This window comes from uncultured Thermanaerothrix sp. (assembly GCF_938028735.1).
In the GTDB taxonomy this organism is placed as follows: Bacteria; Chloroflexota; Anaerolineae; order Anaerolineales; family Anaerolineaceae; genus Thermanaerothrix.
Genome location: NZ_CALIMF010000011.1, coordinates 57263 through 114933 on the forward strand (window position 1 = coordinate 57263; position 57671 = coordinate 114933).

General features: G+C 59.2%; 50 protein-coding genes and 1 tRNA gene (2 of these 51 running past the window's edge). 28 read left to right on the forward strand and 23 right to left on the reverse strand.

Features of this window, described 5'->3' with window-relative positions; translation table 11 throughout:
* The 5 genes from Q0721_RS06085 to Q0721_RS06105 form a co-directional block, all read left to right on the forward strand.
* Window positions 1-766 carry the 3' portion of an ABC transporter permease gene (locus Q0721_RS06085; RefSeq protein ID WP_299026924.1) on the forward strand. 1643 nt of this gene lie to the left of the window's left edge, so only the last 766 of its 2409 coding nucleotides appear in the window; the start codon falls outside the window, past its left edge; the stop codon is at window positions 764-766.
* Window positions 767-787: 21 nt separating this feature from the next.
* Window positions 788-1960, forward strand: coding sequence for an efflux RND transporter periplasmic adaptor subunit (locus Q0721_RS06090; protein WP_299026927.1), 1173 nt, complete (start codon window positions 788-790; stop codon window positions 1958-1960).
* A gap of 329 nt (window positions 1961-2289) precedes the next feature.
* Window positions 2290-3315: an iron ABC transporter substrate-binding protein gene (locus Q0721_RS06095; RefSeq protein WP_299026930.1), complete on the forward strand. Its 1026-nt coding sequence runs from the start codon at window positions 2290-2292 to the stop codon at window positions 3313-3315.
* Window positions 3316-3324: 9 nt separating this feature from the next.
* Complete coding sequence (locus tag Q0721_RS06100; RefSeq protein ID WP_299026933.1) at window positions 3325-4950, forward strand: iron ABC transporter permease; 1626 nt, start codon at window positions 3325-3327, stop codon at window positions 4948-4950.
* On the forward strand, window positions 4947-6041 hold the full coding sequence (locus Q0721_RS06105; RefSeq protein ID WP_299026935.1) for an ABC transporter ATP-binding protein: 1095 nt from the start codon (window positions 4947-4949) through the stop codon (window positions 6039-6041). Before Q0721_RS06100 ends, Q0721_RS06105 begins: the two co-directional genes overlap by 4 nt.
* Window positions 6042-6140: 99 nt before the next feature.
* Here Q0721_RS06105 and Q0721_RS06110 read toward each other — a convergent pair whose 3' ends face one another.
* The 6 genes from Q0721_RS06110 to Q0721_RS06135 all read right to left on the reverse strand — a co-directional run bounded on the left by Q0721_RS06110 (window position 6141) and on the right by Q0721_RS06135 (window position 14402).
* The gene (locus Q0721_RS06110) at window positions 6141-6548 is read right to left on the reverse strand and encodes a Zn-ribbon domain-containing OB-fold protein (protein ID WP_299026937.1); all 408 of its coding nucleotides are present in this window, start codon (window positions 6546-6548) and stop codon (window positions 6141-6143) included.
* A 101-nt stretch (window positions 6549-6649) separates the two neighbouring features.
* Window positions 6650-7810 (reverse strand): beta-ketoacyl synthase N-terminal-like domain-containing protein, encoded by a 1161-nt coding sequence (locus Q0721_RS06115; RefSeq protein WP_299026939.1) that lies wholly within the window; start codon window positions 7808-7810, stop codon window positions 6650-6652.
* A gap of 12 nt (window positions 7811-7822) precedes the next feature.
* Window positions 7823-8902: a hydroxymethylglutaryl-CoA synthase gene (locus Q0721_RS06120; protein ID WP_299026942.1), complete on the reverse strand. Its 1080-nt coding sequence runs from the start codon at window positions 8900-8902 to the stop codon at window positions 7823-7825.
* Complete coding sequence (locus tag Q0721_RS06125) at window positions 8899-10197, reverse strand: hydroxymethylglutaryl-CoA reductase, degradative (RefSeq protein ID WP_299026945.1); 1299 nt, start codon at window positions 10195-10197, stop codon at window positions 8899-8901. The genes Q0721_RS06120 and Q0721_RS06125 overlap by 4 nt, the downstream gene beginning before the upstream one ends.
* 123 nt (window positions 10198-10320) lie before the next feature.
* Window positions 10321-12654, reverse strand: coding sequence for a plasma-membrane proton-efflux P-type ATPase (locus Q0721_RS06130; protein ID WP_299026948.1), 2334 nt, complete (start codon window positions 12652-12654; stop codon window positions 10321-10323).
* Window positions 12651-14402, reverse strand: coding sequence for a phosphatidylglycerol lysyltransferase domain-containing protein (locus Q0721_RS06135; protein ID WP_299026951.1), 1752 nt, complete (start codon window positions 14400-14402; stop codon window positions 12651-12653). The genes Q0721_RS06130 and Q0721_RS06135 overlap by 4 nt, the downstream gene beginning before the upstream one ends.
* Before the next feature lie 124 nt (window positions 14403-14526).
* On the opposite strand from Q0721_RS06135, the gene Q0721_RS06140 reads away from it, so the two are divergent.
* Entirely contained in the window at window positions 14527-15039 is a 513-nt protein-coding gene (locus tag Q0721_RS06140; RefSeq protein ID WP_299026954.1) for a redoxin domain-containing protein, read from the forward strand.
* A 270-nt stretch (window positions 15040-15309) separates the two neighbouring features.
* On the opposite strand, the gene Q0721_RS06145 is transcribed toward Q0721_RS06140, so the two are convergent.
* The 8 genes from Q0721_RS06145 to Q0721_RS06180 form a co-directional block, all read right to left on the reverse strand.
* A complete protein-coding gene (locus tag Q0721_RS06145) occupies window positions 15310-15492 on the reverse strand; it encodes a hypothetical protein (RefSeq protein WP_299026957.1) in 183 nt (60 codons plus the stop codon).
* Window positions 15493-15735: 243 nt separating this feature from the next.
* The gene (locus Q0721_RS06150) at window positions 15736-16467 is read right to left on the reverse strand and encodes a lysophospholipid acyltransferase family protein (protein ID WP_299026960.1); all 732 of its coding nucleotides are present in this window, start codon (window positions 16465-16467) and stop codon (window positions 15736-15738) included.
* A gap of 17 nt (window positions 16468-16484) precedes the next feature.
* Entirely contained in the window at window positions 16485-17153 is a 669-nt protein-coding gene (locus Q0721_RS06155; protein WP_299026963.1) for a DedA family protein, read from the reverse strand.
* Between the two features lie 23 nt (window positions 17154-17176).
* Window positions 17177-18424 carry a PrsW family glutamic-type intramembrane protease gene (locus tag Q0721_RS06160; RefSeq protein WP_299026966.1) on the reverse strand — a complete coding sequence of 416 codons (1248 nt, stop codon included), beginning with the start codon at window positions 18422-18424 and terminating at the stop codon, window positions 17177-17179.
* Window positions 18421-19659 carry a peptidylprolyl isomerase gene (locus Q0721_RS06165; protein WP_299026970.1) on the reverse strand — a complete coding sequence of 413 codons (1239 nt, stop codon included), beginning with the start codon at window positions 19657-19659 and terminating at the stop codon, window positions 18421-18423. The genes Q0721_RS06160 and Q0721_RS06165 overlap by 4 nt, the downstream gene beginning before the upstream one ends.
* Window positions 19656-20315, reverse strand: a complete 660-nt coding sequence (gene tmk / locus Q0721_RS06170) for a dTMP kinase (protein ID WP_299026973.1) — start codon at window positions 20313-20315, stop codon at window positions 19656-19658. Before tmk ends, Q0721_RS06165 begins: the two co-directional genes overlap by 4 nt.
* A gap of 31 nt (window positions 20316-20346) precedes the next feature.
* Window positions 20347-21975 (reverse strand): R3H domain-containing nucleic acid-binding protein, encoded by a 1629-nt coding sequence (locus tag Q0721_RS06175; RefSeq protein WP_299026974.1) that lies wholly within the window; start codon window positions 21973-21975, stop codon window positions 20347-20349.
* Between the two features lie 9 nt (window positions 21976-21984).
* On the reverse strand, window positions 21985-23031 hold the full coding sequence (locus tag Q0721_RS06180) for a hypothetical protein (RefSeq protein ID WP_299026977.1): 1047 nt from the start codon (window positions 23029-23031) through the stop codon (window positions 21985-21987).
* A 133-nt stretch (window positions 23032-23164) separates the two neighbouring features.
* On the opposite strand from Q0721_RS06180, the gene Q0721_RS06185 reads away from it, so the two are divergent.
* Together Q0721_RS06185 and Q0721_RS06190 are read left to right on the forward strand one after the other, a co-directional pair.
* Window positions 23165-23767 carry a MerR family transcriptional regulator gene (locus Q0721_RS06185; protein ID WP_299026980.1) on the forward strand — a complete coding sequence of 201 codons (603 nt, stop codon included), beginning with the start codon at window positions 23165-23167 and terminating at the stop codon, window positions 23765-23767.
* 48 nt (window positions 23768-23815) lie between these two features.
* Entirely contained in the window at window positions 23816-25066 is a 1251-nt protein-coding gene (locus Q0721_RS06190) for a VWA domain-containing protein (protein WP_299026983.1), read from the forward strand.
* A 228-nt stretch (window positions 25067-25294) separates the two neighbouring features.
* Here the strand turns inward: Q0721_RS06190 and ychF are convergent, their stop codons facing one another.
* Window positions 25295-26362 (reverse strand): redox-regulated ATPase YchF, encoded by a 1068-nt coding sequence (gene ychF / locus Q0721_RS06195; RefSeq protein ID WP_299026986.1) that lies wholly within the window; start codon window positions 26360-26362, stop codon window positions 25295-25297.
* Window positions 26363-26417: 55 nt separating this feature from the next.
* Between ychF and Q0721_RS06200 the strand changes: the two genes are divergently transcribed.
* The 8 genes from Q0721_RS06200 (at window position 26418) to Q0721_RS06235 (ending at window position 34880) form a co-directional block, all read left to right on the forward strand.
* Window positions 26418-26502, forward strand: a tRNA-Leu gene (locus tag Q0721_RS06200).
* Between the two features lie 164 nt (window positions 26503-26666).
* Complete coding sequence (locus Q0721_RS06205; protein WP_299026989.1) at window positions 26667-27725, forward strand: ABC transporter ATP-binding protein; 1059 nt, start codon at window positions 26667-26669, stop codon at window positions 27723-27725.
* Entirely contained in the window at window positions 27722-28222 is a 501-nt protein-coding gene (locus tag Q0721_RS06210; RefSeq protein WP_299026992.1) for a DUF402 domain-containing protein, read from the forward strand. Before Q0721_RS06205 ends, Q0721_RS06210 begins: the two co-directional genes overlap by 4 nt.
* A gap of 253 nt (window positions 28223-28475) precedes the next feature.
* Window positions 28476-30545, forward strand: coding sequence for an ABC transporter substrate-binding protein (locus Q0721_RS06215; protein ID WP_299026994.1), 2070 nt, complete (start codon window positions 28476-28478; stop codon window positions 30543-30545).
* A 213-nt stretch (window positions 30546-30758) separates the two neighbouring features.
* Window positions 30759-31913: an ABC transporter permease gene (locus tag Q0721_RS06220; RefSeq protein WP_299026997.1), complete on the forward strand. Its 1155-nt coding sequence runs from the start codon at window positions 30759-30761 to the stop codon at window positions 31911-31913.
* A gap of 12 nt (window positions 31914-31925) precedes the next feature.
* Window positions 31926-32882: an ABC transporter permease gene (locus tag Q0721_RS06225; protein WP_299027000.1), complete on the forward strand. Its 957-nt coding sequence runs from the start codon at window positions 31926-31928 to the stop codon at window positions 32880-32882.
* 16 nt (window positions 32883-32898) lie between these two features.
* A complete protein-coding gene (locus tag Q0721_RS06230; RefSeq protein ID WP_299027004.1) occupies window positions 32899-33885 on the forward strand; it encodes an ABC transporter ATP-binding protein in 987 nt (328 codons plus the stop codon).
* Entirely contained in the window at window positions 33882-34880 is a 999-nt protein-coding gene (locus Q0721_RS06235; protein ID WP_299027007.1) for an oligopeptide/dipeptide ABC transporter ATP-binding protein, read from the forward strand. Before Q0721_RS06230 ends, Q0721_RS06235 begins: the two co-directional genes overlap by 4 nt.
* 77 nt (window positions 34881-34957) lie before the next feature.
* On the opposite strand, the gene Q0721_RS06240 is transcribed toward Q0721_RS06235, so the two are convergent.
* Window positions 34958-35518, reverse strand: coding sequence for a GNAT family N-acetyltransferase (locus Q0721_RS06240; RefSeq protein WP_299027010.1), 561 nt, complete (start codon window positions 35516-35518; stop codon window positions 34958-34960).
* Between the two features lie 149 nt (window positions 35519-35667).
* On the opposite strand from Q0721_RS06240, the gene Q0721_RS06245 reads away from it, so the two are divergent.
* Entirely contained in the window at window positions 35668-37056 is a 1389-nt protein-coding gene (locus Q0721_RS06245; protein WP_299027013.1) for a Gfo/Idh/MocA family oxidoreductase, read from the forward strand.
* Window positions 37057-37062: 6 nt separating this feature from the next.
* Here Q0721_RS06245 and galE read toward each other — a convergent pair whose 3' ends face one another.
* The 3 genes from galE to Q0721_RS06260 form a co-directional block, all read right to left on the reverse strand.
* The gene (gene galE, locus Q0721_RS06250) at window positions 37063-38145 is read right to left on the reverse strand and encodes a UDP-glucose 4-epimerase GalE (RefSeq protein ID WP_299027016.1); all 1083 of its coding nucleotides are present in this window, start codon (window positions 38143-38145) and stop codon (window positions 37063-37065) included.
* Between the two features lie 66 nt (window positions 38146-38211).
* Window positions 38212-40242, reverse strand: coding sequence for a hypothetical protein (locus Q0721_RS06255; RefSeq protein ID WP_299027019.1), 2031 nt, complete (start codon window positions 40240-40242; stop codon window positions 38212-38214).
* Window positions 40220-41266, reverse strand: coding sequence for a glycosyltransferase family 2 protein (locus Q0721_RS06260; protein WP_299027021.1), 1047 nt, complete (start codon window positions 41264-41266; stop codon window positions 40220-40222). Before Q0721_RS06260 ends, Q0721_RS06255 begins: the two co-directional genes overlap by 23 nt.
* A gap of 89 nt (window positions 41267-41355) precedes the next feature.
* Between Q0721_RS06260 and fadR the strand changes: the two genes are divergently transcribed.
* From fadR to Q0721_RS06280, 4 genes are read left to right on the forward strand one after another with little or no spacing between them, the layout of a single operon-like run.
* Window positions 41356-42066: a fatty acid metabolism transcriptional regulator FadR gene (fadR, locus tag Q0721_RS06265; protein WP_299027024.1), complete on the forward strand. Its 711-nt coding sequence runs from the start codon at window positions 41356-41358 to the stop codon at window positions 42064-42066.
* Window positions 42067-42115: 49 nt separating this feature from the next.
* Complete coding sequence (locus Q0721_RS06270) at window positions 42116-43705, forward strand: glycerol-3-phosphate dehydrogenase/oxidase (protein WP_299027027.1); 1590 nt, start codon at window positions 42116-42118, stop codon at window positions 43703-43705.
* An 18-nt stretch (window positions 43706-43723) separates the two neighbouring features.
* Window positions 43724-45466, forward strand: a complete 1743-nt coding sequence (locus Q0721_RS06275; RefSeq protein WP_299027030.1) for an FAD-binding oxidoreductase — start codon at window positions 43724-43726, stop codon at window positions 45464-45466.
* A gap of 1 nt (window position 45467) precedes the next feature.
* Window positions 45468-47021 carry an FGGY-family carbohydrate kinase gene (locus Q0721_RS06280; protein WP_299027033.1) on the forward strand — a complete coding sequence of 518 codons (1554 nt, stop codon included), beginning with the start codon at window positions 45468-45470 and terminating at the stop codon, window positions 47019-47021.
* Between the two features lie 100 nt (window positions 47022-47121).
* On the opposite strand, the gene Q0721_RS06285 is transcribed toward Q0721_RS06280, so the two are convergent.
* Both Q0721_RS06285 and Q0721_RS06290 read right to left on the reverse strand, forming a co-directional pair.
* Window positions 47122-48678 (reverse strand): phospholipid carrier-dependent glycosyltransferase, encoded by a 1557-nt coding sequence (locus Q0721_RS06285; protein WP_299027036.1) that lies wholly within the window; start codon window positions 48676-48678, stop codon window positions 47122-47124.
* Window positions 48675-50720: a hypothetical protein gene (locus tag Q0721_RS06290; RefSeq protein ID WP_299027039.1), complete on the reverse strand. Its 2046-nt coding sequence runs from the start codon at window positions 50718-50720 to the stop codon at window positions 48675-48677. Before Q0721_RS06290 ends, Q0721_RS06285 begins: the two co-directional genes overlap by 4 nt.
* 273 nt (window positions 50721-50993) lie before the next feature.
* Here Q0721_RS06290 and Q0721_RS06295 point away from each other — a divergent pair, with 273 nt between their 5' ends.
* A complete protein-coding gene (locus tag Q0721_RS06295) occupies window positions 50994-51707 on the forward strand; it encodes a 2-phosphosulfolactate phosphatase (protein ID WP_299027042.1) in 714 nt (237 codons plus the stop codon).
* On the opposite strand, the gene fbp is transcribed toward Q0721_RS06295, so the two are convergent.
* Window positions 51704-52804 carry a fructose-1,6-bisphosphate aldolase/phosphatase gene (gene fbp / locus Q0721_RS06300; RefSeq protein ID WP_299027045.1) on the reverse strand — a complete coding sequence of 367 codons (1101 nt, stop codon included), beginning with the start codon at window positions 52802-52804 and terminating at the stop codon, window positions 51704-51706. The two genes, Q0721_RS06295 and fbp, sit on opposite strands and share 4 nt — an antisense overlap.
* Window positions 52805-53126: 322 nt before the next feature.
* Here fbp and thrC point away from each other — a divergent pair, with 322 nt between their 5' ends.
* The 3 genes from thrC to Q0721_RS06315 are packed head-to-tail and all read left to right on the forward strand — an operon-like array spanning window position 53127 to window position 55752.
* Complete coding sequence (gene thrC / locus Q0721_RS06305; RefSeq protein WP_366519196.1) at window positions 53127-54188, forward strand: threonine synthase; 1062 nt, start codon at window positions 53127-53129, stop codon at window positions 54186-54188.
* Window positions 54185-55111 (forward strand): homoserine kinase, encoded by a 927-nt coding sequence (thrB, locus tag Q0721_RS06310; RefSeq protein ID WP_299027051.1) that lies wholly within the window; start codon window positions 54185-54187, stop codon window positions 55109-55111. Before thrC ends, thrB begins: the two co-directional genes overlap by 4 nt.
* 5 nt (window positions 55112-55116) lie before the next feature.
* A complete protein-coding gene (locus Q0721_RS06315) occupies window positions 55117-55752 on the forward strand; it encodes a DUF3267 domain-containing protein (RefSeq protein WP_299027054.1) in 636 nt (211 codons plus the stop codon).
* On the opposite strand, the gene Q0721_RS06320 is transcribed toward Q0721_RS06315, so the two are convergent.
* Window positions 55749-55880 carry a hypothetical protein gene (locus Q0721_RS06320; protein ID WP_299027056.1) on the reverse strand — a complete coding sequence of 44 codons (132 nt, stop codon included), beginning with the start codon at window positions 55878-55880 and terminating at the stop codon, window positions 55749-55751. The genes Q0721_RS06315 and Q0721_RS06320 overlap by 4 nt on opposite strands.
* A gap of 23 nt (window positions 55881-55903) precedes the next feature.
* On the opposite strand from Q0721_RS06320, the gene Q0721_RS06325 reads away from it, so the two are divergent.
* The 3 genes in view from Q0721_RS06325 to Q0721_RS06335 are tightly spaced (at most 30 nt apart) and all read left to right on the forward strand, a layout consistent with a single transcriptional unit that may run on beyond the window.
* Window positions 55904-56671: a sulfite exporter TauE/SafE family protein gene (locus tag Q0721_RS06325; protein WP_299027059.1), complete on the forward strand. Its 768-nt coding sequence runs from the start codon at window positions 55904-55906 to the stop codon at window positions 56669-56671.
* A 30-nt stretch (window positions 56672-56701) separates the two neighbouring features.
* The gene (locus Q0721_RS06330; protein WP_299027062.1) at window positions 56702-57502 is read left to right on the forward strand and encodes a DUF2085 domain-containing protein; all 801 of its coding nucleotides are present in this window, start codon (window positions 56702-56704) and stop codon (window positions 57500-57502) included.
* Window positions 57503-57517: 15 nt separating this feature from the next.
* On the forward strand, window positions 57518-57671 hold the 5' end (the start) of the coding sequence (locus Q0721_RS06335) for a DUF4126 domain-containing protein (protein WP_299027064.1). Its footprint extends 410 nt past the window's final position; only the first 154 of its 564 coding nucleotides appear in the window; the start codon lies at window positions 57518-57520; the stop codon falls past the right edge of the window.

Sequence of the window (57671 nt, forward strand, 5' to 3'; positions counted from 1 at the left end):
TGTGCTGGTGGTCAATGAACGCTTCCGCGCCACCCTGCCCAACCTGCGTGTGGGGGATACCCTGCATCTGCGCATCAACGGTAGCGAGCGCGAGTGGGTGGTGGTGGGCTTTCTCCAACTGGCCGGGCAGAACCTGGGACACCTGGCTTATGTGCCTTACCCCGAATTGAGCCGACAACTGGGACAATCGGGGCGAGGGTTGCTCTTCCGCGTGGCCGCCGATCGGTCCAACCTCTCCCTGCCTGAACAGGAGGACCTGGCACGGCAGGTAGACGCTTTTCTGAAAGCACGTGGCTACCATGTGACCGAGGCACGGGCGGGCCTTTCCGTGCTAGAAAAGACTGCTAAGGGCCTGGACGTGCTGACCAACTTCCTGCTCATCCTCTCCGGCTTGGCCGCCATCGTCGGTAGCATTGGCCTGGCCGGCACGATGAGCCTGAACGTGATGGAACGCACGCGTGAAATCGGTATCATGCGCGCCATTGGCGCTTCAGATGGTACCATTCGCACGCTGGTCATCGTTGAAGGTGTGCTGATCGGGCTGATGTCCTGGGTTTTGGCCTCACTGGCAGCCTTTCCCATCAGCCGACTGCTCTCCAACGTGATCAGCCAGGCCATTTTCAATGCGCCGGCCCTCTTTGCCTACACCCCGACCGGCTTTCTGGCTTGGCTGGGCGTTGTGCTGGTGCTGTCTGTGATTGCCAGTTTGCTGCCGGCACGTACCGCCGTACGTCTGACCATTCGCGAGGTGCTGGCTTATGAATAATCCCACTCTGGAGGGAGCAAAATGAGCGCAAAACGTTTTTGGGGGCTTCTTTCCTTGTCCATCCTTCTGCTTAGCACTCTCAACGGATGCAACCTGACAGGCCAACCGGCATCAGCGCCGACCCCCACCACATCACCCGCCACAACAACGCCAGATTGGATCATTGCCGAGGGGCGTATCGTACCGCGCGACTCAGCCTGGTTAATTTTCCGCGTCAGCGGGCGGGTGGACGAGGTGCTGGTGCAAGAGGGACAACGCGTCCAAGCCGGTGAGGTGCTGATGCGCCTGGGGGATCGCGAGCAGGCTGAAGCCGCGCTGGCGGCAGCCGAACTGGCACGCTTGCAGGCCCAGCAGCACCTAGATGATCTCAAACGCACAGCCGATCTGGCCGCAGCCCAGGCTCGTCAGGCCGTTGCGCAGGCCGAACAAACCCTCTTGGATGCCCAGCAGGCGCTGGACAACCTGGATACCGATGCCTATCGTGATGAGATAGATCGCGCCTGGGAAGAGGTCACCAAGGCACAGGATGAGGTTAAGGATGCCCAGGAGGAAGTGGATAAGTACAAGAACCTGGATCCTGACAACCCCACCCGCAAGCGGGCCGAAGATCGCCTGAAAAACGCCCAGGACCGCCTGGAAAAGGCCCAGCGCGATTATGACCGCCTAAACAACCGTTTGGAGCAGGCTCGCGCCGCAGTGGCGCAAGCCGAGGCCGCGCTAGCCGAGGCACGCCACACTTACGCACAGCGCCAGTCTGGCCCAGATCCAGATGACCTGGCCTTGGCCGAGGCACAACTGCGCCAGGCCGAGGCTCAAGTTGCCGCGGCCCAGGCCAGCCTGGACAGCCTGGAACTCAAGGCCCCCTTTGCCGGTACGGTGGTGGAAGTGCGTGTGGCGGCGGGCGAATCGGTCATGCCTAACCAACCGGTGATCCTGCTGGCTGATCTGGACACGCTCTACGTGGAGACCACCGACCTGAGTGAGACGGACGTGGTGAACATTCGAGTGGGACAGGACGCCGACATTGTAGCCGATGCTCTGCCCGAGGTCACCCTGAAAGGTACAGTGGAGCGCATCAGTGACCAGTTCGCTACCAAGGGTGGTGATATCGTCTACACTGTACGCCTGCGCTTGAGCAACCCCGACCCGCGCCTGCGCTGGGGTATGACCGTGGAAGTACGGTTTAAGCCTTAGGGACAGGCACTGATCATACACCGGTTTTCACTTTATCGTGAGAGCGCCTGTGTCGGGCACCCAGCAGGCGCTTTCAACTTTTGCAAGATAATTTTGGTTTATCACTGATTTTTAAGAGCACAACCCGCACTGGCGCAAAAGGTGCCATGACTTGGCTGACTCAGATCGTGCTTCCATGCTATTCTGTGGTCTGGGTAAGGTATAACGAGGGGAGATCGTCACCCTGCAATTTTTATGAATTTCGTTAAAATTATTGACAAAACTACCCATATTGGTTATAAATCCTCCGCCATGATATTCCCCTCTCACATCAACGGAGGTTCATCGTCATGATCCGGTTGTTCCAACGTCTTCTCTTCACCCTGATGACTATAACACTGGCAGGGTGTTCCGCGTTATCCACCGCCCAGTCCACACCGAACGCCGGGCACGTGGTGGTCTATTCAGGGCGCAGTGAGAACCTGGTGGCGCCAGTCTTCGCGCAGTTCACCCAGGCCACGGGCGTTCGGGTCGAGGTGCGCTATGGCAGTACTGCAGAACTGGCGGCTACACTTCTGGAAGAAGGCCGCAGTTCCCCCGCCGATATTTTTTACGCCCAGGATCCAGGGGGATTGGGCGCGGTAACTGCCGCCGGTTTGTTGGCACCACTTCCCGATGATCTTCTCTCCCCCGTGGCGCCGCATTTCCGCGCCGAGGATGGGACATGGGTAGGTGTCTCGGGGCGGGCACGGGTGGTTGTTTACAACACCAAACGTCTGCGCCCGGAAGACCTACCTCAGGACCTACGTGGCTTCACCGATCCACGGTGGCGCGGGAAAATTGGCTGGGCACCCACTAACGCCTCGTTCCAGGCCATGGTAACGGCCATGCGCAAGATGTGGGGCGAGGACGAAACCCGTGCCTGGCTGCTGGGCATTCAGGCTAACCAGCCGGTGGTCTTCGAAGGTAATGCGCCCATCGTCGCTGCGGTGGGGAACGGCGAGATTGAGATCGGATTTGTCAATCATTATTATCTCTATCGCTTCTTGCGTGAGCAAGGGGAGACCTTCCCGGCGCGCAACTACTTTATGAACAACGGCGGGCCAGATTCCCTAATTCTGGTTTCTGGGATCGGCCGTCTGACGAGTGGGAAGAACCCCGAGAACGCCTTGAAACTGATTCGCTTTCTGCTTTCACCGGTTGCCCAGCAATACTTCGCCAGCCAAACGTATGAGTATCCGGTGATTGCCGGCGTTAACCCCGAACGGGGCTTGCCGCCGTTGGATAGTTTAACCAGCGCAGTGATCAACCTGGAACAACTGGCCGATCTCCAAGGCACACTCGATTTGCTCCATGCAACCGGTATCCTGCCCTAAGAGGAGACCATGCGAATGACCATCATCGCTGCCAAGGACCTTGTAATCCCCTTGGCTCGAGCAGGGGGACGGGCCAACTGGCTCTATCTTCCTGCCCTCCTGGTTGCTGCTGTGATGGGTTTGCCCTTGCTTTATTTGGGAGTGCGGGCGCTGAGTGCTGGGCCAGCCATTTGGACCTGGTTGGGGCGCGTTCAGACCCTGCACTTGCTACTGCGCAGCCTAGGACTAGCTTTGGCGGTGACCTTCAGTGCAATAATGCTAGCCGTTCCTCTGGCGTGGCTGGTCACCCGTAGCGATCTGATGGGGCGGCGTTTCTGGGCAATGGTGTTGCCGTTGCCCCTAGTCATTCCCAGTTATGTCGGCGCGTATCTGTATGTGTCCCTGCTTTCGCCGCACGGAGTGATCCCTTCGCTGCTCTCAACATGGCTACCCCTGGCCAAATGGCCTTCGATTTATGGCTTCGGTGGCGCGTGGTGGGTGCTCACGCTGATGACTTACCCTTATGTTTACATGAGCGTGCGTGCCGTGTTGTCAATGAGTGACCGGGCACTTGAAGAAGCCGCGCGCAGTCTGGGATATTCCCCCTGGGCAGTCTTCTGGCGGGTCACACTGCCCCTGCTACGACCCGCCCTGACATCCGGTGGGTTGTTGGTCGCTCTGTACGTGTTGCGCGATTTTGGTGCCGTCTCGATGCTGCGTTATACCACGTTCACCCGCGCCATTTACCTGCACTACCAATCTTCATTTGATCGTTCGACCGCGGCCTTGCTAGCGCTGGTGTTGGTGCTGGTGACGGTTATCCTGTTAGCGGTGCAACAACGCCTTGATCGTCTCAAAGTGGCGGTCGTGGCTCACACACCCAGACCCTCTCCTCCGGTTCGCCTGGGAAAGTGGCAGGTACCAGCCCTGGTACTGGTGCTAATCGTCGTGGGGTTAGCCTTGGCGGTGCCGGTAGGAGGGCTGATCTACTGGCTTGTGCGCGGAGTGCGGGTAGGGGAAACGCTGGGCAGCCTAGCGGTGCCTCTGCTAAACTCGGCTTTGGCGGCTGGCCTGGCCGCCTTAGTGACGGTAGTGGCGGCCTTGCCGCTCGCCATTCTCGCCGTACGGCAGGCTGGACGGTTAAGTCGCGCGTTGGTAGGATGGAGTCATCTGGGGTTTGCCGTACCGGGGGTGGTCATCGCCCTGGCATTGGTGTTTTTTGGAGCCAATTTCACACCCGCTCTGTATCAAACCTTGACGCTGTTAATTGTTGCCTACATGATCCTCTTTCTACCGCAGGCGCTGGGAGTGTTACAAGCCGCCTTGCGCCTAGTACGTCGTAACCTGGAAGAAGCCGCTGCCAGTCTGGGACATTCACCCGGGCAGGTCTTCTGGCGGGTGACGTTGCCCTTGATCACGCCGGGCTTGACTTCTGCTGCCGGCCTGGTCTGCTTGACCACCTTAAAGGAGTTACCGGCAACCCTGCTCCTTGCGCCGCCAGGCTTCCCAACCCTGGCTACGCGGGTGTGGGGGGCAGTTTCCGAAGCCTTTTTTGCCCGTGCTGCCTGGCCGGCTTTGATCTTGGTTGGCCTATCTTCCCTCTCCATGCTTTGGTTCCATCACAACCCTTACACCAGGAACGAGCCTACGTCATGAGCCATCCCTTGCTAGAATGCCGTCACCTTTATAAATCGTATCAGGGTAAGCCCGTGGTCGCCGACCTAAGCCTGAATCTGGCGGCAGGGGAAATCCTAGCCGTGGTCGGGCCAAGCGGGTGTGGCAAGACCACCACCTTGCGTTTGATTGCCGGCTTTGAGCGTCCTGAGCGGGGCGAAATCCACATGGGGGGAAAACCGCTAGTGGCCGCTGGCGTTTTCATCCCTCCAGAAAAACGTGGTATTGGAATGGTCTTCCAGGATTATGCCCTTTTTCCCCACCTGAACGTCTATGAGAATATTGCCTTCGGGCTAAAAGGGTGGTCAAAAACCCAAGTGCAACGACGGGTCAATGAACTCCTCGCGCTGGTTGGCTTGCAGGGAATGGCGCGGCGCTTTCCGCACCAACTTTCTGGCGGTGAGCAGCAACGGGTGGCTCTGGCCCGTGCCTTGGCGCCGCAACCGCAGGTGCTGCTGCTCGATGAACCCTTTTCCAATTTGGATGCCGATTTACGTTTGAAACTGCGCGAAGAGGTGCGCACGGTGCTGAAGGGCTTGAATTTAGCGGCCTTATTCGTCACCCACGACCAGGAAGAGGCGCTCTTCATGGGAGATCGGCTGGCGGTGATGAATCAAGGACGGGTCCATCAGATTGGTACCCCCGAGGCGATCTTCGCTCGCCCGGTCAACCGGTTCGTAGCCGAATTCATGGGGAACGCTTATTTTCTGCCTGGTCACGTGACACGGCAAGGCATTCAGACCGAACTTGGGCTGGTGCGGCAAGAGGTACCCTATCCGCCGGGTAGCCGGGTAGATGTGGCGGTACGTGCTGATGATATCGGCCTTGACTTGCAGGGTCCGCCCAATGGTAAGGTAGTCGGACGCGTCTTCAAGGGCCTGTTGAATCTTTATCAAGTTGAACTCAGGTCAGGGTGTGTTTTACCCTCCCTCCAGCCGCATGATTATTTCCTACCACCTGGCCAGCCGGTGCACGTTTATCTCAGTGCGCAACATGAGTTGGCCTGTTTTGCCACCGAGTCGGATACCAGCGAGGTGGTAGTGGCTTTGCCGGTTATGCAAGAAGAGACATAGTAACCCGCACCTCGAGGGAGGTTGATGGGTGTCTCCCGCCTAAAGGAACAACGCCCCCATGATCGGGGGCGTTTGTTAGTCGGCGGGATATCTAAAGCACTACTGCGTTTCGGTCAGCACCGGCCTGAACTTATACCCATAAATGATGACCCCACGCTCCTCATCTTCGGCGCGGATTTTGCGCGTGACCATTTCTACCGGCATGCCGATTTCCACCGGACGATCGCCCAAATCGGTCAATTGAGCGGTAACCACCGGGCCCTCTTCCAATTTAACCAGCGCCACTGTGTAGGGTGCCGTCTGCTCAAAGCCAGCCGGCGCTTCGGTCAGGGTGGTGAATGAGAACACCGTCCCCCGCCCGCTGAACGTGAACTGGGTCTTGGCCTCATTGCCACAATAGGGGCAGACATCCCGGGGCGGGAAAATTTTCTCCTCGCAATGCGGGCACACCTCGCCCACTAGGGCATAACGTTGCTGTCGTAAGCGCCAATGTCGCGGAATTTCCATGTTTACCTCTCCTTTCTGTCTTTCGCAATCAGCCTAACTTTAAGCACGCAATTCTCTCAATTTCTATCAACTTCACCATCGGTGACTCTCAAAACCTCGCATCAGACCGCGTAGCGTTCCAGAACATGTGTGAACGCGCTGGAAGCCGGCCCGGCTAGGTTTTGCACCAGCGCCCGTCGTGCATGAGGCACCTGGTTGGCGCCCGCCTCACCGCGCAACTGCAACGCCGCTTCCACAACCTGATACACACCTGTTGCACCCAGCGGATTGCCACGTGCTTTCGAACCGCCCAGGGTCAAGATGGGTAGCCGCCCGCGCAGGCCAAGAGCCTCCTGTTCGGCTAATCGCCAACCCTGCCCGCGCTCGGCAAAGCCCGCCGCTTCCAGGCTGAGCACGGCGTAGATCGAAAAGGCATCATCTAGTTCAAAGAGATCCACCTCGCCTGGCGCGATCCCAGCCATTTCGCAGGCACGCTGCACCGAGTGGTAGGCCGCCTCGAACGCCAACGGATCAGGGCGATCATGGAGGGCCAAGGTATCGATGGCACCAATCGAGCCACGTACGGCAACCAGCGGGTGAGGTAGATCACGCACCCGTTCCGGTGTGGTCAGCACCACGGCCGCCGCGCCATCGGCATACGGGGCCATATCCAACAAGCGCAGAGGGTCAGCGATTATCTCCGCCCGCGCATACGCCTCGGGGGTCACCGCACGGCGATACATGGCGTAAGGGTTGGTCACCGCATTGGCGTGGGCTAACAGTGGAAACGCCGCAAACGCCTCACGCGGCGGACGATACTCATAGAGGTAACGCTGCATCACCAGTGCCGCCTGCGCGGCCAGGGTCAGCCCCTGCATGACCTCGTAGTCATAATCCATGGCCTGGGCCACAGCGCTTTCCTGCTCCGGGCCGAGGGCATCGGTGTACTTTTCCACCCCCACTACCAGCGCCACATCCACCAGCCCCGAAGCCACAGCTAGATATCCCACATGAAATGCTGCAGCGCCCGAAGCATCTGCGGCCTCGACCGTCATCGCCTCGATCCCACCCAAACCGGCGTTGTCGGCGATCAGACAGGCCAGGTTGGCCTGGTGCGAGGAGTCAATGGCCAGAAAATTCCCCAAGTAGAGGGCCTGCGGCTGTAGCCCGCCCGCATCCTGTCGGGCGGCCCGTATAGCGCGGTAAGCCAGGCTGCGCAGCGAAATGTCCCAGTGCTCGCCCACCGGGGTCATACCGATCCCTGCAATCACCACCTCACGCATCGCTTATCCCCCTCAACTCGCCAGTTTACCGCGGAAGCGCACATAAGTGCCGTAATCAATCTCGACCCGGCGGGCAATATATGTCTGCGTGGTGGGCGCCCGATTCTGGCGTTGCGTGATGGCCTCGGTAACATGGAGGATGAAGGCATCCGAGCCAGCACCGGAGCCAAAAGACACCACCAGGATGCGGTCATCGGGCTGAGCCACATCCAATGTCGCCGCCAACCCGATAAGCGCCGCTGCCGCATAGGTATTACCGATGACCGGGGAGAGCAGGCCTGGTTTGATCTGCTCCGGGGTAAACCCAAGCATCCCGGCCACGCGCTGCGGGAACTTGGTGTTGGGCTGGTGAAAGACGGCGTAACGAAAATCTTGTGCCGTCATGCCGGTCGCTTTCATGAGGTGTTGGGCGGCTGCAATAATGTGCTTGAAGTAGGCCGGCTCGCCGGTGAAGCGCTGTCCATGCATGGGAAATTTTTGCTCCGGACGGCGCCAGAAATCAGGGGTATCGGTGACGTAAGAAAACGAAGCTTCGATCACGGCCAAAGCCTCTTCTGCCGGACCCACGATATACGCCGCAGCGCCTGAAGCAGCAGTGAACTCCAGTTCGTCGCCGGGGCGCCCCTGGGCCGTATCGGCACCAATCGCCATGGCGTAACGCGCCATGCCCGAGCCCACCAAGCCCATGCTGGCGACTAGGGCTTCGGTGCCGGCTTTGCAGGCAAATTCCCAATCCGCCGCCTGTACATGCGGCACCGCGCCAATGGCCTCGGCCACAAGGGTGGAGGTGGGCTTGACAGCGTAAGGATGGGACTCCGATCCCACCCACACAGCGCGCAGGTGATCCCCAGGGATGCCGGCGCGCTTGAGGGCGTTGCGTGCCGCCTCAATAGCCATTGTTGCCACATCCTCGTCCAGACCAGCGACGGCCTTCTCCTTAATGGGTGTGGCCGCACGGCCGCCCTTCCAGATGCGGGCAACTTCGCTGGCTGGCAGGCGATATTGAGGCACATACGCCCCGTAGCCAATAATCCCAACCGGGCGGTCGGGTTTCAAAGGCGCAAAAGCAGGTTGAGGGGAAATTTCCGTCATGGGTGCTTCTGACTCCATTCACGTAAGATTTCTTCGGCGCGATCAACGCGCACGGTATTTTCACGCACCAGTTGCTCGGCTAAGCGTTCAATCATTTCACCGGTCGCCCCGGCAGCAATCGCCACTTGACGCGCGTGGAGGGCCATGTGCCCGCGCTGGATGCCCTCGGTCGCCAGAGCACGCAGCGCCGCCAAATTCTGCGCCAGTCCCACCGAAACAATAATCTCGGCCAATTCGCGTACGGTCGAAACGCCCATCAATTTGAGCGCGGCCCGCGCCGCCGGGTGCACACGGGTAGCACCGCCCACAATGCCAACGGCCAGGGGCATTTCCAACGTACCAACTAGATTGCCTTGTTCATCCTTGCCCCAGGTGCTCAAACTGGTGTAACGCCCGCTACGCGCTGCGTAAGCATGAGCGCCGGCTTCTACGGCGCGCCAGTCGTTACCCGTGGCGATCACCACCGCATCTACCCCGTTCATAATGCCCTTGTTGTGAGTAGCGGCTCGATAAGGATCGGCGGCGGCAAACGCCCACGCCGCAATGATGCCATCGCGCACTGCTTCGGGGCGAAAATCGCCAAAAGCCAGTTCGCTCAGCGGAATCGTGCAGCGTGCGCGGGCCAGGCGGCGGTCGGCCAAATTGGAGAGAATGCGCAACAGTACTTTGCCACCAGTGATGGCCTGCACCCGCCCAGCCAGGCGTTCCACAGCCGTGTTGACGGCATTGGCACCCATGGCATCGCGCACGTCGTAGATCAGGTGCAGCACCAGGAACGGCCCGATGGGAGAAGATTCGATCAAGCGCACCTCGAGATCGCGCGGACCACCACCCAAACGTTGCAGCACCGGATCCACCGCGGCGGCCTCGGCCAACAGTTCATCTCGCGCTTCGAGAAGGCGCAGGCGTGCCGAGGGCGGGTCAGCCAGATCAAGGATTTGCATTTGCCCGATCATCTCCGGGGCGGTGGTGTGGGCAGTAAAGCCACCTCCGGCGCGCGCCAGACGTGCAGCAAAGGACGCTCCGGCCACCACCGAAGGCTCCTCAACCGCCATCGGCACCAGCACCTCACGCCCATTGACGACAAAATGGCGCGCAATCCCCAACGGCAGGGCAAAGGTGCCGATCACATTCTCAATCATGTGATCAGCTTGCTCGACGCTTAACCCGGCTTTTCCGCTCAACGCGTCAATCTCTTCCGCACGCAAAGCCGTGTGCGTTTTTAGCCATTGCCAGCGCTGTTCCAGGCTCAAATCATAGAATTTCGGGGTTGTCCCGGTAGGTGTCTCGGCCACAAAAGGCACTCCTCAAGGCTCAAGATTCAATTTTCTGGTCTTATCATACCCAGGGGCAACCCTCAAAATCTATCAATTTGTGCGACAAAGATTGTACAAAAAGGGGCGTTAATCTCGGCTGACCTATTTTGGATGGCGCAGGATCTTGACTTTTAGAACATCGAGCAATAGCAATACCAACCCGACCATCAGAAGATCGAGCGAGATTAAGCGGGGCGATAAGGCAGCCATCCAAATCCCCTTTGCTGCCAGGAAGATGGCGATCCCAATCGCCCCTCCAGAAGCCAGTAACATCCAGAGGCTAGGGCGTGAGGTCCAAAGGTGACGCCGCTCGCGCACCAGATAGATCATCCCTTGGGCGGTGAAAACCAGCGTAATAAATGAGAGCGTTTGCAACTGTCTACTTGAGAGACCCTCAATGATCCGTCCCCATTGAAAAATGCCCAAGGTTGCCAGCAGCAACGGTAAGGCCAACGCAAGTGCCACCCGGATCATTGCCCGCACCTGCCAGCGATCCGGATAGGGTGAGGGGCGCACGTTATCGGTGGTTACTGACATGGTCACAAAGTCGTTAGTAAACAACAGCAAAATGACTTGCAAGGGCGTCACCACAAACAACCCAGTGAAGATCAGGCCCAGGCCCAGAAATCCGGCGATCTGAATGGTTTTGACGATTTTGTTCAGTGTGTAGGTCAACATGCGCTGATAGATGCGCCGGCTGCTCTGAATGATCGCTACAATGTTGCCCAATCCTGGTTGAGTAAGTGCCAAGCTGGCAGCGGCTTTGGCAACATCGGTCGCGTTGACCACGGCGATCCCCACCTGGGCCTGGCGTAGGGCCGGGGCATCGTTGACGCCATCCCCGGTCATGCCGGTCACATGTCCAGCACGTTGCAGAGCCTGCACCAGGGTAAATTTGTGTTCTGGGAGTACTTCGGCCAACACATCGCAATGGATGGGATCCGCGTCAGGGGTGGTTTGCAAGCGCGCCACATTGCACACGCGCTCACCGATCCCCACCTCGCGCGCAACTGCGCGAGCCGTAGATTCGCCATCCCCGGTGACCATGATCACGCGCAACCCCATCTGTTTCAGTTGGGCAATCAAGGGGGCTGAATCAGGACGAGGTGGATCTTGGAAGGCCAATAGGCCGCTCAGCCTTAGTGTCTGCTCACTGCCGTGGGCCACCGCCAGAACACGCAGGCCTTGCGCGGCCAGCCTCTCTAATGTCGCATCGAAATCATCCGGGGGCGCTGAGCACAACCCCACCACAGTGGAAGGGGCGCCCTTAACCACGCGCCACACGGATCCTTGGGATTCAAAGGTGGCTTCGGAACGTTTGGTCGCTGGATTGAATGGGGTAAAGGAATGTCGCGCTCCCCAATTCAGTTCTAAATTTCGCTGTTGGGCAACGTCCAGGATCGCCAAATCGAGCGGGTCTTGGGTGGCCGGATCGCTGGCCAAGGCGGCCATCCTCAGTAAGGTGGCTTCATCGGTGGGCGCATAGGGATATAACTGCACTAAACTCAGACGGTTTTGGGTAATCGTACCCGTCTTGTCGGAGCACAGGACATCCATCCCAGCGGCTTCTTCAATCGCCGAAAGTTGGGTTACCAAAACGCCTTGCTGGGCTAACTCCCGTGCTCCCAGGGCAGTTGCCAGGGTAAACGTAGCCGGGAGCGCAATGGGCACCGAGGCCACCAACAAAATCAACACAAAGGAGAGCGTTTCCAGTGCGGGTAAATGATGGAAAAGCAACGCATAAAGCAATACGCCCAAAGCCAACCCACCATCCAGCAAAATGAGCGCACGCACCACTCCAAAGATGACTTGCTCCATCTGGCTGGGGTGTTTAGCTTCTTGCACCAATTGGGCCACCCGGCCAAAGCGTGTTTTCAGGCCGGTTGCCACTACCTCCGCCGTGGCCTCACCGCGTTGGACCAGGGTGCCCGCAAAGCCCATTTGCCCTTTATCTATATCCACCGGTAGGGATTCGCCGGTTAGGGCCGATTGATCCACCTGAAGGTGACCCTCCAACACCCGAATATCGGCGGGTAAGATATCGCCCATCCGAACATAGATCACATCCCCCGGCACCACCTGTTCCGCGGCAATCACTTGCCAGGCGCTGTCACGCAAAACACGCGCCTGGAGTCTTAGGTTTTGGCGCAAGAGTACCAAAGCATCTGCGGCGCGCTTTTCCTGAAAGGTGCTGAGAAAGGCGTTAAAGATCAACAATAACGTGATAATTGACCCCTCGGTATAGCGGGCAAGTAAGATCTCAATAACGATAGTGGCTTCCAACATCCAGGGGACAGGCCCCCAAAACTTCCTTAAGAACCGCAGCCAGGGATTGGGTTTGCGCTCAGGAATAGCGTTTGGTCCATATTGCTGCAAACGCCGTTCGGCTTCGGTCGCGCTTAATCCATGAAAGGGGGTGGTATTAAGCTGGCTCATGAGGTGTTTTTCCTAACTGTGGCGGTAGATTCAGTGGCTGAAATGTGACGCCACGGTGGCAATAACGCCCGCCAAGTGCCGACATGGGCTTGGACGACGGCCAATGCTACTGCGGGGAGCGCCAGCGATTGAGGGTAAATGAGATAGCGTGGTTCCCATCGCGGGCGAAACTTGGCTTTGAACGCATGTAAGCCTTGATAGTTGTAAAAACGTGTCAGACCGTGATGGAGATAGCGCATGGCTCGCTCAATTGTGGGGTCGTCAGAGTGCTCACCTACACCCACGAGTGCGCTCAGGCCCAAATCAAAAACAGTGTATCCCTCGGCTTTGGCCCATTCTAACAAGGCGACAAAAAGAAAATCCATCGTACCACTCTCGGTGATGCGGCGGTGGCGCATCAAATCCACGCTGACCCCATGGGGCGGTAGATCCAGAATCAAGTTGGCAAAGGCGCTGATGCGTCCCTCGGCATTGCGGATCACCATAACCGGGCTCTGGCGTAAATACTCCTCATCAAACCAGCCCAGGGAGAAGCGCAGTTCGCTCATCCCACGCGTACTTAACCACTCATCGCTGACCACGCGCAGGGCTTCCAAAAGCGAGGCATCCAGCGGTGGTTGGTGCAGGATCGCGGTGTAACCCAAGCGGGCGAAGCGATTCTTGACATTGCGAAACTCTTTGTTGGCGCGACCTTCTAGGCTGAAGGCACTCAAATCCACCAGGGCTTCTTGACCGATGGTAAGCGCACTCAATCCAGCAGCCTCATAGAAGTTTTTGGTATCGGGCAGCGTTTGGTAAAATGCCATGATCCAATCATTGCGGGCGCAATACGCCTGGAAGGCATGAATGGCATCGGCCAAGTCCGCGGATGGTCCAATAGGATCACCCAGTGCCAAGGCGACCCGTCCCTTAAGAGCAAAGGCGACAACTGATCCCCCCGGCGTGAAGAAATACGCTTTATCCCTCAGGAGGGCTAAACGGGCGAGAGGCGTGCGTGCGTGTGCTGCCACAATCTCAGCAGCCCGGGCGCGCTCGGCAGGTCTCGCTGGCTCATGGATCACCACCGGGCGCAAGATCATCCCCAGGCTATATCCTAGGGTCACCACTGCAATCACGTAGATCGAGTCTAGAAAATAACGCCCGAAATGGGTCACGGGAAAAGCACGAGGGGGGCTGAGTTGGGTTAGCATGAATATTGTTTGTTGCAGCGCCGTCAGCACATTAAACTGCGTATGAAAATGATGCGCTAAGAGATAAAACCCCAGCGTGCCGTATGCGAGTGTAAAGAGCAATGCCCCCAGCAACACTCGTATCCCCTGCCGCACCGAAGGGGGATCCGAGCGCGCATGAAAGCGCGAACGCATCTGCCACAAAATTGCGGCCAGTGCTATAGCCACGCCGGCCTCTTCATAGTCCAAGCCCTTAAGGAGATGCCCCAAGGCGGAGAAAAGCAGGAGCCCCAGGGTGAGCAACCACGCCACATATTTGTGCCGCCTGAGGTTATCTGCCACCATGATTAACGCAAAACCGGCCAGAGTCACCGCCAGGCGACTGCCAACTCGCACTTCCAGGATCATGAAACGATCCAACAGGCGTAAACGCTCATGCAAAGCGGGTGAGAGCGCTGAGACGACATTGAGGATTCCCATGAGCGCAACCAGCAGAGCAATAAACGTTACCCCCCACCGCTCCACCCATCTCTCTAAGCGTGCCCGCCAGTGCACGATGAGCGTGTGAAACTGTGCCATTCTTTGCCCTGCCCTTCGCCTAAGTAAAATGACCAAAAATAGGGGGTATGCTATAATTCTACCCCCGAAAAAGGTTGGGCACTTTAAAGCGTTCTCAAGCAGAGCCTATTTTAGGAGGTAAATTGTGACATCCATTCCCACCTTGGATTATCCCGCTCCTTCGTTTGCCCTGCCCGATTTGGAAGGGCGCCCCTGGTCATTGGAGGAGCTACGGGGCAAGATTGTGGTGCTGTATTTCTGGTCCGCGGAATGCGCTTGGTGCCAGCGCACGGATCCCCACGTGGTTGAGCACGCCACAGCGTGGGGCGAGTCAGTGGTGCTACTGCCCGTCGCTTCTGTCTTGGAGGAGACCCCGGAGCAATTGCGGCTGGCGGCTAGCGAACGCGGGTTGCCACGCGTCCTGCGCGATGCAACGCAACAGGTGGCCAAGGCCTATCAGGTGCAAACCACACCGCACTTCTTCGTTATTGATGCTGAGGGCATCTTGCGCTATCAGGGCGCCTTCGATGATGTGACCTTTCGCCAGCGCATTCCCACTCGCTTCTACGTGGATGAGGTTGTGCGCGCTCTGCTGGAGGGTCGCCCACCGGAGGTGCGTGAGACGCTGGCTTACGGTTGTGCGCTCACCCTGCATTAGCCTGTAAAGCCTGTAACAAACCTGGGCCTTCATCGTCGGGGTGACCCTGCGTGCTGGCAGACGACACCTGTACTCGTGCTTCCTCTCAGGGCAAAGCAACCAGCACCAGACCGAGAACACCCTTCACGTCCACGGCTTCACCCAGGAAAAGCCAGGTTAGTAAGGCCCTCCAAGGCAGCATCGTGTTGGTCATCCGGTTGGAACCTACCGCGCTCAGGGTTCGCAGGGTACGCTTCCAGAGCCCGAATCCCCAGGGTTGTATGGCTCACTTCAGCCAGAGTCATCCTGTAACCATCCCATCACCAGTATAGGCTGCGCCCCCAGCCCCATGCTGAGCATAGTGACCACTCGCGGTGAAAGACCGCTACACGTGTCACTGGCACGCTCCAAGATGAAGGCCTTTGCATTGACCGGCATTCCTATCCGCCGACTGTCGCCCCGCGAGGCGCTCACGGGTCAATCCGGTCATGTCTAGGGCCAAGAGAGAGCATAAACGGGACGGTCACCGAAGATAGCCAACTCAAGTTGAAAAACTGCGCCCTCTGGGCCAATGCGTAGGAGATGAGCCTGGAAGAAACAACCGCCCCTATGAGGCACACGAGAGGAGGCACGGGGTATTCCGGTGTTCCAATGAGCCCAGCAGCGCGGTAACAGGCGCACAAACGCCAGGCAAGGGCGTAACTTGGCAACCCTCGCTTACAAACGCACCACCTCTTGCGGCGGGGGCGGGTTGCCCTCAGCCTCCAGTTCTTTCACGCGTGGGTGATCGGCATAGTAACCGCGGTAGGACTCGGGCAGCAACACCGCAATGCGGCACATAATTTCATCCGTTTGACGGCGCAAATCCTCCTGACGGTTGGCTGGATCCAGCGGCGGCAGCTGGAAGGCCGGGCCAAAGCGGGCCACGATCTTGCCGCGGCGAAGGGTCAGCAGGCTTTTGAGCGCCTTCTCCGTGCCGGCCAAGCCAACCGGCACGATGGGCACATTGGCTTTTTGGGCAATCAGCACAGTGCCGGCTTTGCCTTCGAGAAGTTTTCCCGTGGCACTCCGTGTGCCTTCAGGAGCAATGCCCAAAGCGCGTCCCTGGCGCAAGACCTCAACCGCCTGTTTGAGAGCTGTAAAATCCGCTTTGCTCCGGTCAATCCAGATAGCTTCAGCCACCTCAACCATAAAGCGAAAGAGTGGGTAGCGCAGATATTTATCCGCCACCAGAGCAGTGATATCCGGTCGCACCGGGTTGATGAACAAAAGGGGAACATCCAGGCGACTGATGTGGTTGGTGACCACCAGCACCCCGCCCTCGCGCGGTAAATGCTCTAGGCCAACAAACTCGGTGCGCGTAAGGTGTTTATACAGAAAGCGCAGCAAGGCTTGAAGCTGTTCACGGGTCATAGCCGGTTGAGCCGAACGGCGCAGCGAGCGTTCCATATTTAAATATAACCCCATTAGTCCACAGAAGTTTTAGACGGCGCTACCGACGCCGGGGCACGCCGACTGCGCAGCGCCTCAACTGCTGCCGGTACTACCGAAATCAGGATGATGGCGATGATGATGAAAGAGAAGTTATCCTTCACAAAAGGTAGGTTGCCGAAAAAATAGCCCCCAAAGATGAAGAGCCCCGTCCAGACCAGCCCGCCCACTACGTTATACGTAATGAAATAGCCATAGCGCATCTTACCGATCCCGGCTACAAAGGGGGCAAAGGTACGAATGATGGGGATGAAACGCGCCAGGAAGATGGTCTTGCCTCCGTGCTTGTCGTAGAAAGCCTGGGTGCGCTCCAGGTATTCGCGCTTGAGCCAACGCACATTTTCGCGGAAAACGCGTGGCCCCACATAGTGCCCAATCCAGTAGTTGGCGGTATCCCCCAGCACCGCCGCCAGCCAGAGCATGAAGAACAAGAGGGAGACATTGAAAGAGCCTTTAGCCGCAAAAGCCCCTGACGCAAAGAGCAACGAATCGCCCGGCAAGAAAGGGGTAACCACCAGGCCGGTTTCGATAAAGATCACGATAAACAAGATGAGATAAGTCCACAGCCCAAAACTACGGATGATGAGATCGAGATAACGATCCAGGTGCAGGATCAGATCAATACCAAATGCGAGCCAGTCCATAAATTATGCTCCCTTGAAAAAAATCATTCGGTCGCGGGAGGCAACCCCGCTCTGCCCGCCACTGCCTCGCGGCGGAAATGCCGGTTGGCGGCAAGGATAAAAACGAAGTTAAGGGCCGCCAGTATCCCCAGGATGATGGGGGCCAGCGCACTCAGATGGGCCAATTGCGAGGTGGCGCTCGGCGGTACCGGGAAAAGCGTCCCAATTCCCATCAACAGACCGAACGCATTCCATAGGCCATGTAAACATACAGCCAGCAGGTAGGCACCCAGCACACGCCAGGAACTGCGCCCCTGCCAGGCACTGGCCAGGCTCCAACCCACGAGGCCAGTTGTGGTCATATGAAGCAGGCCTGTACCCACCCGCCCCACCAGCGTGGGCAGGCTGCCCAGCCCGGCCACGCCGCTCAGCGCACTCAGATTCTCCAACAGGGCAAAGCAAGCACCGGCCAGCAGCCCAATTAGGTATCCTTGTGCTGGGGTGATCTGGCGCCCCGCGAAGGTCCACACTGCCAATGGTTTGAAAAGTTCCTCGATCAGCGGAATGGCCCCCGCAACGAGGAGCAGGAGCAAACTGAGCACCTCAGGCTGAGCAAATACGTCCTGAAGATAGGTTTCCAACACCCGTGGGTCCACCGTCTCCAGAGTACGTACCAAATCCTGCAATTGCTGGGCCAGTTCAGGCCGAGCTGCCACCCAGACGAACGCGCCCACCGCCAGGACCAGGAACAGTCCCACCTCTACCACCAGGATCAGCGGCATGGTGATCACTAGGCTGGTGCTGATCACCCCCCACGCGTCGCTCTCCCAGTCCAGCGCTAGGCCGTGTGCCCCTAGATACAAGAACCATAGCAAGGGGAGCAAAGCGCTCAGCACGATCAAAGGAGGTAAAATCAGCCAGGCTGCCGGTGCTGTTTCCAGAACACCGTACAACCCCACCAGTAGCGGCCAAGCCAGCACACCCAGCGTGAGCCAGGGCAACCCGCGCCCCAGAGGTTGCATGGGGCGCGTGCGTCCCCGCCAGGCACGGTAGGCGTGGATCACCCCTGGTAGGCACAGCAGCGCGACCAACAACGCCGTCGCGGCCAGACTCAACGCGCTGGTCGCCTGTTGAGTGCTCCCCGTCTCCCCGGCTAGCAAGGCGAGCAACCCCAAAAACGCCAACAGCGCTGCACCACCTAAACCCAACAGTGTTCCCAGGCTGCTAAAGACCAGGAAGAGCACCGATTGCCATGCCGGAGGCGCCGATGAGCCAGAGGACGACTGCATCATTTCTCTTCGATAGTGATACTGAGGATCTTATCACCCGGTGGGAGATCGCCCTGGCTTTGATCAGGATCACGTGGGGTCAGGGCTTTGAGCACATCCATCCCGGCAATCACCTCGCCGAAAATGGGGTAATTGCCATCTAAATTCGGCAGGGCTTGATAGGTAATAAAGAACTGGCTGCCGTTGGTGTTAGGGCCGGCATTGGCCATGCCCACCACCCCCGGCCGGTCATATTTGAGATTAGCGTCCATCTCATCCCGGAACTGATAGCCTGGCCCGCCCAAGCCCGTACCTGTTGGATCACCGGTTTGGGCAACGAAATCCGGGATCACTCGGTGAAACGTCACCCCGTTGTACCACCCATTGCGCGCCAGGAAGACAAAGTTGTTGACCGTGAAGGGGGCTTTATCCGCATAAAGGCGGATGACAATATCGCCTTTCTCAGTTTTAAGGGTGGCGGTATATTGTTTGGTCGGGTTGATGACCGTGGGTGGGCATTGTTTGTACTGACGATCGCGGAGTTTATGCAGTTCCAGAATCAGGTTAAGGGTCTGCGCATCGTAGGGCACGCGGTCAGTAGGGGTGAAAACCAGTTGGTCATCGAGGAAAATGAAGAGCGAGGGCGTGCCACTGAGCCCGATATTCAATGCCTCCTGAGTGGCTTTTTTGACCTTATCCACAACGGCGGTGCTTTTCATATCCTTAGCCAGACGTTGGGTATCCAGCCCCAGCGAGGCTGCCTGCTGTACAATCCAGGTTTCAAATTCGGTCGGCGTCTGTGCTGCCCAGGCTTGCTGCTGTTCAAACAAGAAGTCGTGCAGCTCCCAGAATTTACCTTGTAGAGCCGCTGCCTCGGCAACCTGGGCCGCCAGTTGGGCTTTGTCGTGGATATTCAGCGGAAAATGGCGAAAAACAACCCGGACTTCCTTGGGGTGCTGAGCCTCAAAATTTTTGAGAAAACCCGCCGCCAGACTGCAATAGGGGCATTGGAAATCGCTGTATTCGAGAATGGTCACCCGCGCCCGATCGGCACCGCGGCTGTAATCCTGCGCAGTAATTGGCGGCAATTTCAGGTCCGTCGGATTTTTAGGACTTGGAAACAGGTCCACCACCCGACAGTCGGTTGGGGACGCCGCCTCGGTGGGGACGCTGGTTGGGGTGGGGGTGGATGTTGGCGTGGCGGGCGCACAGGCGCTAATGACCACGCTGAAAAGGATTAGCCAGAGTAATTTCCTCATGCAAAGGGGTCCTTTCTTTCAGCCGGAGTTGCGGAGGCGGGGTGAGGGCGCATGCGTTCCATTACAACCTGTCGCAGGGTTGATTGTACCACTGCTACCGGTTGCGAGGCATCCACCACGTACCAACGGTGAGGTTCCTGGCGTGCTAATTCCAAGTAGCCCTGACGCACCCGGCGATGGAAATCCAGATCGTAGGCGTCCAGGCGGTTCCACTGCCCGGCCCGCCGCCGTCGCTGCAGCCCCACTTCCGGGTCTATATCCAGCAACAGCGTCAAATCAGGGACCAGGCCGCCAGTGGCAAAGGCCAGCAGAGCACGCAAGGTTTCCAGATTAACGCCGTGCCCGTAGCCTTGGTAGGCCAAGGTGGAATCGGCATAGCGATCGCACAACACAACATGGCCCTGTGCCAGCGCCGGGCGGATCACCTCTTCCACCAGTTGCGCCCGCGCCGCCAGGAAGAGCAGGATCTCGGTGCGCGGGTGCATAGCCGCGTTTTGCAGGTCGGTCAGAATCGCCCGCACTTGATCCCCGATGCTGGTGCCGCCAGGTTCACGCGTGGCTAGGACGGTATAACCTTGTTGGCGCAGGAACTTGGCCAGTTCCTGCGCCTGGGTCGTCTTGCCGCTGCCCTCCGGTCCTTCCAGAGTGATGAACATCCTCGCGTATTCCTAAGGTTGACCGAAAGGCTTAATCGCGGAAAATGCGCACCCGGCGGTTGGGCTCCTTACCGTAAGAATGCGAGACCAGGTTATACTGCCGGGCCATCTGGTGCTGGAAACGGCGCACCTCTGCCGAAGCGGGGGGTAAGTCCACATAGCGCTGTCCGTTCAGCACACTTTGAATGGCGATCTGGGTCTGCGCCGCCACAACTTCCCACTCCGCCGGCGTATTTTCTGGGGTTAGGTTAAAGATCTCCACTAGCGACTGCTCCATTTGGTTGATCGTGTTAGCGCGCAACACGTAAATCGGCATTTGCCGCTCCTCAGCCACCACCACCGGCTGCTGGCGGGAGCGGTAATAGGTGCGCAGGGTCATCAGCACATCTGCCTCTTCCAGAGTAGGCACCACGATGGCTGGCACGCCCAGGCGCTTAGCAGCCTGGAGCAGGCGATTGCGCGCTACCCCATAGGGGTAAATGCGAATACTTGGCAGCGGGGTAGGGGTAGGCGGCGAGGCCGGCTCGTACTCCGGCACAGATGGCGAAGCCGAAGGTGTCGCCGGGGGGCGCGTTCCGCGGCCGGTGGCCGGCGCATATTCACTGGCATTGCCAAACGCACGTCGCAACCCGCTCGGCAGAGCGCGCGGCATGGCTGGCGCGGCTGGGCGTTCAATGTGAATTTCGCCATTTTCATCGCGGTAGCGCACTTCCGGTGGCATGGGATACCCGCGCAGCAGGGCATCCACGGCGGCCGCTACATCGGGGTGCACATGCAGACGATTACGCTCCTGAATCTCGATCAGCACGTCAAAGGTGGGCGGGGAGCGACGTTCCAGCACCGTCTTCTGCGTCCCGCGGCGGCGTGCCTCCTCATCCGAAAGTGTCACCGACTCAACCCCCCCCACCAGATCGGAAAGGGTCGGGTTGAGCAACAGATTTTCGAGGGTACGCCCATGAGCAGTGGCTACCAGTTGTACACCGCGCTCAGCAATGGTACGAGCAGCCTGGGCCTCCAGTTCACGCCCGATTTCGTCAATGATGATCACCTCGGGGTTGTGGTTTTCCACCGCCTCGATCATCACCTCGTGCTGGAGCGAGGGCGTGGGCACTTGCATACGCCGCGCCTTGCCCACGGCTGGGTGCGGCACATCACCATCCCCACCAATTTCGTTCGAGGTGTCCACAATGACCACACGCGCCTTCTCGGCCAGAATGCGCGCCGCCTCGCGCAGCATGGTGGTCTTGCCTACACCAGGACGCCCAAGCAGCAAGATGCTCTTGCCCGATTCGATGAGGTCCTGGATAATATCAATGGTGCCATAAACGGCACGCCCCACACGGCAGGTCAGCCCCACAATGTAACCCTTGCGGTTACGAATGGCCGAGATGCGGTGCAGCGTGCGCTCGAGGCCAGCGCGGTTATCAGCATCGAACTCGCCCACCCGTGAAACCACGGTTTGAATATCTTCGTGGGTGACTTCTTGCTCCAGCAAAACCACCTCACGATCCACAAAGCGCGCCATGGGAGGCCGCCCGAGGTCAAGGATAATCTCCAGTAAATTATCGCTATCGTCCACGCGCACCACGGCTTCAGCGACCCGAGGCGGCAGGACATCCAGCAAGGCTTGCAAGTCATCAGTAATTCGCAGTTGTGTCATAGTCGTTCATCACCTGTTGATTCGTTCCAAAAGGTTTTCACTTTTATTGTAATAGGTTTTGCTTGGTGTGATGATTTCCGTCACACGTTGGAGAGGCGCAGGGCGCATTTCCTTGGGCAGGGGGCCGATCAGCGCGGGTTGGCGGTTATCACGCCCCGCCCTGGCAGGTGCCCACACTGCTGTTCGCTGCGTCACCGTCAGGTAGCGCACCATCAGAGCCTGCTGGCGGTAGAGCTCACCTTGCAGGTCGGCTAACGCATCCTCCAACCACGCCTGATAAGAGCGCACCGCCACATATACCGGCCGCCCCAGCGAGAAATGCAACCCGCGCAAGTAGGCCTGCAGCACCTCCGCTGGCCGCTGTACATCCGGGTGAAAGAGCGGGAAGAGCAGAATCCCGCGTGGCCCAAAGTGGGCTTCCATGTAGGCCAGGATTTCGCCCTCCTGCTGAAAGACCATGCCCGCCAAAGCACGCTCGGCGAGGGGTTCGGCCCGTTGCACCAGCGGCGGCGTCAGCGCCTGATACAAACTGCGGATGGCAAACTCATCCAGCCCGGTAGTCGGCAACCAATCGCCTTGACCATTGCCCGTCTGGGGCGAGCCCATCAATCGCCAGATGCGTTGCCACGCGTACACGGCAAAACCGCTGTGGCGCAACCCCTCAAACAGGGGGCTTTCTTCATCCACTGCCGCCAGCAGCCCCAGCCCCCCCTGCTGTCCTACCTGCCGCGCCAGTTCCTCGATCAGGAATGGCACTAGGGTGATTTGACCCGAGGTAGCCGGCAGGATAAAGGTCATCTGACCCAAACTACCCCCGTTGCGCAGACTGGCCTGCCCCACCAGCGCGGGTTTGCCATCGCCGGCTTGCAGAACGGCTGTCAAGGCATTCTCTTCCAGCCGTAGGTGACGTAGAGCTACCCAGAATCCCAACGGCTGGCCACGCGTCAGCGCCAGGATACTATCCAGACACGCAATCTGATGACGGTAGCGATATAAGGTTAATAGATCAGCCCAGTTAAACGGTCGCGCCTTTATTGTGCCAACTCCAAGTTTCACACCAAAGCGCCGCTTTTTCTGGCATTGATTTTACCACGACCTGGCAGTATGGACAATAGCAATAGAACAATAGTTCTACTTGCAAAATTGCATATTGACATTGTTACGTAAAACTGTTATAATGAAACCAAACATGAACGAACCCGGAGCACGCACCTACACTCTCCAGGAATTGGCCGAACGCTGTGGCGTGACGCCGCGTACGATCCGCTTCTACACCGAAGAGGGCCTGCTCCCACCGCCGTTGCAAGAAGGACGCCTCGGGCTCTATACCGATGAACACGTCGAGCGGTTGGAATTGATCCGCCAACTCAAAGCGGCCTTCCTTCCCCTGCGCGAGATTCACCGCCTGGTCAATTCGCTGAGCAGCGTTGAAATTCGCACACTCCTGGAGTCACTGCCCCGCGCATCCCGTGAAACCGCCTCACCTGCAGAGGCCGGAGATCAAACAGCAGGACAAAGCGCTCTGGATTATATTCGTTCCCTGCAAAGGGGGGTAAACCGAGAAGAAAAGCCACTGGATTCACCTCCACCTTACGATGAGGCTCACACTGTGCTGTTGCGCAAGGCGCGCCAGGAACAATTGGCGCCCGATGACGAGGAATTTGCCCGTTGGCAACGCATTACCATCGTCCCGGGTTTGGAGATTCACATCCGCGAATCGAACGATTACCACTTCGTCTCACGCGTACGTCAGATCCTGGAGTTTGCCCGCCGTCTATTTCGTTCGGAGTAACCAAACTAACCTGCTCCAAAAATAAATACATAGAAAGGGGAAGTTCCCATGTCAATGTCACCTCTACACCTTCATGTTGAGGGCGACCAGGCCCTTATTGACCGTGCAGCCCCTACCCAGCGTGTGGTTGAGGTTGTGCTTAAGGCCCCCGAGAGTTTGAACAACGCGCAGCAACGCACCCCGCTGAACCTGGCGTTGGTGCTTGATCGTAGCGGTTCCATGCACGGGGAAAAACTAGATTACGTTAAGCGCGCCGCGGCCTTCCTGGTGGAAGTACTTCAACCCGAAGACCAACTGGCGCTAGTAGTCTACGACGATAAAGTAAATGTCCTTAGCCCTGGTCGCCCGCTGACACCAGCGCAACGCCAATACCTGATGGCGGCTATCCGCCATGTTGAGAGTGGAGGTTCGACTAACCTGGGCGGGGGCTGGCTGACCGGATGCGAAATGGTGGCTCAAGCCGCCACCCAGGCGCATCTCAACCGTGTGTTGTTGCTGACTGACGGGCTGGCCAATGTAGGCCTCGTCGATCCCGAGGAACTGGCCCACCATGCGCGTGAACTAGCACAACGCGGAATTTCCACCTCAACCTTTGGGGTTGGGTTGGACTTCAACGAGCATCTACTGGAGCGCATGGCTACCGAAGGCGATGGCAACTTTCATTTCATTGAAGCACCTCAGGACATTCCGCACCTTTTTGCCCGCGAATTCAAGGAAATGGTCAAGATCACTGCCCGTGAGATTGAACTCACACTGGAGATTCCAAACGGAGTGGAGATCAAGGTTTATGGCGGCTGGCGACACTCGCGTGAGGATGGACGTTTGCGCCTGGCCGTAGGTAGCCTGGCAGCGGGGCGCACCCAGGAAATCTATCTGGAAGTCACGACGCCGCCCGCTGCTGGCGCCACTGATCTCCGCTTGGCCTTTTTGGCGCGCGCACGCGACGAAGCAAACGGTCTCCTGGAGTCTCGCACAGATCTAAGGTTAACCTATGCCAGCCGGGAGGAGATAGCAGCGGAACCACGCAACCAGGCTTTGTTGGCCCGTTTTGCTAAAGTAGCGTTGGCCGATGCCAGCCTAGAAGCCCTGCGCTTAGAGCGCGAGGGGCGACGACGCGAGGCAGGGAGTGTTTTGCTGAATCGTCTTAACCAGGTAGGGGACGCGGTAGATTCACAAACACGGGCCGAGTACGAACGATTCATTCAACGCGCCGAGGAGGGCCTGGAAGAGGACGAGCGCAAGCGAGCACTGCACCAGCGCCATGTGGAACGCCGCCGGCGCGAGGACTGGAATGATTGAGCACAGGATGACCACTGGTGCACAGCGATGAGGGGGCGCTGTGTTTGAGTTGAAGGATCGTTCAGGGGATCACCCTTGAGCGATCCTTCACGTTTCTTTCTAAGGATTAGGCCGCCTAAGCCCCTGTGGGCTCAAAAGCAGTGGGGGTAACAAAATTCAAGGGAAACCAGCGTGGGTTACCCCCAATCTCTCCTTATAATCGCAAGGTGCCTCCGGGGTTTTGCCACGCTAACTGCTAAAGCGGATGGTCAGGATATCGCCATCCTGCACCACATACTCCTTGCCCTCCAGGCGCAGTTTACCTTTGGCGCGCGCCTCACTCATCCCGCCTAGCGCTATCAGGTCTTCATAACTGATAACCTCGGCGCGGATAAAACCTTTCTGCATATCCGTGTGGATTTCGCCCGCCGCTTCGGGTGCTGTGGCGCCGCGGCGTACCGTCCAGGCACGCACCTCATCCGGACCGACTGTAAAGAACGATTGCAACCCCAGCAACTCATACGAAAGACGAATGACCTTGTTGAGACCAGGTTCGCTCAAGCCGTAGGCCTGCATGAATTCCGCGGCCTCCGCGGGGGGTAACTGAGCCAGATCCATTTCTAATTTCCCCTGCAACTCCACCACCCGACTGCGCCGATGGGGGTAATTAACCTCAGGGGCGGCCTGTCCCTCGGCCAGGTTGAGCACGATGAGCATGGGTTTGCGGGTAAGGAAACCAAACCCCGCAAGTACATGCTCCTCCTCAGCGCTGAGATCGAGATCGCGCAGGGGGATCTCGGCGCTGAGAGCCTGATGCAGGCGCTCAAACAACGCCATCTCCCGTTCCAAGCTACCTTTATCCCGCGCTCCTTTACGTCGTTCCTCGTTGAGGCGTTCCAGTTTGCGCTCAACGGCAATCAGGTCATTGAGGATGAATTCGCTTTCCATAACCTCAACATCGCGCTGGGGATCCACGCTCCCCAAGGGGTGAGGCAGTGCTTCATCCTCAAAGCAGCGCACGACCTGGATGAAACCATCCATTTGGGTTAACTGATTCAACAACGGCCCTGGTAAGCCGCTCTGGCTGCGTGTCCCCTCAATCCCCGCGATATCCACGTAGGTCACCTTAGCATAAATTACCTTCTTAGGATTGAACATCGCTGCCAGGCGATCTACGCGTGGGTCTGGCACGTCCACTACTGCGGTATGCATAGCGACCTTGCCGGCAGAGAGTCCAGTAGGCTGGTGCCCACGGGTGAGGGCGTTGAAAATGGTAGTCTTGCCCGATTGAGGGAGCCCAATAATTCCCAGGCGCATGATTAATATCCCTTGACCCTGAAACGAGTTCTCATTATACTAAGAAACACAATCAGCCGAAGTGGCGGAACAGGCAGACGCGCACGACTCAAAATCGTGTCCCGAAAGGGGTGTGGGTTCGACTCCCACCTTCGGCACCAGCCTCTAAAGCATCTTTTCAACCCTATCCGGCGCCGGTTGCGGCGCCTTTTTCATTGCCGGGTCAAATTATAACACGCCTGATGAAACCCCAAATGCCGCCCCCGCGGAGTTTTATGGTAGGATATAAGACGACGCATCCCGAGACAGGTGTGAGGCCTAAGCGATGCTCCAAGTCCGCAACATCTGGAAGTCCTACGAAGGCCAGCCTCTACTTTGTGGGATCTCGTTCCAGGTTCAGGCCGGTGAAACAGTGTGCTTGCTGGGCCCCTCGGGCAGTGGCAAGAGCACGCTCCTGCGCATCATCGCCGGACTAGAACTCCCCGAACAAGGGCAGGTCCTGTGGGAGGGAATGGATCTGGCTGGGGTGGCGGTGCATCAGCGCCGCTTTGGACTGATGTTTCAGGATTACGCCCTTTTTCCACACCGCACTGTAGCCGAGAATGTGGCGTTTGGTTTGCGCATGCAGGGGCTACCCCGCGCAGAGATTGCCCGGCGCGTGGAAGAAGCCCTCGCCCGTGTCAATCTGCGCGAATTTGCTCACCGCCGCGTGACTGATCTTTCGGGGGGTGAGCAGCAGCGGGTGGCGCTGGCACGTGCGCTGGCACCGCGACCTCGTCTGCTGATGCTGGATGAACCCCTCGGCGCGCTAGATCGCGCCTTGCGTGAACAACTCAGCGAGTTTCTGCGCACCTTACTGCATGAAAGCGGCATTCCGACCATTTATGTGACGCATGATCAGGAAGAGGCTTTCGCCATTGCGGATCACCTGATTCTGTTGCACGAGGGACGGGTGGTGCAAGAGGGCCCCCCCGATGCCGTTTACGCCCACCCGGCCACCCCCTGGGTGGCGCGCTTCCTCGGTCTGACCAACCTGCTCCCCGCGCGGGTGCAGAGTGTTGCGCCCCTACGCCTAGAAACCCCTCTCGGGATATTGGAAGCCGCGCCCGAGACACCGGCGCCGTCCTGGCAGATCGGGCAGAGGGTCACCGCCTTGCTCCGCCCCGGCGCCGCCCGCCCGGCTCCCCCAGACGCGGTCGCCCCCAACTGCATCGAGGGCGTAGTGGAAGATGTCACTTTTCGGGGGGAGGGCTATCGTCTGATGCTGCGCACCCAAACTGGGTTGCGCTTGAGTTTTACCCTCGACCATGCCACCCAACCCGGCACCGCGCTGACCCTCAGCCTAGACCCAACCGGCATCCTGGCCCTGGAGGCCGAAGCATGAATGCCCCAGAGTGGGTGTGGGTGATCAAAAAAGACCTGCACGGGCGCGAGGTATGGCGTTACCGCGGGCGGGTGCTGGAGCGACAGCCGCAGGGGGTGCTTCTGGAAGCCTTCTTCGACCGCGCCGAGATGCCCTTCTTCGGCATTGTCCTGCGCCCAGGGGATCGCTTCCTCGAGGCCTACTTCAGCGATCGCTGGTACAACATTTTTGAAATTCATGATCGCAACGGCGACGCGCTGAAAGCCTGGTACGCCAACATCACCCGCCCGGCTGAAATCGGCACGGAAACCATCACCTATGTGGATCTGGCGCTGGATCTGCTGATTTACCCCGACGGGCAGCACAAGGTACTGGATGAGGAGGAGTTCGCTGCCCTACCGCTGAACCGGGAGGAGCGCCTGCAGGCACTCGCAGCGCTGGGAGAGTTGCAAACCCTCGCTACCTCGCCGCAGGCCCTCGCCCACCTAAGCGGGTTGCGCCGCCTGTTCCGCGCCTGAGATGTATCTACAAGTGATCCCATTTGTGTTTTTCTTGACGTCGACTTTCGGTTTATGCTATACTTTTCTTGCCCATTGTGGGCATGGCAAGGCTGGAGAAGCCCAAATGGACTGGAAGACCACCGGCTCACTTCCCTTTCTGTACTTTGGGACTGAACCGGTAGGCTGTCGAGAGGGCAGTCCGGGGTTTCCCCATGCCGTTTTGTTAAGTAAGTCCCCATAACCCAACCCCTATTTAAGGAGGAGAAACAAAATGAAGCGTCACCTGTTGTTTGTTTTCAGCCTGCTGCTCATCGCGAGCATGGTGCTGGCTGCGTGCGCCCAGGCCACGCCGACGCAACCCCCGGCTGGAGCCACGCAACCACCCGCCCAGGAGCAGCCCACCCAACCCCCAGCAGAGCAACCTACCCAGCCCACCACCGGGCGGGCACCGGTCATCCGCTTTGCCACGCTGGAGGACATGACTACCACCAACGTGTGGGCGCTTTACGATGATGTGGGCGCCTCGTATTGGAACTACATCATCCAGAGTTATCACTGGCCTACGCTGTTCACCCTCTCGGATCAGCGCTTTGACTTCATCCCCGCCTTGGCCGCTGATTTCCCGAGCGAGTTCACCCAAGAGGGCGACCTTTATGTGGCTACGGTGAAACTCAAAGACGGTCTCGTGTGGAGCGATGGTAGCCCAGTCACCGCCGAGGATGTGGCCTTCACCGTCAACACCGTCCTCAAGTTCAAATTAGGTCTCAACTGGCAGTCCGGCTACAACCCCGATTACCTGGTTAAGGCTGAGGCAGTGGATCCGCTGACGGTAAAGTACTACTACAACCAAATTCCAGGCCTCTCGCTGTGGCAGTATGGAGCCTTAATGACCCCCTTCGTGAACAAGGCCTACTGGGAGCCCAAGATCGCCGACGCCCTGGCGATCGTGAACAGCGATGAGTACAAAGCCCTTGAGCAGCAAGTCGCCGACCTGGAGAAGGCGGTCAAGGAAGGCACCGCCACCCAGGAAGAACTGGATGCCAAGAAGGGCGAACTGGATGCGAAACTCAAAGAAGCGGTGGATATCCTGCACAAGTTGGATAACAAAGGTGAACCTACCTTCGGTGCCTGGCGGCTGGAGAAGTGGGAAGTAGGCGCCTTCGCCGAGAACCGTGTCAACGAAAAGAACTTTTTCATCGGCACCGTCGTTGAGGAATATGCTAACGGCGCCTACCGCGAGTACAAAGAGGACGGCTCTTACGAATTTGTCGCCTACGGCAAGCCCGAGGGTGAGAAGGTGCTCGAGTACAAGAGCGGTCCATACTTCGATAGCGCGCTCTACACGCTCTACGGCAACCCGGATGCAGCCGTGCTGGCCCTGCGCAACAACGATGTGGACTTCCTGCTCAACCCCAGCGGCCTGCAAAAGGGCTTCGTAGATCAGTTGAAGGAAGATCCCAACATCACCATTGTCGAGAACAAGCAGAACGGCTTCCGCTATCTGGCCTTCAACCAGAACCGCTCTTACTTCAAGGGCGAGGCCGGGAAAGCCTTGCGCCAGGCGATTGCCTGCATGATTGACCTGGACTTCCTGACCCAGCGCGTCCTCCAAGGCGCAGTGCTGCCGGTGTACACGCTGGTGCCCGAGGGTAACGGTTTCTGGCACAACCCCGATGTCCCCAAGTGGTGCTCGGGTGACGACACCAAGACCCGTATGGAGAAGGCAGTGCAGATCCTCAAGGATGCCGGCTTTACTTGGGAGAAGGAACCCACCTGGAACCCAGCCCGCGGTGGTTCGGTGGAATACGGCCAGGGGCTGAAACTGCCCAATGGCGAGAAGTTCCCCGAGGTGAAACTGCTGGCGCCTTCCGCGGGTTACGACCCCTTGCGCGCGACCACGGGCGTCTACATCGAGCAGTGGATGCGCCAGTTGGGTATCCCGGCCACGGCCGAGTTGACCAACTTCAACAACATCCTCACCGCGGTCTACGACACGGGTGATTACGACATGTTCATCCTCGGCTGGGGCTTGAGCATCTACCCCGATTACATCTGCACCTTCTTTGACAGCGGCGTGCCCTCCAACCCCTACGGCTATGAGAGCGCGGCGTTGAAAGAGAAGTGCGATGCCTTCCTGCTCGAAAGCGACATTGATAAGGCCAAGGATCTGGCGTTCGAGATTCAGAACATCTTGGCCACCGAGTTGCCCTACATTACCCTCTTCACCAACCCGATCTATGATGCCTTCCGCAACCTCGAGTACCCCTACACCGAGGTGCTGGATGGTATCGGCTCCGGGCTCTACGGCGGGCCCACCATCGCTAAACCCGCCGCCCAATAGCCCGCAGGCGCCACTAGATGCGGTAACTCACGAGGTTGAGGGGACACCCCCCTCAACCTCACTTTTTAGCCGCAACGGCGTAAATGTACGATCATCTTGGGTCAAAAATCATCCGTTTTGACTGATATTTGTTACCCACAGCCAGGGTGACATGTCATTAAGGTTATGATAAGATTACGTCACTTGGTATCTAATCCACGCTGAGGAGTTGGGATGCTCAAGTATATCGCCAACCGCCTGTTACAGATTGTAGTCACCCTCTTTATCTTCTTTGCGTTGACGTACTTCATCTTAGATGCCCAGCCCGGCGACATCACCCTCCAGTACGTCAACAATCCCAAATTCACCAAGGAGCAGCGCGAAGCCCTGCGCCGCCGCTTGGGGTTGGATAAACCCGCCTACGTGCGCTTCTTCCAGTGGATGGGTAACACGCTGCGTGGCGATTTGGGTGAATCCTACCAATACCGCAAGCCGGTTATGGACGTCTTGTTAGAGCGCGCCCCGCGCACGATTTTCCTCTTCCTCACCGCCACCCTGATCGAGTTCTTTGTGGGGTACTGGCTGGGAAGGGTGTTAGCCTGGCAACGCGGTACCGGTCTGGAATATGGGATCACAGTGGTAGGAGCCTTCTTCTACACAGTTTTCACGCCCTGGTTCGCGCTAATGATGATTTACCTCTTTGGGTTCACCCTCAAATGGTTCCCCATTGGGAAATTCCTGGATGTCAATCTCTGGCGTACCGCTCCCAAAGGCCTGACGGCCAACCAAATCTTTATCAACCTGCTTGTGACTATGACCCTCCTGGCAGTCGCCCTAGTGGTGGTGTACTACCTCACCCGCCGCATGAACCCCTATCGGGCGTCATTGATTCGCTGGAGCGCTTTGATCGGCGGCGCTGCCATTGCAGTGGGCTACTGGGCCGCCTCGCCGGTGGCGAAATACGCGGGTGATATTCTCTATCACATGGCACTGCCGATCATCGTACTGACCCTGATCAACTTCTCTGGCACCATGTTGCTCACCCGCACCACCATGCTGGAGACGTTGCGTGAAGACTACATCATGGCAGCCCGGGCCAAGGGCCTGCCCGAGCGGGTGGTGCGCGATAAACACGCCGCGCGCAATGCCGTTCTGCCGGTCTTCACCAGTCTGATCATCTCCTTGCCTTTCATCCTCGGCGGCGGCATCATTACCGAAACCGTCTTCTCCTGGGAAGGCTTAGGCTTGACTTTGCTCACCGCTTCGACCACGGGGGATATTCCCCTGGTCATGGGGTCCTTCCTGTTCATCGGGACACTGGCCCTGCTGGCCCACTTGGTGGCCGACGTTGCCTACGCCTTCCTAGATCCGCGCATCCGTTATGCCTGAGGGAGTCGCATCATGACCACTGCACCTGCCGAAACCGCTTTTCACATTCAGGAACCGCTGTGGAAAATCCGCCTGCGCATCGCATGGAAAGGACTGAAGCAGAGCTGGGCACTCTTTACCGAGAACAAAATCGGTCTAATAGGGTTGGGGATTATCCTCTTCTTCGGGTTGATGGCCCTGGCTCATCCCATCCTGATGCACACCGTCTGGGAACCCAATATCTACGATCCCTTCATTGGCAACGACCCCACCATTCTGCAGCACCCCTCTCCACCTTCAGCGCGTCACCTGTTAGGTACCGACCCCGTCGGGCGCGATGTGCTCAGCCAATTAATGTACAGCACACAGTCGGAATTCATCCTGGGCCTGCTGGCCGCTCTGGTCACTGTGACCATCGCCACGTCGGTGGGCGCCATCTCGGCTTACTTTGGTGGCGCGCTGGATGCCTTCTTCATGCGCCTGGCCGACCTGATCAACATTCTGCCCTTCATCGCCCTCCTAGTGGTCCTGACCGCCTTTTTTGACTTTGGGATGATTGAACTGGCGCTGCTGATCGGAATTCTTTCCGGCTTTGGTGGCACCACGATCATCTTCAAAGCCCAGGCACTGACCATTAAAGTCAAGCCGTACATTGAGGCGGCCAAGGTGGCCGGGGGAAGCGACCTGCACATCATCTTCCGCCACATTGTCCCCAACCTGATGCCTTTGGCTTTCCTCAACATGATGTTCACCGTCACGGGGGCAATCTTCTCTGAAGCGGCCCTGTCTTTCTTTGGCCTGCTCAACCTGCGCATGTCCTGGGGGATTATGATCAACACCACCCAAGCCGCAGGTTACCTCCTGGGCGGTTGGAAATATTGGTACTTGATCGTTCCGCCGGGCCTGGCGATTACCCTCCTGTGCAGTGCCTTCTACCTGGTAGGGCGTGCGCTGGATGAAGTCGTTAACCCGCGCCTGCGCCGGCGCTAAACCCGAGGATAGACCTATGGCAGAAAAACCCTTGCTTTCGGTTCGCAACCTCACCATGATCTACAAGACGCGCAAAGGCCCGGTCTCGGCCATTGACGACGTCTCCTTTGACTTGAAGCGAGGCGAGTCCCTCGGCCTGGTCGGCGAATCGGGCTGCGGGAAGACCTCAGTGGCTATGGCGCTCTTGCGTTTGCTGCCCGACAATGCGCAAATCACCGGCGGGCAGATCCTGCTGGATGGGACAGACCTAACTCAACTCAGCGAAGACGAGATGCAGCACGTGCGCTGGAAGCGCATCTCGATGGTCTTCCAGGCGGCGATGAATGCGCTTGATCCGGTGTATAAAGTGGGCGATCAGATCATCGAAGCCATTGAACGCCACGAGCGCGATATTGATCCAGCAGAGGCACGCAGGCGGGTAGAAGCCCTCTTCAAACTGGTGGGGATTGACCCCAAGATGGCCGATCGTTATCCCCACGAATTCAGTGGCGGGATGCGCCAACGCGCCATTATCGCTATGGCCCTGGCCTGCAACCCCGACCTGATCATCGCCGATGAGCCCACCACCGCGCTGGATGTGATTGTCCAGGATCAGGTATTGCGCGAGTTGCGCCAGGTACAAAAGCAAATGGGCATGAGCATGATCTACATCTCCCACGATATCGCGGTGATTGCTGAGGTGGCCGAGCGCATTGCGATCATGTATGCTGGGCGCTTATGCGAATTGGCCGACGCTGTGGAGATCTTCAAGCGCCCGCGCCACCCCTACACGGTGGCTTTGATGTCGGCCTTCCCCAGCATTGTCGGCGAGAAGCGACCGCTGGTTGCTTTGGGCGGGGAGCCCCCGGACCTGCTCTTCCCACCGCCAGGGTGTCGCTTCCATCCGCGTTGCCCCCGCGCCCTGGATATTTGCAAACAGCAACAACCCCCCTTTGAAGATATCGGTGGCGGCCACTACCTGGCCTGCTGGAATCCTGCTCCGATGGTGGAGGTGCAATCATGACCCCCAACGGCATCCCTCTAGTACAGGTCACAGGCCTCAAGAAGTACTATCCGGTGGGGGGCAACATCTTCAACCCCGGCAAATTCAAGGTCCACGCGGTGGATGATATTTCCTTCACTATCCTTGCTGGCAAATCGCTGGGCCTGGTTGGCGAATCGGGTTGCGGAAAAACCACCACTGGCAAGTTACTCACCCGCCTGATTGATCCCACTGATGGCAAGATTCTCATCGCTGATGAGAAAAATAACCTGGTGGATCTAGCCACCCTCAGAGGTAAAGAACTGAAGCGCTTCCGCCGGCGGGTGCAAATGATCTTCCAGGATCCCTATGAATCGCTCAACCCGCGCCTGACCATTTTTGACATCGTGGCCGAGCCGCTGGCGGTCCAAGGCATTGGGAGCGTGCTGGACCGCGAGGTCATGGTGGCTAAAATGTTGGAGCAGGTGGGGCTGACCCCGGCCACCTCGTTCATGTTCCGCTATCCCCATGAACTCTCAGGTGGGCAGCGCCAGCGCGTGGCGATTGCCCGCGCCCTGGTGATCAATCCCAGTTTCGTGGTTGCCGATGAGCCTACTTCCATGCTGGATGTCTCTATTCGCACAGGCGTTATGAACCTGATGATGGACTTGGCTCAGCAACTGGAGGTGAGTTATCTCTACATCACCCACGATCTGGCCGTTGCGCGCTATACCAGCGATATGCTGGCCGTGATGTACATGGGCAAGATTGTCGAATACGGGCCCACCGAAGAGGTGCTGCATCACCCGCTGCACCCCTATACGCGCGCCCTGATCTCAGCTGTGCCGGTGCCCGATCCGACCTTCAAACGCGGCACCCCAGAGATTAAGGGGAGTATCAGCAAGCCCATTAACCCGGTGCCACGCTGCCGCTTCTTCGAACGCTGCCCCATCGCTGCCAAAGTCTGTGAAGATAACGATCACCCACCCCTGGAAGACAAAGGCGGGGGGCATCAAGTGGCGTGCTATCGGGTGTAGGTGAGGCATTTCTCACCGTATAGACTTGAGCGCCGGGCCATTCGACCCGGCGTTGTGTTTTAGGCCAAGGCTCGGGGTCAAGGGGCAACGGACAGTATCCATGAGGGCAGGTCGGCCCATCCATAGCCGACCTCAACTAGGGAAGTACCGCCGATCGTGAGGGTCTGCTCACGCACCGGCTGTCCGCCCAGGCGCGCATAAAACGCGCGGGCCGGTGTGTTCTCAGCCAGGACCCAAATCAACATCGAGGTCAGCCCATGTTGGAGTAGGGCCTGCGCCGAGGCCACGACCAACCGTGTGCCGATGCCGTGGCGCTGGAAAGCCGGGAGCACGTAGAGCGCATAGATTTCACCCCGATAAATTGCATCGCCGCTCCGTTCTGGCCCCCCACTGGCAAATCCCACGATGCGGCCCGCCTTTTCGGCGACCCACCAAAAACTCCCTGGACGCGGCTGGGCGATCCACTCGCGGATTTGCCGCGCATCCTTGGCAACGGAGAGTTGTGCCAGGACACTAGCCGGGAGGAGACCGGCATAGGCGGCACGCCAGGTATCCACATGCACCTGAGCAATGCCCCATGCATCGGCGGGGGTTGCCAGGCGAATATCCAATGGGTCTAAGCAGCGGTCATTTTCCATGAGATGCCTCAAGCGTATCCGAACCAAAGGACTCAATACCATTCCTGCGTGACTTCGGTTTCGATTATATAATCAGTTGTGCCACGCATGAAGGTGGTCGTGAACGTATCCCTACCCCTTAACCTTACCGCGGAAAGGAGCCCCTGATCATGCCCTCTCAACCCGTCACGGCAGTGCTCATCGGCGCCGGACAGCGCGGCGCCGAGGCTTACGCGCCCTACGCCCTACAGCACCCGGATCAGTTACGCTTTGTGGCAGTGGCTGAGCCCGATCCGCAACGCCGCGCGCGTTTTGCCGCTCAGCACAACATTCCCCATGCACGTCAATACTCAACCTGGGAAGACCTGCTGGATGAGCCTCAGATGGCCGACGCCGCGCTGATCTGCACGCAGGATGCGCTGCACACGGCCCCAGCCCTGGCGGCCCTGCGCGCCGGCTACCACATCTTGCTGGAAAAGCCCCTGGCGCCGCGCCTAGAAGAATGTGAGGCGATTGTCACGACCAGTGAAGCGTTGGGGCGGCAGTTGCATGTGGGGCATGTGATGCGCTATACCCGGCACTACCAATTGTTGCGTGAGATCGTGCAATCGGGCGTCTTGGGCGAAGTGGTGGATGTGGACCATCGCGAAAATGTGGCATTCTGGCACATGGTGCACTCTTACGTCCGCGGTAACTGGCGCAACAGCGCCCTCTCCAGCCCAATGATCCTGGCCAAATGTTGCCATGACCTGGATATGTTACCCTGGGTGCTGGGGCAGCGCTGCCAGCGCCTGTATAGCGTGGGTAATCTCCTGCACTTCCGCGCGGAAAATGCACCCCCCGGTGCACCCGAGCGCTGCCTGGATGGCTGTCCGGCCGCACAAACCTGCCCCTACTACGCCCCCTATCTTTACCTGGAGATGAAACCCTTCTGGCACAATTATGCCGAGACGGCGCCGCGTGGCTTTGCCCGTTGGGCAACCCGGCAGTGGGTGGAACATCCCTGGCTGGTGCGCTTACTCAGCGCGGTTTATCCTGATCTGCGCCAAATTACCGACTACCGCGGTTGGCCGCTGACAGTGCTTGCTCTTGATCCTACGCCTGAGAACCTCCTTGCAGCGCTTCGGACGGGGCCCTATGGGCGCTGCGTTTACCACTGTGATAACGATGTTGTGGATCATCAGGTGGTGAGTATGCTCTTCAGCGCCGGCAGCACAGTGACGCTGACCATGCATGGGCACTCCCATGTCGAGCATCGTTCAACTCGCATAGAAGGGACGCGGGGGCGTTTGCTGGCGATGCTGGGCAATGGCGGTGGGTGGATTCAAGTGGAAGAACATCGCACGCTGACGCGCCGCACCTACGATACTAGCCCACCCGCGGGCCAGGGACACGGCGGCGGTGATATGGGATTGATGGCGCACTTTGTGACCTGCGTGCGCGCCGGCGGCAACCCGCCCGAGGTGCGTCAGACCGCCCGCGAGGCGCTGGAGAGCCACCGCCTGGCTTTCGCCGCTGAGGAATCACGCCTGACCGGGCGCGTCTTTAACTTTGAGTAAGACGCCTTACGCGTGCACCTGACCATGATCTGAAGCCGGTGCCTCCACCCCAGGGAACGTATTTTTCGCCACGGTTGAACCTGTGTTTAGGACTTGCTGGCGGACCTCTGCCCATCGCAAGGCGTCGCGGATGCCGTCTTCAATCGAAAGACGCGCTTTCCACCCCAGCAGACGCTCGGCGGTATCTGCGTTGGCGTAAGAGCCGGCAATATCACCGGGACGCGGCGGGGCTTCCCGCACCGGGATGGAGTGCCCAATCACCTTTTGGAAGGCCTCCAGCAGTTCACGCACGGTAACGCCGCGGCCCGTCCCCAGGTTGATCACCAGATAACGATCCGGTGGATTGCCCGCCCGCTCGAAAACAGCATCAAAATCCAGCACTGCCGCCAGATGCGCCTGGGCCAAATCCCACACATGGATGTAATCACGAATACCGGTACCATCGCGGGTGGGCCAGTTCGTGCCGGTGATTTCAAAGTAAGGGTACTTGCCCAATGCCGTATCCACCATTCGTCCTAAGACGTGGGTGGGATTTTCAACATGGATCCCACTGCGCATTTGGGGGTCGGCGCCGATGGGGTTGAAGTAGCGCAGGGCAATGCCGTACATGCCATAACTGACACAGTAGTCGCGTAGTACCATCTCCATCATGTATTTGGTGCGCGCGTAGGGACTGGAAGGCTTGAGTGGCGAGTCCTCGCGCACCATGAACCCTGGCACCACGTCGTACAACGAGGCCGAGGAACTGAACACCACCCGCTTGCAGCCCAAGCGTTGCAGGTGATAAAAGAACTCAATGGACTTACCCACGTTCTCGCGGTAATATTCGTAGGGTTTCTCCATGGACTCAGGGACGACGATCAGCGCTGCGCAGTGAATGGCGGCGTGAATGTCGGGATGGTCCTGAAAAATGCGCTCCAAAAGGGCCACATCGGCGATATCGCCGTGGTAAAAAAGGCGTCCGCGGGTGAACTCCACCCGCCCGGTGGAAAGGTTATCCAGGATGATGGGGGTGTGGCCGGCATCCAGCAGGGCCGAGCAGATGGTACTCCCAATGTAACCGGCGCCGCCGCTGACCAGAATCTTCATACGCCTCCTTGAAGAGAAAAATGCTCATATGGGTGTGATTATAGACGATTTTTGCCCAGGCTCCAACTACGGACACATCATTTCCTGGCGCAGGGTCGTGTAGGCGCGGTCGCGCTCCGGGCTGGGCGCGGTCTCACGCAGCAGGCGCTGCCACACACGGCACACCACCCCGTGCATGGTCGGAGCCACGCGCGCGGCTTCCAGACTCTGGGCTAACGCATGCTCCCAGTCACCCACATGGGCATACCCTTCAATAAAGGGCAAGCGCTCAGCAGGATCGTTGGGGTAGTCACCCAGGGCCAAAGCGGTTTCCGCCAAGCGTACTACCGCCTCCCAGTCTTGACGCTGGCGGGCCAAATCGGCGTGCTCGTAATAGTAACACCAGCCGTGTACTGGTTCCGGGGCATAGAAAGCGGGCAGGGTCGGCGGACCGGCCTGAGACTCGATGAGATCCGGGGTGCTCAATTGTGCAGCCACCCGGCGCAAGCGGGGGGGCAAAAACAGGTTGTCGGCCTCCAGCGCGGGATCGATCACCCGCAAGCAGGCCGGTGGTTGGTAGAAGAGCACCAGCACCTGATCTGTCGTGCCACGAAACGTTGCAGCAAGATAATCAAGATCTATCGGTTGATGCAAAATGCCCGCCTGGAGAGGCAGGTAGGTGCGGCGCACATCCAGGTCTATCAGCAGATAGTCCATCTGCGGGGTGCGGTTTTCGGGAGCGTAGAGCCAGTTCAAAGGCGCGGTTAGGGAGTTGTCACTGTAGTGCCTCAGGGGTAATCCCTGCACAACGAGCGTGGTGCCGGGCTTGAGATCAGGAATGCGCCAGGCCATCTGCCAAAAGAAGGCGCGTTGGGTGTCCCAGTCCTGCCGATATTCACCCGCATTCTGGGTCTGAAAAGCCGCCGCCAACCCAAGAGTGATCACCAAGACGACCGATCCCCAGACTGCCGGCAGGAGGCGCGCCAGACCCACTAACACGCAAGCCGCGCCGAGCATAAAAGGCAATGTAAAGCGATCATATGGGAAACCCAGTCGGATCGGCAAATCGGTTAACCAGAACGGCCAACCCGCCAGGAGCAGGCTGGCCCCACCCAGCATCAGCAGCGGACGCGCTTCTGCCCACCGCATCCGCAGGCTGCCCACCTCCCCAAGGGACCAGCGCCAACGTACCAGCCAGGAGAACAATCCCAGGGCTGCTCCTAGGACGCCCAGAGTGAAGAGGAGCGTACGCGGGCCTAATGCTGGTAACATTGCCAGACGGGTTAATGGTTGGAACCAGGCTGCTACACTGGTCAGCAAGATGTCGTGAAGCATGCGCCCCAACAACGGCATCAACACCGCCAAGGGCTGGAGGATCAGGGATTGCAACAAGTGAGGCTGGTAATTATAGGTCTGATATGGGAAGAAAAAAGCCCGCCAAAGGGCAACGCCTGTAAAGAGGACAAAATACGGCAGACTATGATACAAAACGTGGCGCCATCGTTGAGCACCTGCGGTTTTCAATGTCTGGGCCAGCAGGAACGGGCGCACCAAATCCAGCAGGAAGAAGTACTCCATGCTCAGCAGGTTAACCGCGCTCAGCCCCAGGCCAAGCAAATGCCAGCCCCAGCTATAAGAAGGAGAATGTGCCGCCCGAGTCATGGCATAAAGCGATGCCAAAAAGGCTGTTAAAACGATGAAAAAGTGGCTGTACACGATGCTAATGGGTTGCTGACCAAAGCCGGGGTAAAGGCTGAAGGCCAGAACCATCCAGGCCGCATCTGCCGAGCGCTGCGGCCAAACCTGCCGCCAGGTCAGCCACACCCCAAGACCGGCCAGCCAGCGCCAGAAAAGCGCATAGAGGTGCCACTGCCAGGGCATTGTGCCCAGAAAGGTCATTGAGATTTGGTAAAACATCCCCCAAAAGGGACGGTTCGTGGAAAAATAGCGGTGTAACCCTTCGGGGCCGTAAGTTTTGGCGATCCACAGGATCGGCAAATCGTCCCAGTAGAATCCCAGCCAGGGCAGGAAGGGGCCATAGGCCAGGAGGAGGATCCCAGCCAGCCACAGGGGAAAGGGAAGCGCACGCAGTGATTCAATGAGGCGTCGGTGGCGCATCAGGGGTATGCTCCGATTCCGCATCCGGGGAGAAGGTGATAACCCGTCGGACAAAATAGATGGGGCGCTGCTTAACCTCCTGGAAGATGTACCCCACGTACAAGCCGATAATTCCCAGCATGATCATCAGAGAACCACCCACAAAGAGCAAAACGAACATGAGCGAAGACCAACCCGGGGCCAAACTGGCCTGACGCCCAGTCAACCAGAAACTGAGTACATAGAGGGCTTCCAGCAGAGCCAGGAGCAAGAAGACGCCTCCCAAGGAGATACCGAGGTACAAGGGAACCAACGAGAAAGAGAAAATGGCATTAAACGCTAGGCGCAGCATTTTCTGCAGAGAATAATGCGAATGCCCACCTAGGCGCGGAGCGGGAGCATAAGGCAAGATCACCGTTCGAAAGCCCATCCAGCCGACCATGCCGCGTAGGAAACGGTGGTATTCGCGCATTTGGCGCAGGGCTTCGAGCGCCCGGCAATGGAGCAGGCGGAAATCCGCAACCCCGGGCGGGATGGGGGTAGAAGCAATGCGATTGAGCAGGTAGTAGAAAGCCGCCGAGGTCCAACGCTTGAACCAGCCCGCGCGCTGGGGCTCTTGCCGTTGGGCCAGCACGACCTCATAGCCTTGGGCCGCCAGCGCTAGCATCTCAGGGATCAGTTCAGGAGGATGCTCACCATCACCGTCCATGCTAATCACCCACTCGGCCTCGGCTCGATCCAGACCCGCAGTCAGGGCAGCCTGGTGACCGAAATTGCGGCTCAACTCCAGCACGGTGACCCGCAAATCCGTCTGCGCCACCGCCTCAAGCGCAGCCTGCGTGCCATCAGTGGAACCATCATTGATGTAAATGATGGAAAAAGTGTAAGGAAGCGCATCAATGACCTTGCGCAGGCGCTGGTGAAACGCCGTCACCACGTCTTCCTCGTTGAAAACCGGGATGACAATGGCCACTTGGGGAGATCGGGGAGCGAAATGGAATTCCAATGCCCTGACCGTTAGAATTTTTGTTTGGGATCTTTGCATACGAAGTATATCAAAAAACCACTTGTATTTTGATGTTGGTTTTGCTATACTGTAACTGGTATGACCTCTTACCTCTTTAAGGAGAACCAATGGATCGGTCACCCCCACCGCCACGTCCTGCCGAAATTGCCGAAAATCGCCTTATTGAAGCCATTCTCAACGGCACGTTCCCTCCGGGCAGTACCCTACCCAATGAACGCGATCTAGCCACCCGCCTGGGCATTACCCGCCCCACCCTGCGTGAGGCGCTACAACGCTTGGCACGCGATGGCTGGGTCGAGATCCACCACGGGAAGCCCACCCGCGTGCGCGATTACTGGCGCGAGGGCAACCTTAACATCCTCAGTGCGCTCATCAACCACCCCGAAGTCCTCCCCCCAACGTTCATCCCAGACCTGCTGCAGGTGCGCGTGTTATTGGCACCCGCTTATTGCCGTCTGGCTTTTGAGCGTGCGCGTGACGAGGTAAAAAACCTGCTGGAAGCCTTATGTGAAGTGCCCGATGAGGCGGACGCCTTTGCTGTTGCCGACTGGCAGCTGCACCACACCCTAACCGTCCTTTCAGGCAATCCGGTGTTTACTCTCATCCTTAACGGGTTTCGCGAGCTCTACCTGACCATGGCGCAGCGCTATTTTGCTCGTGCCGCTGCCCGCGCCCGCTCGCGCGCTTATTACGAGGGTCTGCTGGAATACGCCCGCCAGAATCAACCGGAGGCGGCGGAAGCCCTGACCCGCGCCGTCATGCTGGAGAGCATCCGCTTGTGGGAAACCCTAGCCCACAACGGACATTCGGCCGCCTGATAGACATTGCTCCAGTGTTTTTCAGTCTTTTCCCCGCTCAGGAGGTTTTATGTGGTCTCGTGGTTGGCGTGATGCCATCTGGTCAGCCCTGGATCGTCCTTGGGACGTGCTGATTATTGGAGGTGGGGTAACCGGCGCCGGCCTATTGCGCCTGTGTACCCTTTACGGACTGCGTGCCTTGCTAATCGAGGCACGTGATTTCTCTTTCGGTACTTCCAGCCGCTCCTCAAAACTGGTACATGGTGGCTTCCGTTACCTGCGCAATCGGCAATTCAATGTCACCTTCGAATCGGTACGCGAACGGGAATGGTTACTGCGTGCCGCGCCCCATCTAGTAACCCCGTTATCTTTTGTTCTGCCCGTTTATCCCTACTACCGCGCCTCGCTACGGCAGTTTCAGGTAGGGGTATTAATCTACGATGGGATGGCACTGCGCTGGCAACATGGAAAACTCACCCCGCCGAGTCTGCTGGCGCGTTGCCCCTGGCTCAACCCCACCGACTTGGCCGGCGGGGTCTATTACGGCGATGCCCGGGTGGACGATTCGCGCCTGGTGCTGCGCCTATTGCGCGAGGCCGTTCAAGCCGGCGCCACCGCCCTTTCATACGCCCGTGCGGTGGCACTGCTGCGCACGTTGACGGGCCGGGTGTGTGGTGCAGTGGTACGCGACGAGGCCGACCCACAGGGACGCACCCTGGAGGTGCACGCCCGGGTGGTGATCAACGCCACGGGCCCCTGGACGGACGACCTGCGCCGAGAGGTCGGGGCGGCCCCACGCTTGCGCCGCACCCGTGGCAGCCACCTGGTCTTTCCGCAAGCCAAATTCCCACTCACCGAGGCCGTGACTTTACTGCACCCACGCGACCGCCGTGCTATGTTTGCCATCCCCTGGGAGGGGGTAACCCTGCTCGGCACCACCGACCTAGATCACCCACCAGCCTGGGAGGATCGCGAACCCTTTGCAACCGCCGAGGAGATCACCTATCTGTTGGAAGCCCTGCACGTAGTCTTCCCCAGGGTGGAGGCCGGTGAGCAGGACCTCCTCGCCACCTTCGCCGGCCTGCGCCCAATCATTCGGAGTGGTGCCGAGCATCCTTCCAAGGAATCACGTGCCCACAGCGTTTGGGACGAACAGGGGTTGATCACTATCACTGGAGGTAAACTGACCACGTTTCGCCGCATGGCTCAGGACACTTTGCGCCTGGTCGCTCCGTATTTAAATCTACGTGACGTTTCTCGCCCGCCCAGGCCCTTCTTCACCCCCGTCCCACTGGATGTGCCGGCTCCCGATCTCGATTTTGAGACCTTGGCCCATCTGGCTGGGCGCCTCGGCCCGGAACTGCCCCAATTTTTAGCCGAAACGCCCGCCGAAGAGTGGCAACCTATCCCCACCTTGCCCAATGTGTGGGCAGAAGTACGCTGGGCTGCCCGCCACGAGGGTGTGGTGCACCTGGAGGATCTGCTCCTGCGCCGGGTGCGCCTGGGATTGTTACTCCCTAACGGTGGGATGGACCATCTTGACCGCATTCGCGCCCTCGTTCAGTCTGAATTAGGATGGGAACATGCTCGCTGGGAGGCCGAGGTCAGCGCCTACCGTGAGACCTGGCAGCGCTTCTATAGCCCTTGCCCCACTGGCTAGTTTCCCCTGGAGGTTACCATGAGACCCACCCCTCTCACCATCCCGCGTTGGATTGAAAGCCCACCTCCTCCCGGTTCCTTCCGCGCCATCTTCAAATGGGGCGATCCATATACGTTCAAGCACCCCAACCACGGACTGGTACGTTTCCTGCAGGAACGTCTGGGAATCGCCTTCCACTCCGAGCCCTCCGCCGAATGGCTGGGTCTGCGCCCGCTCCCCGAGACACTTCCCATTTCCTTGGAAAGTACCCACCTGAATGCCCTGCGCGACCTGGTAGGCGAAGCGAATCTGCGCACAGATCCTTTCAGCCGAGTGCGGGCCTCCTACGGCGCGGGCATGGTAGACCAACTCCGCCTGCGTCTGGGCATCCTAGAGAACTTGCCTGCAGCGGTGCTCAGTCCCCGCACACCAGATGAGGTACAGGCCATTGTGGACTACTGCCACGCCCACCGCATCCCACTCTATGTGTACGGCGGCGGTTCCACAGTCACCCGCGGGCGCGAAGCCGTTCGGGGCGGGGTGACGCTTGATCTCAGCCGCCACCTCAACCGCATTCTGGCTCTTAACGAGACAGATCAAACCGTGACCGCCGAGGCCGGCATCCGTGGTCCCGACCTGGAAGCCGCCCTTAACCAGGCGCCTCAGCGTTTCGGGGCTCAGCGCCGTTACACCTGTGGACACTTTCCCCAATCCTTTGAATACTCCAGCCTGGGAGGGTGGGTGGTGACCCGTTCGGCCGGACAGAATTCCACTTATTACGGCAAGATCGAAGACCTAGTACTGGCGCAGGAATACGCCACGCCGGCCGGACGACTACGGACACCCCCCTATCCGCGCGCGGCCATCGGGCCTGACTTAGATCAGATTATGATCGGCAGTGAAGGGGCCTACGGGGTTCTGCTGAACGCCACTTTGCGCATTTTCCGTTACCGACCCGAAACCACGCGGCGCTTCGCCTTCTTCTTCAAATCCTGGGAGCAAGGTCAGGCCGCTCTGCGCGAGATCATGCAGGACGAGGCTGGCGCCCCTTCGATCTTCCGGCTTTCAGACGGGGATGAAACCGAGGTAGCCATGCACATGTACGGCCTGACCAGCACGCCCTTGGATGGGTTGTTGGCCCGGCTGGGCTACCGCCCCCGAGAGCGTTGCCTGCTCATTGGCTCTTGCGATGGTGAACGGGGGTTCAGCGCCCATCTCCAGCGTCGCGTCCATGCAATCTGCAGGGACTACGGTGCACTTAACCTCAGTCCGCTACCGATCACCCAACGCTGGGAGCGTGAGCGTTTTCGCGACCCCTACCTGCGCGAGGACCTCCTGGATTTCGGCATCATTATTGATACGCTTGAATGTGCGGGCACCTGGACACAACTTCCGATCACCTACCAAACTGTACGCGCCACCGCTCAGGCACACAAGGTGCCTTTGATCATGACTCACATCTCCCATGTTTATCCTCAAGGCGCCAATCTCTACTTTATCTTCATCCTCCCCTACACCTCCATCCCCGATTATCTGGAGGTACAATATGCCCTGATTGAGGCTATGCAAGCGAGCGGCGCGGCGGTAAGCCACCACCACGGGGTTGGCAAACAGACCGCCCCCTGGCTAGTGAAACAACTGGATCCCACTGCAATGGGGGTGCTGCGCGCACTGAAGGACTACTTTGATCCACACCACATTCTTAACCCCGGGGGCACCCTGGGGTTGGATATGACCCCCGAGCAAGCCACCCAACATTGGGGCAAGGCCCAGGGAGGGTAGGATGAGCGAACCGACACTGCTGGCCATTGATATGGGCACCCAGAGCGCCCGCGCGCTCCTTTTTGATTTGCAGGGCAATCTGCTGGCCAAAGGCCAGCAAAAGATCCAACCCTACTACTCCCCCGCACCTGGTTGGGCCGAACAGAACCCTGAGGTTTTCTGGCAGGCTATAAGTTCTGCCTGCCAAAAGTTGTGGCAGCAACCCGGCGTGGATAAGGCCAGCATCTGCGGGGTGGGGTTGACCACTCAGCGCGCCACCGTAATCAACCTGGATCGTGACTTGCGTCCGTTGCGCCCGGCCATCGTATGGATGGACCAGCGGCGCACGCCCGGGCTCAAGCCCATCGGCGGGCTGTGGGGGCTGGCCTTTCGCCTTAGCGGGATGACCGCCACGGTCAATTACCTGCAGGCGGAGGCGGAAGCCTCGTGGATTCGCACCTATCAGCCAGAGATCTGGACCCAAACCCATAAATACGCTCTGCTCTCCGGTTATCTCACTTACCGCCTGGTGGGCGAACTGGTGGATTCGACCGGCTGCCAGGTGGGTTACCTGCCCTTCGACTACAAAAAGCAGGATTGGGCCGCTGCTTGGGATTGGAAATGGCAAGTGGTGCCATTGCCGCGCGAAGCCCTGCCGCCGTTGCGTCGCCCGGGCGAGGTGCTGGGGTACATTACCCTCGCTGCCGCCGAGGCCACCGGCATCCCGGCAGGATTGCCACTGATCGCCACCGCGGCTGACAAGGCCTGCGAAGTGCTAGGCAGTGGCTGTCTAACCCCCGATCTGGCCTGCCTGAGTTACGGCACTACTGCTACCATTAACGTTACCTCACAACGCTACCTCGAAGTCACCCCACTACTTCCGCCTTACCCCTCCGCTGTGCCCGGCGCCTACAGCCTGGAAGTGCAGGTGTACCGCGGCTATTGGATGGTAACTTGGTTCCGCAGTCAGTTCGGCCAGCCCGAAGAAGCGGAGGCGCGCGAGCAGGGTCAGGAACCCGAAACCCTTTTTGACCGCCTGGTCAATGCTGTGCCGCCAGGCTCCGATGGGTTGATCCTACAACCTTACTGGTCGCCAGGGCTGAAGGAACCGGGGCCGGAGGCACGCGGTGCAGTGGTCGGCTTTCGTGATCTGCACACCCGCGCCCACCTCTACCGCGCCATTCTGGAGGGAGTGGCCTATGCCCTGCGTGAAGGGAGTGAGCGCATTGTGCGGCGCACCCGCGTGCCGATCCGCGAGTTACGCGTGGCAGGGGGCGGTAGCCAAAGCGAAGCAGCCATGCAACTGACCGCCGACATCTTCGGCCTGCCAGCTGCCCGCCCGCACATTTACGAAGCCTCGGGGCTGGGCGCTGCAATCGTAGTAGCCGTAGGGCTGGGACTGCATCGCGATTTCAGCGCCGCCGTGCATGCCATGACCCGTCCAGGCAAACACTTTAAGCCCATCCCGGAGCACCATCGGCGCTACAACGCGCTGTATCATCGCATCTACCGCCGTCTCTACGACCGTCTCCGCCCACTTTACGCCGAGATGGAGGAGATCGAGAGAGGCCTATAAACGATTGCTACGCGGTCCTTCTTTGGTCGGGAACGCAGGGGCTTCCTGCCGCCATGCAAGGATCAAATGCTGGCCGTGCGCCCGGTGCTATTCCCAGTTTTTATCTCATCGTTCCATATACCCATACAAAGTCCACCACCCGCGGCTCACCCAAGCCAGCGGTGACCTCGCTCAGGTAAGCAGGATCGCCATGACGATGCAAATCGAATAACACCAGGATGGCCTGCCCTGCCCGAATGCGCGTTTTCATCTCAGCCAAATCCTCCGCGTAATCTGGGCGAAGCCGTGCCTGCACCGGATTCATCGGCGTGGGCAGGGGCAAGCAGGGGCGTTCGACATACAGATGGATGGCGGCCGGACGATCACTATACACGTACTTGCCTGCCGGGTACTGCCGGAGCAAATCCCACAAGCGCGTGGTCTGTATTTCGCGATGAGCCAAACCCAGCCCCTCCTGGCGCAGAGTTTGCCCTTGAACCACGCCATCCCACACCAACAACGGCAATCCTACCCCTATGCCTACGAGGGCAGCCAGACGCACCCCACGGGCGGGGCGCTGCAAAAGCCACCCCAGAGCCACCATGCTCAAGGCCAGAAGGGTAAGGTAAAGGGGCGCCAAGATGCGATCGTCCAGGGGGGTGCTAGCATCCAGCAGGCTGATAGAAGCGATCAGAAAGCCCCAGTAGATTCCGCCAAACAGCACCGGCGCCAACCAGCGTGGCAGCGCTGCCTTCGGTTGCCGGCCCATGCGCCACATCCCCACCCCAATCCCAACCACGAGGGCCAGGCTGGCCAGCAACCCCAGCGCCGAGAAGAGACTCCCTAGCGGCGGGAACAGGCGGATCAGCCAATCCGGGGCCAGAGCGTTCAAACTGTTTTGCAATCCATATCGCAGAGTTTCCAGAGCAATTGGGTGCCAGGCAACCTGACGATTGCCCAGCGCCGTATCCACCCGCCAGGTGTAGAAAGTCCACAACGCAGGCAAGGGGAGCGCCCCGATCAACCAACGCTGCAGATCCTTGCGGCGACGTTGCTCGCGCCAGGCATATCCCAACAGTAGCAACCCAAACGTCACTAACAGCGTTGCACCTGCATATCGCGTCAGGTAAGCCAGGCTCGCCAGAAGCCCATTCAACCCAGCCCAGTACGGGCGCGGTTGGTCTTGGTAAATCGCCCAGATGATAAACGCCAGCAGAAAGAAAGTCAAAAATAGAGGTTCACTCAACACATACGCATGCAGGTTCAACCCCCAATCCGAAAAAGCCCATAGCGCGGCCGCCAGCAGGGCCAGGTCCTGCCTTCGCCCCAATAAACGCACCCACCCGCCCAATAGGAAGATATTGAGGCCAAAGAGCATCGGCATCAGCCCTCGCACCGCCACCAGAGGATCACTTCGGCTCACCAGCGCTGCCAGCATCAGCGTCAGTGAGAAGAGGGGCGGAAAATGGGTGATCGGCTTTAGCCCCAAGTCACCCGACAGACGCATATAGCCTTTTCCAGCCAGCAAATTGCGCGCTCCGCTGACGTATACTGCCGAATCGTTGACCAGCCCCATCCCATAGGGGGTTGAGGTGGAGAGCCACAGTCCCCCTATGACGCTGAGGAGCACCAATCCCCCAACGAAGAAAACCCAGGTTTTCCCGCGGAGCGCGTTCATGGGGATGCGGTTCCTCCCACCTCTTTGACCACGCAAAAAACCGCCCCTGCGCGCCCCACCGTGTAGCGCACTGGATCCTCCGGGTGGTGGGTCAAATCCTGATTGTAGCGGGTGATGAGCAATAACAGACTGCCTGGGTAGGTGGTGTCGTCGGCCGGGTCAAAGCCTTGCACAGTCACTGCCGGATCCGCATAGCGGCGCGCAATCTGGGATTGACGCAGGACAAAAAGGGTCACCGGATGAGTCCTGGCCTCCGCATTGACCAGGCGTAGAGTCTCTTTGTAACACGTCAGCCAATAGTCGGTCTCGTAACGGCGAAATGCCCCTCCTACCCCGCCGATGAACGCGTTGTAGTAAGTATACGGATAGGGATGCAGGCGCACCAGGCCAATCACCCCCGGCAAGAGCACCAGCACGCCCAGCCCCAAACGCTGCCACGTCTGGCGCAAACGCCCAAACAGCGCATCCAGACCCAACCCGGCTAGCAGAAAAAGCGGCGGCAGCAAGAAGAGAAAGTGACGGTATCCGTCGTACATGGGTGGTTGGCGCCATAAGACGTAGGCCAGGGGCAGACCAACCCAAAGGAGAACAATCAAAAAGGAGCGCCACTCCAGACGCCGCTGCCAGAAATGCATCAGTGCTACCCCCAGCCCAAGTGCCAGTAACGGGAAGACCGGCTCGGTCAGGGTCAGCCCCAACAACATCGGCAGGTAACTCCGCGGGAGCTGATTGGAAGGATACACCTGCCCGTTGAAGAGCACCGGTAGGATGTGTGGATTATTTGCCATGTGACGGGCCACTTCGATCCATCGGGCCAGGGGATGATCCCAGAGGAACGGCCAGGTCATGTAAGTCACCCCCGCCGCTATCAGACCGTAGGCCAGCAGGGGTTTCCAACTGCGCGGGTAGGGCTGAAGGAGAAAGTAAAGCACCACCAATGCGCCAGCCAACGGTCCCAACACCCGAACCGAGGTCAGCAACCCGAGGGCCAGCGCCGCCGCGCCCAGGCGCCAGCCCACCTTGCGCCACTGCCAAGGCACGCCGAGTGGCCAGCGCCATTGTGGCCAGGTGGGCAAGGGGGTCAGACGGGCATACAAGGCATGTCCCAGGCGCCGCATTCCTACCGGCCAGATCAGCCCCGCGAGTGCATGGAGCACCAACGGTGTGCTCAGCACGGTCAATCCCGTGCGCAGGCGCACAAAGAGCACCCAAGCCTTGCGAACATAAGCCTCCGGTGGCGTCTCGGGTGCACGGGCGGCCACCCAGAGGAACCCCCGCCCCAGCAAGCTATCCGGTGCTGCCTGATACGCCGCTAGTACCAAGGCGCGAATTCCCTCCCGGATCGGCGCTGCCACGAGATAGGTAAGCAACACTATACCCCCTACCACCAGCACCATCACCCGCCACGGTGTCCGTCGCCGCGGGGTGACACCTTTCCTCGGCAGCACTTCCTCGGTGGGAGCCACAGAAGTGGGTGACTTTAAATGATCCACCAGGGTCAGCCCACTTTCCACGGTTAGGATGAAGAAAACCATGAACGGCATATCCTTGGGGTTGATGAACCCATGCCCCCACACCACAGGCTGAGTGGCGAAGAGCGCAGCAGCCCCCAACGCCGCTCCGGGACGCATCCAGCGACGCGCCAGTTTGTAGAAGACCCCAACGCCGATCTGCAGGGTAAGGAAATTGACCAGGTGCCACCATTCATCCCGATGCACACCGGTCATGGGCAACTGGCGCAGAACATCCACCAACGGACGTGCCAGCAGAAGGTAAGCCGGCCCATAATACTTGTGGTCGCTAGCGCTCGGCCCGTAGGCGTTCTCAAGGTCAAAATTCCCGCTCAGGCGCGCCGAGATGGAGTAGGCGTAATCCACCGCATCGCCATAGGCATAATACAGCGGCTCATCCCAAGCAAAGCCGAAGTCATCAAACGTGAAGAGAGCAATCACCAGGTTGAGCAGGATTAACCCCAGCAGCCCGCGGCGAGCGGGATCGTGCGAGATGAAAGAAGGGCTGGTAAAAACCTTAGGTCTATCCACGGTCTCAGAGGAGCTACACACAGGGAATGTGTTTGAATTTTACAACAACTTATGGCCTTGCTTGAAGCCGCTACCCCATTTTTTGGGCAGGACATTTTGGAATGACCTTCGCGCTGGCAAACCTGTACTGGACGCCTGCCGAGAGGGGTGGGGAAGCGCACTTACGCAACACAACGAGCAACCCACTAACACTTTTGGCGCTCCCCTTCTGATACAACCACCCGGGCTATAATAGGCGTGTGCCAAAATTCCGTTGCCTCGGGAGACTTGCTCATGCACCATCTTCCCTTCACCTTTCGGCGCGCCACTCTTGAAACCTGCACCCAAGCCACCGGCACCGTGGTGGTCATTGACGTTTTGCGCGCCTTCAGCACCGCTGCCTATGCCTTTGCCGCCGGCGCTGAACGCATTTTGCTGGTTGGCGAGGTAGAGGAAGCGTTGGCCCTTAAGCAGCGCTTGCCCGGCGCCCTGATCATCGGCGAGGTCAATGGTTTCAGCGTGCCGGGGTTTGATTTTTGCAACTCACCCACTCAAATAGTCAGCCAGGATCTGTATGGGCGCACGCTCATCCAGCGCACCACCGCTGGCACGCAGGGGGTCGTGCGCAGCTGGCAAGCACAGCACCTCCTGGCCGCCTCCCTCTGCAACGCCCGCGCAACTGCCGAATATCTGCGTCGCCTGGCGCCCACCGTCATCACCTTCGTCATCACCGGTCAGCACGCTGAAGGGGGTGGAGAAGAGGATGCCGCCTGCGCCGACTACATCGAGGCGCTGTTAAGCGGCCAACATCCCGCCCCCGAGCCCTTCATTCAGCGGGTGCGCGAATCCCCCACTGCGCGTAAATTCCTGGCCCTTGGCAGCCCCGATTTTCCGCCCTCGGACCTGGAGTACTGCACCGCCGTTGATCGCTTTGCCTTCGCTATGGTGGTGAGCCGCACAGGGGATCTCTTCGTACTGCGGGCAATCCCACCCTCCGCACAGTCCTAATCCTCCAACGCTTGCCAGCGTTCGGCCAGTCGTGCCATCACCTCGGGCAGGGTAGTGTATTCCATCGCCTCCATTGGCAAGCGGTGGGGCTCAAATGGCCCATGCTGGCGCAAAGCATCTGCCAGTACGTTGCACAACCGCCGCGCCTCGTCGAAACCCGGATCATCAAACAAATCGCGCGGGCCGATCAAGCGCCCTTCAGCCAGTTGGAAGCCCAGCGCGATTACGCGCGGCGGCCCATCAAAGCGGCTGGGCGTGGCATGACGCACCGGCACTGGCATTAACGGGCCGTAGTGCGAACCGCGCATCCAGCCCTCGACAATATGGGGTAGTGTAAAAGGTTCGAGCACCTCCCCCACCGCTGGAAATTCACCCTGACAGCGCACAATGCACACCGGATCATCCTTGCCCACATACTTGCCAGCAATCAGGGCCAAGCGCTGGGTGGAAGAAACGGCCGCAATGGTGCCGTGTTTGGTATAGACTGCCTTGACCATATAGCGCCCTGCCGCCCCAATGAAAACCAGCAGGTCATAAGCCTCCTCGGGGGTATCGAAAACGATGCGCCGATGCTCGAGCACATCATGGACCTCGAAGCGAAAGCCCGCGTGCATACTGGGTGAGATAACCAGCCCCGCCGTGTTGAAAGGATCGGCGAACATCTTGTACAGCGGCAAATTCCATGCCCCGGCGGAGGTTTTATCGGCCATGAAGATGACCACCGGCTCGGAGGGTCGTTCCTCAAAGGTCATTTCAGCGACGCCCGGCCCCATACCGCGCACATTACCCGAGAACGCATCGGCCAGCAGGTCCTGCCCGGCGCCATAAAGTTTGAGCCGCCGCGCTACTTCGGTGCAGGCCTTAAAGACATCCCAGGCGAGGTGGTGAATCTCCGGATGATCAGTGCTATGGCGATGGGTGAGAATAAGTTGTAAATCATCCCCGCAGGCGGTGACGTAAAAATCCAGGAGCAGGCCTTTGGCCTGCGCCTGTGCCAGCAAAGTACGCGCTTCCTCCAGCAGGGCTTCGTGGCAGGCGGAATGCCCCACAAAACCACCCACATCCGCCTTAATCACACTTAACGTTAACGTTGCCATGGCGCCCTCCCTTCATTCAGGTTACACGGCAACGATGGTGGCAAGCACGACGCAATTCTTATTAACATTATGGCACGATGGAAGATGGGATTCAATCCTTAAAACCCATATTTGCAAGGCGTCAACATCCACGCTCCCTACTCAGGCCTTGGCGCGGGGTACTTTCCAAAGGTTTCGCTTGGATTTCGAGTCCCCCCCACCTCTATTAAACGAAAATCTTGCTCTTATGAGGCCTACTGAAACAAGGTCATCTTTTCGTTTTTGGGTATAATCAATCCAATCCCCCATGGCACCCTACTGACCGCTGAGGTCTATCATGGAAATGCCCTACTCTGGCTTGCTGCACCGCTACCGAGACTGGCTAGACCTGCCGACTCATACCCGCCCCGTCTCGCTATTAGAAGGTAATACCCCTCTGATCCCCATGCCGCGCCTGGCCGAAGAACTCGGCGGCGGCTTTGAACTTTATGTTAAGTACGAAGGGCTGAATCCCAGCGGCTCGTTCAAGGACCGCGGGATGACGGCAGCCATCAGCGAGGCACTCGGGCGTGGGGTGCACGCGGTGATCTGCGCCTCTACCGGCAACACCGCCGCCTCAGCCGCGGCCTATGCCGCCCGCGCCGGCTTACGGGCCATTGTGCTCATCCCCCAGGGCAAAGTAGCCCTGGGCAAACTGGCCGGGGCACTCGCTTACGGTGCCGAAGTCATTCAGATCGAGGGCTCCTTCGATGACGCCCTGGCACTGGTGGTCGAGATCAGTCAGAAATACCCCATCGCGCTGGTCAATTCACTCAACCCCTACCGCCTGGAAGGCCAGAAAACCGCCGCCTTTGAGATTTGCGATACCCTCGGCGCCGCACCCGATTGGCTGTGCCTACCGGTGGGCAATGCCGGCAACATCACCGCTTACTGGATGGGCTTTCGTCAATACCACGCCAGGCGGGAGAGCGGCTTGCCACGCCTTCTGGGCGTGCAGGCCGCCGGTGCGGCCCCGCTGGTTCGGGGGCACCCGGTCGAAAAGCCTGAGACAGTCGCCACGGCCATCCGCATCGGGCGACCGGCGCGCGGTGAACAGGCCTTGCAAGCCGCCGAAGAATCGGGGGGGCGCATTATTGCCGTCACCGATGACGAAATCCTGGCTATGCAACGCCGCCTGGCGTCCCATGGGGTATGGGTCGAACCGGCTTCGGCTGCCGGATTGGCCGGCCTGGCCCATGAGATTGCCGCCGGCCGCCTCAACCCCCGCGGGCAACGCATCGTGGCCGTGTGCACTGGCCACGGCCTCAAAGACCCCGATATTGTCACCCGCTGGAGCACACCCCCGCGCACCTTGCCGGCCAACCTACAAGCGCTGACCGAGGCATTACTGGCAGAGGCGGCATGAGTGAGCCCTGGATCCACGTACGCGTGCCGGCCACCACGGCCAACCTTGGGCCCGGTTTTGACACCTTGGGCCTAGCGCTCGATCTATGGAACGAGGCTTGGGTGCGCCCAGCACCCAGCGTGCAGGTACGCGTCTTTGGTGAGGGCGTGGCATTGCCCCTTGAGGCGAACCGCATGGTGCAGGCCATCCATTATTTTTATCAGCGCGTGGTTGGGCACGCCCCTCCGCCTTTAGAAATCGTGCAGTACAATCGCATCCCTTTGAGCTCAGGGCTGGGTTCCAGCGCTGCCGCCGCGCTGAGCGGATTGCTGGCCGCTGGTGCCCTCAGTGGTCATCTCCCGGATACTGCAACCTTGCTACGCCTGGCTACCGACCTGGAGGGGCACGCCGATAACGCCGCCGCGGCGTTGTTAGGCGGGTTGGTGGTCGTAATTAGCGAAGGAGATGACCTGTTCACCCACCGCTTTACCCCGGCGCCCTGGCAGGTTGCGATAGCGCTGCCAAACGTTGCTCTCTCCACAGCAGCAGCCCGCGCCGCGCTGCCTCGGCAAATCCCCCTGGAGCAAGCCGTCTATAACTTGGGGCGCACGGCGCTGGTGGTGCAGGCACTCCTGCAAGGAGATTTGACCCTGCTGCGCCGGGCCATGCGCGACCGTCTCCATCAGCCCTATCGTTTACCGCTCATCCCCGGCGCTGCAGATGCGATCGAGCGCGCGGTTCATCACGGCGCTGCAGCCGCCCTCTCCGGCGCCGGGCCAAGCGTGATTGCCTTTGCTCATTCCGAGATCGCCGTCATTGCCAATGCGATGCAAGCGGCCTTCCGTTCCGCCGGCGTGGACACCCGCACCTGGACACTTGCTCTCAGCCCGAGCGGTGCCACCTGGGCCTGGATCGAGGCCCCGACCATCCCCTCTATGGAATAGAGACTATGCGTGCTTTTCGCGACCTCCCTCCCAACTATCGCCCGTATGGCGAGCTCAACCTGGATAACTCACGCTTGCTCTTGGTGATGAATTTGCTGGGTCTGGGCTTATTGGTCGCAGCGGGTGGGCTATTTGCGATGCTGATCAACGCCCTGCGCCCGCACACGGGCGAATTTGTCTGGATCGTGTGGGGTGGCAACACGATATCGACGATCGGCCAGGTTGTGGCGCTGGTCGGGCTATTGCTCTTAATGATTGTCCTTCATGAGGGCTTTCATGGCCTGGCGTTTTGGTTCTTCACCCATGATCGCCCACAGTTTACCTTCAAGGGCTGGTATGCCTCGGCCTCGGCACCAGGCTGGTACTTCACCCTCCCCGCTTATGCCTTGATCGGACTGCTTCCTCTGTTCGGGATTAGCCTGCTGGGGTTAGCGGCGGTGTTACTTGTGCCCGAATCCTGGGTGGTGCCTCTATGGGCGTTTATGACCATCAACGCCGCCGGCGCCGTCGGCGACCTCCTGATGGTTGGCTGGGTGCTGCGCCTACCCCGCGGTGCATTGGTGCAGGATTTTCATACTCGTACCGTGGCGTATGTGCCCCAATCCGTCCCGCCCACGCCCGAACATGTACCCAGCCGCTAAAACGGGGCGGCTTCGCCGGACAAGCGCCCGGACACGAGCACCGTCACTCCCTGGATGTACCCCTGCCAATGCAAAGCCGGCCAAGCGGCAACACGTGTGGTATCATAGGCGCGGTTAACCTCGTGCATTCCCTTTTATTGAGGCCTCTTCCGTGGACTGGCTGTCTTACCTCAGCATTACCCTGGCCGCGGTAGCTGCTGGGGCGGTCAATGCCCTGGCGGGCGGCGGCACGCTAATCACCTTCCCAACGCTGATGGCTGTGGGCATACCAGCGGTGGTCGCCAATGTCACGAACACGGTGGCCTTACTACCGGGTTATTTGGGCGGCACCTGGGCGCAACGGACCGACCTCCAAGGGCAGAGGCGGCGCCTGCAAGTGCTCCTACCTGCCGCACTGGCGGGCGGCCTAGTCGGGGGATTGTTGCTCCTGCTCAGCGGCGAACGGCTCTTTCGTGCCCTCGTGCCCTATCTAATTCTCTTTGCCTCGCTCTTGCTGGCGGTGCAAGATGAAATCCGCAAGCGGGTATTTTCCACCTCTGGCGAGGCCAACCCGCCCGCTCGCTCGCGCGAAGCGCTGGCGGTCTTACCCGTGTTCCTGGCCGCCATTTACGGGGGCTACTTCGGCGCCGGACTGAGCGTGATCCTGCTGGCCGTGCTGGGATTGGTGCTGGAAGATACGCTCACCCGCCTCAACGCGCTCAAACAGGGGCTTTCGCTGGCCACCAACCTCACCGCGGCGCTGTACTTCATTTTCTCCGGACGAGTCTTGTGGCCGGCGGCGCTGGTCATGGCCGGTGGGGCACTGCTGGGGGGCATGCTGGGGGGCCTCCTGGCCGGACGGGTCAAACCTATTGTCTTGCGCTGGCTGGTGGTGAGCATCGGCTGTATCGTGGCCGCCATTTACTTCGTGCGCGGGTAACCTTGCCCCTACCCGTGCTAAAATACCCTTATGAGATCGTCTTTCTGGCGGGCACTCACGCGCCCAGCGCTGGTAGCGGCGTTCCTAGGCGTGCTGACGGCTTGGGCGTGGTTCACCCCACCGGGCTTACTGGGCAAAGCCGATGCCATCGGTTACGCCGTCTGCCACCGCAGTCCGGCACATTCGTTTTTTGTGGGAGAGACGCAACTGCCCCTGTGCGCCCGTTGTAGCGGCACCTTTTTGAGCGCCCTCATCGGCATGGTCTTCCAACTACAGCGGGGGCGGCGTAGTCTGTTCCCACCCCGCCCCCTGCGCTGGGGGGTGGTGGCTTTAGTCGCCTTTTTTGTCCTCGATGGGGTTAATTCCTTCCTCAGCCTGCTGCCGGGCGCACCTGCACTCTATCCGCCGCAGAATATCCTACGCCTGGTCAGTGGTAGTGGTTTCGGCACTGCATTGGCCGTCTTATTTTATCCGTTTCTCAATCAAATCCTGTGGGTACAGCCGATCCCAGAACCAGCCCTGGCTACGCCACGGCAGGGGTTGGGACTGTTCGCCGTTGTCGCTTTAGGCGCATTGGGAATTTACGCGCGCTTGCCCGGACTGACCCTTCCTCTAGCACTGCTCAGTGCTGCCGGGGTTCTGCTGCTACTGAGCCTGTGTTACACCCTGCTGTGGGTGATCATGTTCCGGCGCGAGGGCACGTTCCACAACTGGCGCTCAGCGCGCTGGTTCCTGCTGGCCGGGCTGACCACCGCCTGGCTACAAGTGGCTCTGGTGGATGCGGTGCGCTATGGCCTTACTGGCACCTGGGCCGGCTTTGCCCTCCCCTGAGGAGAAAGGAAGGGAATGATGGAAGTCCTGGGTATTCTCTCGGCATTCGGCCTTTCCGCCAGCGCGGGGCTGAACGCCTACATCCCGCTGCTGGTGGTGGCACTGCTCGGGCGTTTCACCAACCTCATTACCCTGCGCCCACCCTGGGATACGCTCAGCAACGGCTGGA

Excerpts from the sequence above, each read along its gene's own strand:
- Q0721_RS06270 (WP_299027027.1), top strand. The coding sequence starts at position 42,116 with ATGTGGTCTCGTGGTTGGCGTGATGCCATCTGGTCAGCCCTGGATCGT.
- Q0721_RS06100 (WP_299026933.1), top strand. The coding sequence starts at position 3,325 with ATGCGAATGACCATCATCGCTGCCAAGGACCTTGTAATCCCCTTGGCT.
- Q0721_RS06275 (WP_299027030.1), top strand. The coding sequence starts at position 43,724 with ATGAGACCCACCCCTCTCACCATCCCGCGTTGGATTGAAAGCCCACCT.
- Q0721_RS06210 (WP_299026992.1), top strand. The coding sequence starts at position 27,722 with ATGAATGCCCCAGAGTGGGTGTGGGTGATCAAAAAAGACCTGCACGGG.
- fbp (WP_299027045.1), bottom strand. The coding sequence starts at position 52,804 with ATGGCAACGTTAACGTTAAGTGTGATTAAGGCGGATGTGGGTGGTTTT.
- Q0721_RS06220 (WP_299026997.1), top strand. The coding sequence starts at position 30,759 with ATGCTCAAGTATATCGCCAACCGCCTGTTACAGATTGTAGTCACCCTC.
- Q0721_RS06090 (WP_299026927.1), top strand. The coding sequence starts at position 788 with ATGAGCGCAAAACGTTTTTGGGGGCTTCTTTCCTTGTCCATCCTTCTG.
- Q0721_RS06105 (WP_299026935.1), top strand. The coding sequence starts at position 4,947 with ATGAGCCATCCCTTGCTAGAATGCCGTCACCTTTATAAATCGTATCAG.
- ychF (WP_299026986.1), bottom strand. The coding sequence starts at position 26,362 with ATGCGCCTGGGAATTATTGGGCTCCCTCAATCGGGCAAGACTACCATT.
- Q0721_RS06320 (WP_299027056.1), bottom strand. The coding sequence starts at position 55,880 with ATGCACGAGGTTAACCGCGCCTATGATACCACACGTGTTGCCGCTTGG.
- thrC (WP_366519196.1), top strand. The coding sequence starts at position 53,127 with ATGCCCTACTCTGGCTTGCTGCACCGCTACCGAGACTGGCTAGACCTG.
- Q0721_RS06225 (WP_299027000.1), top strand. The coding sequence starts at position 31,926 with ATGACCACTGCACCTGCCGAAACCGCTTTTCACATTCAGGAACCGCTG.
- Q0721_RS06175 (WP_299026974.1), bottom strand. The coding sequence starts at position 21,975 with ATGACACAACTGCGAATTACTGATGACTTGCAAGCCTTGCTGGATGTC.
- Q0721_RS06155 (WP_299026963.1), bottom strand. The coding sequence starts at position 17,153 with ATGGACTGGCTCGCATTTGGTATTGATCTGATCCTGCACCTGGATCGT.
- Q0721_RS06235 (WP_299027007.1), top strand. The coding sequence starts at position 33,882 with ATGACCCCCAACGGCATCCCTCTAGTACAGGTCACAGGCCTCAAGAAG.
- Q0721_RS06165 (WP_299026970.1), bottom strand. The coding sequence starts at position 19,659 with ATGAGGAAATTACTCTGGCTAATCCTTTTCAGCGTGGTCATTAGCGCC.
- Q0721_RS06150 (WP_299026960.1), bottom strand. The coding sequence starts at position 16,467 with ATGGAACGCTCGCTGCGCCGTTCGGCTCAACCGGCTATGACCCGTGAA.
- Q0721_RS06260 (WP_299027021.1), bottom strand. The coding sequence starts at position 41,266 with ATGCAAAGATCCCAAACAAAAATTCTAACGGTCAGGGCATTGGAATTC.
- thrB (WP_299027051.1), top strand. The coding sequence starts at position 54,185 with ATGAGTGAGCCCTGGATCCACGTACGCGTGCCGGCCACCACGGCCAAC.
- Q0721_RS06095 (WP_299026930.1), top strand. The coding sequence starts at position 2,290 with ATGATCCGGTTGTTCCAACGTCTTCTCTTCACCCTGATGACTATAACA.
- Q0721_RS06205 (WP_299026989.1), top strand. The coding sequence starts at position 26,667 with ATGCTCCAAGTCCGCAACATCTGGAAGTCCTACGAAGGCCAGCCTCTA.
- Q0721_RS06190 (WP_299026983.1), top strand. The coding sequence starts at position 23,816 with ATGTCAATGTCACCTCTACACCTTCATGTTGAGGGCGACCAGGCCCTT.
- Q0721_RS06295 (WP_299027042.1), top strand. The coding sequence starts at position 50,994 with ATGCACCATCTTCCCTTCACCTTTCGGCGCGCCACTCTTGAAACCTGC.
- Q0721_RS06110 (WP_299026937.1), bottom strand. The coding sequence starts at position 6,548 with ATGGAAATTCCGCGACATTGGCGCTTACGACAGCAACGTTATGCCCTA.
- Q0721_RS06160 (WP_299026966.1), bottom strand. The coding sequence starts at position 18,424 with ATGATGCAGTCGTCCTCTGGCTCATCGGCGCCTCCGGCATGGCAATCG.
- Q0721_RS06245 (WP_299027013.1), top strand. The coding sequence starts at position 35,668 with ATGCCCTCTCAACCCGTCACGGCAGTGCTCATCGGCGCCGGACAGCGC.
- Q0721_RS06255 (WP_299027019.1), bottom strand. The coding sequence starts at position 40,242 with ATGCGCCACCGACGCCTCATTGAATCACTGCGTGCGCTTCCCTTTCCC.
- Q0721_RS06135 (WP_299026951.1), bottom strand. The coding sequence starts at position 14,402 with ATGGCACAGTTTCACACGCTCATCGTGCACTGGCGGGCACGCTTAGAG.
- Q0721_RS06185 (WP_299026980.1), top strand. The coding sequence starts at position 23,165 with ATGAACGAACCCGGAGCACGCACCTACACTCTCCAGGAATTGGCCGAA.
- Q0721_RS06240 (WP_299027010.1), bottom strand. The coding sequence starts at position 35,518 with ATGGAAAATGACCGCTGCTTAGACCCATTGGATATTCGCCTGGCAACC.
- Q0721_RS06280 (WP_299027033.1), top strand. The coding sequence starts at position 45,468 with ATGAGCGAACCGACACTGCTGGCCATTGATATGGGCACCCAGAGCGCC.
- Q0721_RS06130 (WP_299026948.1), bottom strand. The coding sequence starts at position 12,654 with ATGAGCCAGCTTAATACCACCCCCTTTCATGGATTAAGCGCGACCGAA.
- Q0721_RS06215 (WP_299026994.1), top strand. The coding sequence starts at position 28,476 with ATGAAGCGTCACCTGTTGTTTGTTTTCAGCCTGCTGCTCATCGCGAGC.
- fadR (WP_299027024.1), top strand. The coding sequence starts at position 41,356 with ATGGATCGGTCACCCCCACCGCCACGTCCTGCCGAAATTGCCGAAAAT.
- Q0721_RS06330 (WP_299027062.1), top strand. The coding sequence starts at position 56,702 with ATGAGATCGTCTTTCTGGCGGGCACTCACGCGCCCAGCGCTGGTAGCG.
- Q0721_RS06315 (WP_299027054.1), top strand. The coding sequence starts at position 55,117 with ATGCGTGCTTTTCGCGACCTCCCTCCCAACTATCGCCCGTATGGCGAG.
- galE (WP_299027016.1), bottom strand. The coding sequence starts at position 38,145 with ATGAAGATTCTGGTCAGCGGCGGCGCCGGTTACATTGGGAGTACCATC.
- Q0721_RS06120 (WP_299026942.1), bottom strand. The coding sequence starts at position 8,902 with ATGACGGAAATTTCCCCTCAACCTGCTTTTGCGCCTTTGAAACCCGAC.
- tmk (WP_299026973.1), bottom strand. The coding sequence starts at position 20,315 with ATGTTCATCACTCTGGAAGGACCGGAGGGCAGCGGCAAGACGACCCAG.
- Q0721_RS06115 (WP_299026939.1), bottom strand. The coding sequence starts at position 7,810 with ATGCGTGAGGTGGTGATTGCAGGGATCGGTATGACCCCGGTGGGCGAG.
- Q0721_RS06285 (WP_299027036.1), bottom strand. The coding sequence starts at position 48,678 with ATGAACGCGCTCCGCGGGAAAACCTGGGTTTTCTTCGTTGGGGGATTG.
- Q0721_RS06230 (WP_299027004.1), top strand. The coding sequence starts at position 32,899 with ATGGCAGAAAAACCCTTGCTTTCGGTTCGCAACCTCACCATGATCTAC.